Below are 49,295 nucleotides of genomic sequence, written 5' to 3' on the forward strand. Positions count from 1 at the left end.
GATCGATCGCTTTACGCAACGCATCCGCGACCGTGACGACCGATTCTGACATCTGTGTCGCCGCGTTCGTCAAGTGACCACCGCCTCCGAGCGTCTCCATGATCAACTGGACGTTGACTTCTCCGAGTGAACGGGCACTGATCGCTGTCCGTCCGTCTTGAAGTTCCGCAATGACGAAGGCAGCACGAATGCCTTGGAGCGACAACAATTGATCGGCTGCTTGTGCGATCAAGACTTGATCGTGAATGACGCCAGGTTCCGCTGTCGCAATCGCCATCCCTTTCGTATAGACCTCGGACCGCTCGAGGATATGTGACTGCTCAACGTACGTCTCAAGATCCTGACTGAGGAACTCTTGCACGAGCACCGTGTCAGCACCTTGTGAACGCAAGTAAGATGCAGCATCGAACGTCCGCGAGCCGGTCCGAAGCGCAAAGCCTTTCGTATCGACGATGATGCCGGCGAGTAACGCCGTCGCCTCAAGCATCGATAGCTTCTGATTCGTCGGCTGGTACTCGATCAGCTCGGTGACGAGTTCTGACGTCGACGATGCGTAAGGCTCGAGATAAACGAGGACCGCATCTTCGATGAAGTCCTCCCCACGCCGGTGATGATCAATCACGACCATATGCTCGAATCGATCGAGTAACGTCGGCACGACGACGAGCGACGGTTTGTGTGTATCGACGACGACGAGTAACGTCTGATCGTCAATTAACTGATCGGCTTGAAATGCATTGACGAACCGTGTCTCGAGTTGTGGTACTTCAGCGATCTCGTCCATCATCCGACGAATCCCGCGACCGATTTCTTCTGGCGGTAAAACGATATGCGCTTCCTTATCGTTCATTTCCGCAAGCTTCAAAATGCCGATCGCTGATCCGAGTGCATCCATATCCGGATTCTTATGCCCCATGATCAGGACACGGCTTGATTCCTGCATTAAGTCACGAAGCGAGTTGGCAATGACACGTGCTCGGACACGTGTCCGTTTTTCTGTCGGATTCGTCTTGCCGCCATAAAAGCGGACTTTCCCGTCGCGTTTGATGACGACTTGGTCGCCTCCCCGTCCTAGCGCGAGATCGAGACTCGATTGAGCCATCAGACCAAGCGCCGGAATCGGATCACTACCGCAACCAATTCCGATCGACAGCGTCAACTGGACACCACGCTGACTCGTCTCTTCGCGCACGATATCAAGAATCGTGAACTTCGATCGTTCAAGAATCCGAAGATTCTCTTCTGTCGTGACGATGAAGTATCGATCAGATGCGGTTCGTTTGATATACGTTCCGTGTTCGGCTGCCCAGTGATTCAACAGTTGCGTAACTCGGCTGTTCAACTCACTGCGCAACTGATCTTCGATACCTTGTGTCATCTCATCGTAGTTATCGAGATAGATAACGCCGATGACTGTCTGATTATCGACGAGTTGTTGTTCGACTTGTGCTTCTTCTGTCATATCGAACAGATAGAACGTCCGATTCTCATGATTTGAAAAGACGCGATATACAGCATCACCGATTTCAAGCGTCGCTTGGTCCTCGTTCGTCGCGACCATCTCGATGAATAAGGGATCGAGCTCATTGAGCGTCTGTCCCATCGCTACATCATCAAAGATCTCCCGCATCGGATCATTGAACCAGGTGACGAGGGTTTCCTCATCGTATAACAAAATCCCGATTGGCATGTTCGTCAACGCATCTTGTCCCGTCTCCTCGACTTGCATCGAGATTCCGGCGACGTACGCCTCCCATGCCCTGCGTGCACGGCGTTCTTCGAATAGGTGCAATCCGAAGAGGAGGGCAGTCACGACGGCTCCGATAGCGGAGATGATCGGTTCACGTACAGCGACGACGAGAAGCAGACCGACGATTAATAGATACGGAATGAAGCGAACGATGCGTCGTTCTCGTTCCGGTGATACTTGTTGACCTGACTCCATCGTGTCCTCCTTATATGCTCTATAGGGTTCATTTAAATTTTTAGTAACTTGTTTATTATAACCGAAAAGCAGGAGGGGATGAAAGGGAAGCGAAAAAAAGCACCATCCTCACGCATGAGGATGGTGCTACGAAATCAGTCAGCCACGTATGGGATTAAAGCCATTTGACGTGCGCGTTTGATTGCGATTGTAAGTGGACGTTGGTATTTCGCTGAAGTACCAGTCACACGACGTGGAAGAATCTTACCGCGTTCCGAAATGAAACGTTTGAGAAGTTCTACGTCTTTATAATCGATATGAGTGATGTGGTTCGACGTGAAGTAACATACTTTACGACGACGTTTTCCACCTGGACGACGTGCCATGTGATTAACCTCCTTTTTAACTTGGATTTTTCAGGACGATTTCCTTAGAACGGGAGATCGTCGTCTGAAAGGTCGATCGAACTACCGCCGCTGAACGGATCAGCGCCGAAGCCCGAATTCGATGAAGCGGGTGCTGGCGAGGAAGAGTTGTTCTGCTGTTGCTGTGAACCCCATCCTGCAGCATTCCCGTTTCCACCAGTAGATGAAGCGTAGCCTTCGCTACCATCCGAAGAACGGCTCGCGTTACGTGACTCAAGGAAGCGGACGCTATCAGCGACGACTTCCGCACGATAACGGCGTTGCCCTTCTTTATCGTCGTAGCTGCTAATCTGGAGGCGACCCTCTACACCAGCAAGACTACCCTTCTTCAAATACTGAGCAACGTTCTCTGCTTGCTTGCGCCAAACGACGCAATCGATGAAATCAGCTTCTCGCTTCCCATCTTGCCCTGTGAAAGGACGGTCACATGCGAGTGTGAATCGCGTTACCGCAATCCCGCTCTGCGTATAACGCATTTCCGGGTCACGAGTTAACCGACCGACTAAAACGACGCGGTTAATCATCAGAATCACTCTCCTGTTTCAGCTTATTTCTCGTCTTTTGTGATCATTAAGCGAACGATATCGTCACTGATCTTCATGAGACGGTCAAGTTCTTTTGTAGCTGCTGGTTCAGCAGAAACGTTAAGAAGAACGTAGAACCCTTCACGCATATCATTGATTTCGTAAGCGAAACGACGTTTACCCATTTCAGTTGTTTTATCAACTGTACCACCGTTATCAGTGAGGACTTTGTTGAAACGCTCCACTGTTGCTTTGCGTGCTTCCTCATCAAGTTCCGGACGGATGATGTAAAGTACTTCGTATTTACGCATATCTGTCACCTCCTCTTGGACTGGCGGCTCGAATGTTCGAGCAAGGAGCAATAATTCATTACTCACATTCGTTAATACTACCAAAGTATTTTGCTTTATGCAATAACGATTCGATTTCGATTAGACGTTGAAGCGGAATGTGACGACATCGCCGTCTTGGAAGACATATTCCTTACCTTCTGAACGGTAACGTCCTTGTTCCTTGACTGTAGCCATGTTGCCTGCTGCTGCTAAATCTTCGTACGAAACGACTTCTGCACGGATGAATCCACGTTCGAAGTCCGAGTGGATGACACCCGCACATTGCGGAGCTTTCATCCCTTTTTTGAACGTCCAAGCGCGTACTTCTTTTTCACCTGCTGTGAAGTATGTCGCAAGACCAAGCGTGCTGTATGCTGCATGGATCAATTGATCAAGACCTGATTCTTCGATTCCGAGATCGACGAGGAACTCTTGACGTTCTTCTGGCTCAAGCTCTGCAATCTCTTCTTCAATCCGAGCACAGATGACGATGACTTCAGAACCTTCTTTTTCTGCGAATTCGCGTACGAGACGGACGTTTTCGTTATTGTCCGCGTCTGCGACTTCATCTTCGCCAACGTTTGCAACGTAAAGCATCGGTTTCATCGTCAACAATTGGAAGTGTTTGACGAGAGCTGCTTGATCTTCGTTCAATTCAGCGAGACGTGCTGGTTTCTCGTCTTCGAGTAATGCTTGCACGATTTCAAGTGCTTCGAGTTCAGCCGCTGCGTTTTTATCGCGTGACTTGACTTGTTTTTGGACACGCTGAATCCGTTTTTCGACTTGCTCGAGGTCTGCGAGGATCAATTCGAGGTTGATCGTCTCGATGTCATCGATCGGTGAGACTTTTCCGGCCACGTGTGTGATGTTTTCATCGACGAAACAACGCACGACCTGACAGATCGCATCTACCTCACGAATGTTCGCGAGGAATTTATTTCCGAGACCTTCCCCTTTAGACGCGCCTTTTACGATACCTGCAATATCCGTGAATTCGAATGCTGTCGGGATCGTCTTTTTCGGGTTGACGAGTTCCGTCAATTTCCGAAGACGTGCATCTGGTACTTCAACGACACCGACGTTCGGGTCGATCGTTGCGAACGGGTAGTTCGCTGCCTCTACACCTGCTTGTGTGATGGCGTTAAAAAGTGTTGATTTTCCTACGTTTGGTAAGCCAACGATTCCTGCTGTTAATCCCACTTGGAATTCCTCCTTTTCGGTATTTCCTAGGAAATCCGTGCTAGCGGCCGCAGTGGGTAGAATGATTACACCACGTCAGCACATCTTTCACAATTATAGATAGTTCAATTTTTTTAAGCAAGGAGCTCGACCGTCTTTTTTACTCACGTCCTAACCGAACGCAACTGCTCCACTTAAGCAAGACAACAAAAAAGCGAATCTAATCACGAGGATCAGATCCGCTTTTCATTACTCTGGTAAGACTTTTTTCAATCGTTTATCAAAATCACGACGTGGCATCAAAATGCTTGCCCCGCAACCTTGACATTTGATTCGGATATCCATGCCGACCCGAATGATTTGCCATCGGTTCGTACCACATGGATGCTGCTTCTTCATCTCAACATAATCATGGAGTTGATACGTTTTTGGAATCATCCGTTTGTCCACCATTCTTTTGTTCTGGATTCATCATGACCATCCGTGGATACGGGATCTTGATGTTTTCTTCTTCTAGTCCTTGCTTCAATTCCTTCCGGATTAGACGACCGGCTTGGAAATGTTGCATCGGTGGTACTTCTGCCATCAAACGATAGACGACTTCAGAAGGACCAAGCGTCTGGACGCCAAGCATCTGAATCGGTTCGACGAACATATCGACATACTTCTTCGTTGTCCGGTCCGCGATCTCATGCAAGACTTGTTCGACCCGTTCGAGATCTTCGTCATAGGAGACTTGAACATCAACGAGCGCGAAACTGTTGTCGACCGAATAGTTCGTGACTTGCAAAATCTGACCGTTCGGGATGATGTGGATCTCCCCGTTGAGTCCTTTTAGTTTCGTCGTCCGGATTCCAAGTTCCGTTACGACTCCTTCGATCACACCGACGCGTACATAATCTCCGACTTTGAACTGGCGTTCGAAGATGATGAACGCTCCGGTAATGATATCTTGCACCAAGTTCTTCGCACCGAACGAAATCGCAAGACCGGCAATCCCCGCACTGGCGACAAGACCGGTGATGTTGATTCCGAACTGACTGAGTACCGTCAACAACATGACGATTCCGAGCACGTAACGAATCGCATTTTGGAGCAACTTCAGTAATGTCTCGTTCTGACGTTGCGCCAAGTAGTCCTGTTCATTGATTTTCCTAATCGTAAAGAGACGCGAGACTGCCCCAGTCAAAACGCGCGTTAACACATAGAACGCCGCGATGATGATGAGCGCAATCAGTAGTTTCATCCCAAAACGAATCCACATATCCGCATCCATTACTTGATTGATTAGTTTATCGACTTGGGCGACGGATTCTTGTACATCTTGATTGGTAGCCATTCTCTCATCCTTTCTTGTTCTCTCTATTACGACAGTATACGTGATTTTAATTGAGTTTCAACCAAAGAGCCGATTTTGACGTTAGATTTTTGGAAAAACCGGGAAAGGAAAATCATCTAAGAACCCTTCACTCTTGCCAATCCACCACGACACCGACACCAAGAGAAGAAAGGATGATTTCGATGAATTTCCGCTTTCATTCGCACGAGCCCAAGCCCTATTCTTTCTTTTTAGAATATACGGAACCGTTCGCGAAAGAACGCTTAGCCGAACAATTATTCGAACAAATCTCCGCAGTCCAGGAAAAACGACCAATCGTACTCGTTTGCATTGGTTCTGATCGTTCGACGGGCGACTCACTCGGTCCACTTGTCGGAACATTCCTTGAAAAACAAGCACCTGCTCATCTCCACGTTTACGGTACACTCGCTAAACCCGTCCATGCACTGAATCTCGCTGAAACGATTCACTCAATCCAAACGACCCATTACCGTCCGCTCGTCATCGCAATTGATGCGTGTCTTGGTCGACTTTCAAGCGTTGGGCACGTCTTCTTCTCGGAAGGTCCACTCGCACCCGGTGCCGGCGTTCAAAAAGAATTGCCTGCGGTCGGTGACTTCAACATTAAGGCTGTCGTTAACGTCAGTGGATTCATGGAGATGATGATTCTCCAAAATACACGGTTACATCTCGTTTATGAACTAGCAGAACTCGTCGCGAACAGTTTCCACATGCTCGATGCGAAACTATCCGCTGAATCGACACGGACGACGATTTCCTTCACGCCACGTTCGATGTAATGAAAAAGAAGCGAACCGTCACCGGAACGCTTCTTTTTCATTGATCCGATTCAGGTAATAACAAGTCGAGCAACCGATTGAGGTCGTCTTCATCTGCAAAATCAATCTCGAGTTTCCCTGCTTGTTTGCCTTGTTTGATTCGTACCGTCGCCCCGTATTTTTCGCGAAGCGACTCTTCGACGAATTGGACAGCGGTCGCTTGTTGCGGACGGACGGCTTCCTTTCGCTCCCGAAGTGCCTGCTCCAACCGACGGACGTTCCAGTTTTCCGCCATGACGCGTTCTGCCATCTGCTCGATCTTCTTTGGATGCTTCAGCGACAATAGGGCACGGGCATGTCCCATCGATAGCCGCTCATCCATGACGGCTTGTTGAACGAGTAGTGGCAATTGTAGTAACCGAAGACTGTTCGTGATGTGCGAACGACTTTTGCCAACACGCTGCGCAAGCTCTGCTTGCGTGATGCCGAATTCCTCGATCATCTCCGCATACGCCATCGCCTCTTCAATCGCGGATAAATCCGCCCGTTGGATGTTTTCGATCAAAGCGAGCTCCATCACGCGTGTCTCGTCTGCTTCGATCACGAGGACCGGTACACGTTCGAATCCTGCGCGACTCGCTGCTTGATACCGTCGTTCGCCGGCGATGATTTCATAATAGCCATCACGTGGTCGGACGACGATCGGTTGGATCATCCCGTGTCGAACGAGCGATTGGGCTAACTCTTCTAATGCTTTTTCATTGAATCGTTTCCGGGGTTGAGTCGGATTCGGGCGAATCGCCCGAACAGGTAATTCGTTCACTTGCCTTCTCTCCTAAACGTAGCGGAAGGCACGACCGCTTATTCCGGACGTGCCTTCACGATGCGAATCCGCACCTCTACATATTCTTCACAATCGACTTCTTCTTTTTCAATCGTCAATCCGGTTTGCTCGATCATATCGACGGAATCGCGAAGGGTATTTAACGCAATCCGTGTATCGCGAGCAAAGCTCTTATGACGTTTTTTCTTCGGTGGCTGTGGTGTCATCAATCGTTCCACCCGGCGCTCCGTCTCCTTGACGTTCCATTCCCGTTCCAGAATTTCAGCGAGTACCGTTACTTGTAGCGCTTCATCCTTGAGCGGTAATAACGCACGGGCATGACGCTCCGTGATCGTCCGTTGCTTCAACGCTTCCCGGACATCCGTTGGCAATCGAAGCAAACGCAATTTGTTAGCAATCGTCGATTGACTACGTCCGAGCTTACGAGCTAACACTTCTTGCGTGATGTCTTGTAACGCAAGCAAGCGCTCATAGGCTTCTGCTTCTTCGATTGGTGTCAAATCTTCGCGTTGCAGATTTTCAATCAATGCCAGTGAAGCAGTCGTCTCGTCCGTCATCTCTTTGACGATGGCAGGAATCGTTTCCCAGCCAAGCGAGCGCACTGCCCGGTATCGTCGTTCTCCCGCAATGATTTCGTATCCTGTTCCTTGTTTTCGAACGACGATCGGCTGGAGTAATCCATGCTCTTCGATCGTAACGGCTAGCTCTTCAATTCGGTCCCCATCAAACACTGTCCGTGGTTGGAACTGGTTCGCGACAAGTTCTGTCAATGGTAATTCCTGAACCGTCTCTTGTGGGTCAAGCTCGATCGTAGCAGGTTGCCCTCCCTTACCGAGCAGCTTGGCAATTGCATTTCTCACGTTGGCGCACCTCACCTTTATCAGTCATCGTTTCACGTGAAACGGTGTTTAGCTTAATGGATCTTTTGCAGGCGTACCCGCTTTACGCGGATATTTCCCGGGTGTTGTTCGTTTTTTATCTACAATAACGATATTACGCTCACTTTCCTCGCCTGGCAATTGGAACTGGAAACTTTCCCGTAAATTCCCACCGAGTACTTTTAAGGCAATCGCACCATCCTCGAGCTCTTCACTGACTTTCGCTGCCTTCAAGGCAACGAATTGACCCCCGACTTTCGCAAGCGGTAGGCAATATTCCGCGAGAACGGACATCCGGGCGACCGCACGTGCTGTCACGACATCAAACCGTTCGCGGAATTGTTTATTTTTACCGAACTCTTCGGCGCGTCCATGATGGAACGCGACACCTTCGAGTCCAAGTTCCGTCGCCAAATGATTGAGGAAGCCGATTCGTTTGTTCAGTGAATCGACGATCGTCACTTGGAGATGTGGGAACATGATCTTGATCGGCAGGCTTGGGAAACCAGCGCCCGCACCAACATCACAAACCGTCGTGACTGTCGTGAAATCAAAATAGAAGGCTGCTGTGATTGAATCATAGAAGTGCTTGAGGTAGACATCTTCTTCGTCCGTGATTGCCGTCAGATTCATCTTTTCATTCCACTCGACGAGCAGTTCATAATACCGTTTAAATTGATGCAATTGATGTTCTGAGACCTCAAGTCCCTGTGCTGCCAATGCTGTTACGAATTGCTGTTGGTTCATCTCGTTCACTCCGCAGTCAATGCGTATTGGCCTTGCTCGATATAGACAAGCAGAATCGAGATATCAGACGGGTTAACCCCTGAGATCCGAGATGCTTGTCCGATCGAGAGCGGACGCACTTGGTTTAGTTTTTGTTTCGCTTCGATCGCTAATCCACTGATCGCATCATAATCAAGGCGATCTGGAATCCGTTTTTGCTCCATCCGCATCATTTTTTCGACTTGATCGAGTTGTTTATCGATGTAGCCGGCATATTTGACTTGGATTTCGACTTGTTCTGCTGCTTCTGCAGATAATGGTGTTTCCGGTGGCGTCATTTGAGCAATCAACGCGTACGTGATTTCCGGACGTTTCAACAACGTGATCGCATGCAAAGCTTCTTTGAGTGGTGATGCACCAATCGCTTCTAGCTGTGCATTTACGTCTGGTGTCGCTTTAATGACGACTTTCTCAAGACGTTTCATCTCAAGACGAATTTGCTCTTGTTTGTCGAGTAACTTCGCTTGGCGTTCTTCTGAGATCAGACCAAGTTCGTGTCCGATTTCCGATAGACGAAGATCCGCATTATCATGACGGAGCAACAACCGATACTCGGCACGTGACGTCAAGAGGCGGTACGGTTCGTTCGTACCTTTCGTAACGAGATCATCGATCATGACACCGATATAGCCTTGTGAACGTGACAAGATAAGTGGTTCTTTGCCTTGGACTTGTAGTCCGGCATTGATCCCTGCCATGATCCCTTGTCCTGCCGCTTCCTCATAACCACTTGTTCCGTTGATTTGACCCGCTGTGAATAAACCAGGAACACGTTTTGTCTCGAGCGTTGGCCATAGTTGTGTTGGAACAACGGCATCGTACTCAATCGCATAACCAGGACGCATCATTTCTGAATTCTCAAGCCCAGGAATCGAGCGGAGAATATCGTGTTGAACGTCTTCCGGTAAACTTGTCGATAATCCTTGCACGTAGACTTCTTCCGTATCGCGACCTTCTGGCTCAAGGAAGATTTGGTGACGCGGTTTATCGTTGAACCGGACGACCTTATCTTCGATCGATGGGCAATAACGTGGACCTGTTCCTTTGATCATCCCAGAGAACATTGGTGAGCGGTGCAGGTTCGCATCGATCAACTGATGCGTATACTCCGTCGTATACGTCAACCAGCATGGGATCTGTTCCGTGATCATCTGAGTCGTTTCATGACTAAATGGAAGTGCTACTTCGTCGCCTGGTTGAATCTCCGTCTTCGAGTAATCGATCGTTTTCCCGTCGATTCGCGGTGGTGTACCTGTCTTGAAACGTGCGAGCTCAAATCCGAGTTCTTCAAGATGTTTCGATAGATTGATCGATGGCATCTGATTGTTCGGACCACTCTCGTACGACAATTCACCGATGATGATTTTTCCGCGCATGAACGTTCCTGTCGTGATGATGACCGCTTTCGCCCGGTACTCCGCCCCTGTATTCGTGACGACACCGACGCAACGTCCTTCGTCGTCAATCAATAACCGTTCGACGAGCGCTTGACGTAAAAGCAAATTCGGTTCATCCTCGAGCGCTTTTTTCATTCGGTTTTGGTATTCGAATTTATCCGCCTGTGCCCGTAGTGCTCGCACGGCAGGACCTTTTGATGTGTTTAACATTTTCATTTGAATATACGTTGCATCGATCGCGCGTGCCATTTCGCCACCGAGCGCATCGATTTCCCGGACGACGATTCCTTTTGCAGGACCACCGATCGACGGGTTGCAATACATGAATCCGACCATATCGGGATTCATTGTCAACATGACCGTTTTCGAGCCCATTCGTGCCGCAGCAAGAGAGGCTTCGATGCCGGCATGTCCGGCTCCGACGACGATGACGTCGAATTCACCTGCTTGATAAGCCATAGTACTGGTTCCTCCTTCTTATTCCACACGCAGTCGTCTCGAATTATTTCCCGAGACAGAACTGCGAAAACAACTGATCCAATAAACTATCCTGTGCTGTATCACCATTGATTTCGCCAAGCGTATCCCACGCTCGTCGTAAATCGATCTGTACCATGTCGATCGGCATCGCTGCTTCTGCTGCACCGAGAGCATCTTCAATCATTTGACTCGCTCGTTTGATGAGCTGGATGTGACGCGCATTTGAGACGTACGTCATATCCTGACTTTCGACACCCTGTTCAAAGAACAGACTCGCAATCGCTGCTTCGAGATCGTTGACGCCTGCTTCTTCGAGCAAGGATGTCGTGACGATTGGTCGACCATCAGCAAGCTCCGTGACACGCGCTAAGTCAATCTGTTGCGCCAAGTCACTCTTGTTGACGATGATGATCGCGTTCATCCCTTTGATTGCTTCAAACAGCAAGACGTCCTCATCCGTCAGAACATCATTCCCGTTCAGGACGAGTAAGATTAAATCGGCCGTCTTCAAAGCCTGACGCGACTTTTCAACACCCATCCGTTCGACGATATCTTCCGTCTCGCGAATCCCTGCCGTATCAATCAACTTCAACGGTACACCGCGAACATTGACGTACTCCTCGATCGTATCGCGTGTCGTTCCCGCGATATCCGTGACGATGGCCTTTGCTTCTTGCACCAATGTGTTGAGCAAAGACGACTTTCCGACGTTCGGACGACCGATGATCGCTGTGGATAACCCTTCGCGCAAGATTTTTCCTTGGCGTGCCGTTGTTAATAACTCTGCCAAAATCGCGCGGACAGCACCAGCATCACGTTCGACGATCTGTTGCGTCATCTCTTCTGCATCGTATTCCGGGTAATCGATGTTGACTTCGATCGCAGCAATCGTCTGTAACAATTGTTGACGTAAGTCTTGGACGAGTTTTGAGAGACGTCCTTCAATCTGACTGACGGCGACATGCATCGCTCGGTCCGTCTTCGCCCGGATCAGATCCATGACGGCTTCCGCTTGTGATAAATCGATTCGTCCGTTCAAGAACGCACGTTTCGTAAATTCACCAGGTTCCGCCAGCCGGACTTCCGGTTGGGCGAGGATGAGTTCGAGGACACGATTGACCGCGACGACTCCTCCATGACAATTCAATTCGATGACATCTTCACGTGTAAACGTCTTTGGTGCGCGCATGACACTCACCATTACTTCATCGACGACACGGTCCGCCTCATGGTCGACCAATTTCCCGTAATGAATCGTATGGGTTGGTACTTCCGTCAAGCGGTTGCTCCCTTTGTAAACACGGTCGGCTACAGCGACTGCATCAGGACCTGATAAGCGCACGATCGCAATCGCCCCTTCTCCCATCGGCGTCGAAATCGCGGCAATCGTATCAAATTCCATCATCCGTTCTTCCACCTCGTTTTTCTTCTGTCTTTTTATGAGTATTTAATCCTTAATCGTTGCAATGGGTATAACGAAACAACTATACACGAAATGACGCAAAAGAAAAAGAGCGACACTCTGTCAAAACAAAGCGTCGCTCTTCACGTATTAGCGTTTCTTTTTCGATTTTTTAGGAGCCGGAGCTGCTTGTGCCGCTTCTTTTTCACGTTTAGCAGCCATTGTCGCTTCCGTCTGCAACTTAATCTTTTCACGCATCGGCTTCATGATGACGATCGTGACGATGATCGAGAAGATGTAACCGACGACCCAGTAAAGCGAAAGGGCAGATGGGAGTGTAACACCCATGATGAAGATCATGATCGGGAAGACGTAGAGCATGATTTTCATTTGTGGGTTGTCTTCTTGACCTGCCATCGAGATCTTTTGTTGCAGATACGTCAGTACTGCAGACATGATCGGCAAGATGAAGAATGGATCCGGTTTCCCAAGGTCGAACCAGAGGAACGTATGTTGGAAAATAGCCGGTGTATAAATGATGGCATTGTAGAACGCGATCAAGATCGGCATTTGGATCAAGATCGGTAAACAGCCTGCAAGTGGATTGACGTTATGCTCTTGGTAAAGCTTCATCATTTCCTGTTGCAATTTCTGTTGCGTCTCTTGGTCTTTTGAGCTGTATTTCTCACGAAGCTTCATCATTTCCGGTTGAATGACTTGCATTCCACCCATACTCTTCGTTTGTTTAATCATCAATGGAAGGATGACAAGACGAACGAGAAGTGTCGTAATGATGATTCCAATACCGTAATCACCGCTAAAGAACTGTGAAATCTCACGAATCAACCACGCCATCGGCCAAACGAAGTAATGTTTCCAAAAACCTTCTGTGTCTGCTGTGATCGGTTCACCAGTACCATACGAACTAGGTGTACAGCCGGATAATACGATCGCGAGCACGGACATGAGTCCGAGAGTTAACCAAATCTTAGTTCTCTTGTTCATAATTCCTCCTAGAAATTGTTTACGCTTTGTCGAACGCCATCTTCTTCTATAGTAAGGCAAGGAAAGGGAGCGCCGTACAAATCAACAGGATGCATTGCTACGATTCATTTTTTTGATCGCATCCAGACACCGGAACGTTTGAGCACGTGACGGAGACTGTCAGCCACTTCTTGCGCGGTCATCTTCGCGGCCGGATTGCGCGCGATGATCACCAAATCATAATTCGGGGCAATCGAGGCTTCATGCTGCTGGCATGCTTCCCGAAGATACCGTTTTACCTGATTCCGGACGACGGCATTCCCGATTTTCTTACTGACGGATAAACCAACCCGAAAGTGAGTCTGTTGCTCCTTTTTCAAGGCATACACGACAAATTGCCGATTTGCGACAGAGGCTCCTTTAGTAAACACCGCTTGGAACTCCTTGTCTTTCTTGACGCGGTATTCCTTCTTCACCTTATTCACACTCCATCCTGACACTACGAAAATTCGTCGTCTCTCATCATATCATAGAATAAACATGCGACGCGATAGGGCGCATGTGACAAAAGCACGAACACATGAAAAAACATAAAAAAAAATCACCTCGGATCATGCCCGAAGTGATGGATGCATCAATGCATTAGACAGTCAAGGCTTTGCGGCCCTTAAGACGGCGAGCAGCCAAGATACGGCGGCCACTCTTCGTAGCCATACGCGCACGGAATCCGTGAACTTTTTTACGCTTACGGTTGTTTGGGTTGAAAGTTGGTTTCATTCGTCTGCACCTCCTTTAAAAGATCTTTATAACCAATTGTTATTTTCTACTTTAAGGCAGTCTTGTACATTATATAAACTGATTGTGGCATTGTCAATGAAAGTTCAGAAGATTTCTTGTCCTGCTTAAGGGATTTCTGGTTTGAAAACAGGCGATAGGATTCGACTGCGCAAACTCTATTACGCGATAGAATACATATCGATCATGGAGGGGATGTGTGTAGACTTATCCACCTATCCACAGACTTATCCACATTATCCACACTTTCCGTGGATAACTCTTCACTTTGTCTACAATAGTATTTTTTAAAATCGACGTCAATCCTCGATTTTCGATTTCTTTTTTCGTCCTCTTTCGTATTTTGTGAATAACTCTTTTTCAACGCTTCCTCTTTCGAAAAGTTATCCACCTCTTATCCACAATTTATCCACACTATCCACAGCTTGTGGGTAACTACCTGTGGACGGTTTAATTTACTTGTGGATAAATCATTCCAACCATTGCCAGGGCTCATTTCTTTTGATACACTAATTGTGCATAACATGATCCTGATTGTTCAGGACAAAACAAGTTATACACACCCTGTGGATAACTTTATACACAGATTCAACTGCCTGTGGATAACGTTATCCACAGTTTTTACGTTATGGGGATAAGTCGAGTTTCTTCATTAACTTTGTCTGTGTATAAGCCTGTGTACAAAAATTTTCTATCTTGATAAAAAAAGGGGGGTATTTATGAAAAACGCTGCCGAACTTTGGCATAATGTCTTATCTGTGATCGAGGAAGAGGAACGAACACCGAAAGCTAGTTATGATATGTGGTTGAAATCCACAGAAGGCGTCACGCTAAATGGAACGACACTACTCGTTTCAGCACCAGCTGCATTTACGGTGACATGGCTCGAGCGCCAGTACTTATCTTTACTCGAAGACACAGTTGAGGAAGTAACAGGAAGCCGACTCGATATTCAGTTCATTGAAGAGGGACAAGCGAAGAAAATGCTCGATCGACAAGAAGAGGAACGTGTTGAGGCAACACCGACTCCGAAATCGCGTCCATCGAACATGCGGAGACCAACAGAGGAATTGACGATGAGTGAACTCGGACAATTGAATGAGAAGTATACGTTCGATACATTCGTCATCGGATCGGGGAACCGTTTTGCGCATGCCGCTTCACTCGCTGTTGCGGAAGCGCCTGCTAAAGCATACAATCCGCTTTTCATCTATGGTGGCGTTGGTCTTGGCAAAACCCATCTGATGCATGCCATCGGACAGTACGTTCAAGATCAAAATCTCGGGACACGGATTGCCTATGTCTCTTCTGAACGCTTTACGAATGACTTCATTAACTCCATCCGCGATAATAAGACGGTTGAGTTTCGAAATAAATACCGTAACATCGATGTCCTCTTAATTGATGACATTCAGTTCCTTGCGGGCAAAGAACAGACGCAAGAAGAGTTTTTCCATACGTTCAATGCCCTGCACAACGACCAAAAACAAATCATCATCTCAAGTGACCGACCACCAAAAGAGATTCCAACGCTTGAAGATCGGCTTCGTTCTCGTTTTGAATGGGGATTGATCACAGACATCACGCCACCGGATCTCGAGACACGGATTGCGATCTTACGGAAAAAGGCGAATGCGGAGCAGCTTGACGTCTCAAACGAAGTCATGCTCTACATCGCGAGTCAGATTGATACGAACATTCGGGAGCTCGAAGGGGCGTTGACGCGTGTCATTGCCTATGCGAATCTCGTCGGGCGACCAATCGATCCAAATGTCGCTGCAGAAGCCTTGCATAACATCATGCCGGTCGCTGAACCGCGTAAAGTTACGATTCGTGACATCCAGGAGTCGGTCAGTAAACATTTCAACTTACCGTTTGATGATCTTAAGGCGAAGAAACGAACGAAATCGATTGCCTTCCCACGTCAAATCGCGATGTATCTTTCGCGTGAGATGACAGAAAGCTCTTTACCGAAAATCGGAGAAGAATTCGGGGGACGCGACCATACGACCGTCATCCATGCCCATGAAAAGATCAGTATGTTGATCAAATCGGACGGGGAAACTGGGAAAGTCATTGAACAAATCAAACATGAATTGAAGCATTCGTAAAACTGTGGATAAACATGTGGATAAAGTAGGGTAGTTATCCACAACTTATCCACACCGTTTTTGGCTTTATATCAAGTTATCCACCGACTTATCCACACTATCCACAGCCCCTAAGACTATTATTAAAAAAATATATTATTATGTTATGATGGGCGCATGCCCATTATTTTCGAGAGGAGTCTAACGACGATATGCATATCACCATTCAACGCGAAGCTTTAATTCAAGCAGTACAAGATGTAGCCAAAGCGGTCTCATCCCGCACGACGATTCCGATTCTGACAGGAATCAAACTCGAAGCTCATGGAGATGGTATGACGCTGACAGGAAGCGATACAGAAATCTCGATTGAACGGACGATCTATGCAGAAGAGAATGGAACATCTTATGTCACGGTTCACCGTGCTGGTAGTGTCGTCTTGAATGCCCGCTTCTTCGGCGATATCGTCAAAAAGATGCCAAAAGACGAAGTCACACTCGAAGTCTCACCGAACTTCATGACACGGATTCAATCAGGAACAGCGGAATTCCATTTGAACGGTCTTGATCCAGATGAGTTCCCACGCCTTCCGCAAGTCGATGGGGGACAACGTTTCCGTTTACCGGCTGATCTCTTACGTTCGATGATTCGTCAAACAAGCTTTGCTGTCGCTGTTCAAGAAACACGTCCTGTTCTGACAGGTGTGAACTTCTCAGCTGACAAAGGCATCTTGACGTGTGTCTCAACGGATAGTCACCGTTTAGCCCTTCGTCGTGCTCAGTTTGAGACAGATACAGATATCTCGTTCCAGAACGTCATCGTTCCAGGGAAGAGCTTAAATGAATTATCGAAGTTGCTTGGGGACGGTCATGTGGATATCACGATCACGAACCAACAAATCTTGTTCAAGATGAAGCACGTCCTCTTCTTCTCGCGTCTACTCGACGGAAACTATCCGGATACATCACGTTTGATTCCAGAAGAGTACCGGACAGCTGTCCGCATGAATGCGAAAGAATTGCTTCAAGCGATCGATCGCGCGTCGCTGCTTGCACGTGAGGACCGTAACAATGTCATCAAGTTCGCAGCTGAAGGAACGACAGCGGTCGAGATCTCTTCGCATTCACCAGAAGTCGGGAAAGTCTCGGAGCAAGTCAGCATCCTGTCGCTTGAAGGAGAAGAGCTGAAAATCTCGTTCAACTCGAAGTACATGATGGATGCCTTGAAGGCGCTTGACGCGACAGATATCGAAATCCAGTTCACGGGTTCGATTCGTCCATTCATCTTGCATCCAGTCGATCAAGATAATGTCCTGCAACTGATTCTTCCAGTCCGGACAGCATAAGCATCAACAGAAAACACGTGACAAGACGGGTTCGATCGTTTCGACATCGGACCCGTCTTTTCGTATACCGTATATACGTTCGGGGATTTTGCTAAATCGTCTAATGTTTAGTACAATAAAGAGTACGTCATTTATAATATGTAGGTAGGAGGAGTCAATCCATGCAAGAAATCAGAATTACAACGGAATACGTCACATTAGGGCAGTTCCTGAAGCTATCGGATATCATCTCAAGCGGAGGACAAGCCAAACCGTTTTTAGCAGAGGTACCGATTCTAGTCAACGGCGAGGTCGATCAGCGACGTGGTCGTAAATTACGGGATGGAGACATCATTGATGTAGAAGACTACGGTCAGTTCATCATCAAGAACGAGGGCAACTAACGTGCGGCTGGATTCAGTCCGACTCAGTCATTATCGCAACTATGACGCACTCGAACTGTCATTCTCCGAAAAAACGAATGTCCTGATTGGTGAAAATGCACAAGGGAAGACGAACTTACTGGAAGCGATCTATGTCCTTGCTCTCGCGAAGTCGCACCGGACGACGCATGACAAGGAACTGATCGGTTGGGACCAGGAAACAGCGCGCGTCGAAGGACGTGTCGTCAAGCGGACCGGCTCCCATGTTCAAGAAATCGTCATCTCGGGTCGCGGGAAAAAAGCAAAGCTGAATCATCTAGAGCAACGACGCTTAAGTGATTATGTTGGGGCACTGAACATCGTTTTATTCGCCCCAGAAGATTTGCATATCGTCAAAGGTAGTCCACAAGTCCGCCGACGATTTCTCGATATGGAGATCGGTCAAGTCAGCCCGGTTTATCTGCATGAATTGAGCCAGTATCTGAAAGTGTTGAAGCAGCGGAACGCATTGCTGAAACAACTGTCCATGAAGGGAGGAGACGAGACCTTCCTTGATATCTTGACGGAGCAAATGATTACGCTAGCCGTTAAAATCGTTCAGCGCCGGCATCATTTCATGGCCCAGCTCGAAAAATGGGCACGACCGATTCATGACGGAATCAGTCGTGGACAGGAAGAACTCGCGCTCATCTATCGTTCGGACACATTCGGCGACGAATTACTCGATGTCGAAGGAATGACTGCGTCCTACACGCGGAAGTTTGGTAAAATAAAAGAAAATGAAATCCGAAGAGGAGTTACGTTGTTTGGACCACATCGCGATGACTTCGAGATGGAAGTCAATGGACGAAATGTCCAAACGTATGGTTCACAAGGACAACAACGGACAGCAGCCCTCTCGTTAAAGCTTGCGGAGATCGAATTGATTCATGAGGAAGTAGGGGAATATCCGCTTCTTCTGCTCGACGATGTCTTATCCGAACTTGATGATCATCGTCAGACACATTTGCTCGATACGATGCAACAAAAGGTCCAGACGATCCTGACGACGACAAGCGTCGACGGGATTGCGCATGAAACGATCAACCAAGCGAAGTTGTTCCACGTGAAACAAGGGACGGTCGATTTGGAAGAGACATCATATAAAGAAACAGTAGGTGAGAAAACCGATGAGTAATCATGAAGATATGGAATTGGAACAAGGGTACGGTGCCGATCAGATTCAAGTACTTGAAGGATTAGAAGCAGTACGTAAACGTCCAGGGATGTATATCGGCTCGACGGCATCAAAGGGTCTCCATCACCTCGTATGGGAGATCGTCGATAACTCGATCGATGAGGCGCTCGCAGGGTACTGTGACACGATCAAGGTGACGATCGAACCAGGGAACTCGATCTTAGTCGAGGATAATGGACGCGGTATTCCAGTCGACATTCAAGAGAAGATGGGTCGTCCTGCCGTTGAGGTCATCCTGACAGTCCTCCACGCCGGTGGTAAGTTCGGCGGCGGCGGATATAAAGTATCGGGTGGACTACACGGTGTTGGGGCTTCGGTCGTTAACGCCCTGTCGACGAAACTTGAAGTATTCGTCAAACGGAACGAGAAGCTGTATTACCAAGCGTATCATCGCGGTGTACCAGCGCAAGATCTCGAAGTCATCGGAACATCAGAAGAGACAGGAACGACGATTCGTTTCTTCCCAGACGGTGAGATTTTCCAAGAGACGCTCGAGTATGACTATGATTTGCTAGCGACACGCCTGCGGGAACTTGCTTTCTTGAACAAAGGCTTGAAGATCATCATCACGGACGATCGTGCGGATGAGCCGATGACGCGTAGCTTCCACTACGAAGGTGGGATCAAGTCCTACGTCGAACACTTGAACCGTTCAAAAGAAGTCGTTCATGCGGAACCCGTTTATGTACACGGTACAAAAGACGGCATCGAAGTCGAAGTCGCACTTCAGTATAACGACGGATTTGCGTCAAACATCTACTCGTTCACGAACAATATCCCGACGCATGAGGGTGGTACGCATGAGACGGGCTTCAAGACGGCTTTGACACGGGTCATCAATGACTACGCAAAGAAGTTCGGTTTGATGAAGGATGCAGACGGCACGTTATCCGGTGAGGACGTGCGTGAAGGAATGACCGCGATCGTTTCCGTCAAACACCCGAACCCACAGTTCGAAGGTCAGACGAAAACGAAACTCGGGAACTCCGACGCGCGTACGGTTACGGATTCACTTTTCTCTGGTGCATTTGAGCAGTTCATGCTCGAAAACCCAACGAATGCACGCGCAATCGTCGAAAAAGGGATGATGGCGTCACGCGCCCGGATGGCAGCGAAACGCGCCCGTGAACTGACACGCCGTAAAGGTGTTCTCGAAGTGAGCTCGCTTCCAGGTAAACTGGCCGACTGTTCGTCACGTGATGCCTCGATTTCCGAATTGTACATCGTTGAGGGTGACTCGGCGGGTGGTTCGGCGAAATCTGGACGTGATCGTCATTTCCAAGCCATCTTACCGATTCGCGGTAAAATCTTGAACGTGGAGAAAGCACGTCTCGATAAGATTCTCGGAAGCAATGAGATTCGGACGATCATCACAGCACTCGGAACAAGTATCGGTTCTGAGTTCAATATTGAAAAAGCACGCTATCACAAAGTCATCATCATGACCGATGCCGATGTCGATGGTGCCCACATCCGGACACTCTTGTTGACGTTCTTCTACCGTTACATGCGTCCGCTTGTCGAGCATGGGTATGTCTATATTGCTCAGCCACCGCTATACGGGATCAAACAAGGGAAGAACATCACGTACGTGCATAACGAACGTGAATTGACAGAGGCGCTTGCAGCGCTTCCTGAAAACGCACGGTACGACATTCAGCGCTACAAAGGTCTTGGGGAGATGGATCCAGAGCAACTTTGGGAAACGACGATGGATCCAAGTGGTCGTCAAATGTTACGTGTCGAGCTTCAAGATGCGATCGAAGCAGATGAAGTCTTTGATATCTTGATGGGAGATCAAGTCGAACCACGACGCGACTTCATTCAATCACACGCACATTACGTCAAGAACCTGGATATTTAACGCTGAACAGAGAGGGTGGCCAGAAGCATGTCCGAACAAAATCACGGAATCATCAAGGATATTAATATCAGTCAAGAGATGCGTACGTCCTTCATGGACTACGCGATGAGCGTCATCGTCGCACGTGCTCTTCCGGACGTACGGGACGGCTTAAAACCCGGACACCGCCGGATTCTCTATGCGATGAACGACCTCGGTATTCGTGCCGATAAACCACATAAAAAGTCTGCCCGTATCGTCGGGGAAGTCATCGGTAAGTATCACCCGCACGGGGATTCTGCCGTCTATGACACGATGGTCCGCATGGCGCAAGACTTCAGCTACCGTTACGAACTCGTCGATGGACACGGAAACTTCGGGTCTGTCGATGGGGACTCAGCGGCAGCGATGCGATATACGGAAGCCCGTATGTCAAAAATCGCGATGGAGATCGTTCGCGATATCAACAAAAACACAGTCGATTTCAAAGATAACTACGATGGTTCGGAACGCGAACCGGAAGTCTTACCGTCGCGCTTCCCGAACTTACTCGTCAACGGTTCGAGCGGGATCGCGGTCGGGATGGCAACAAACATTCCACCACATCAGCTTGGCGAAGTCATCGATGGTGTCTTAGCCTTGTCGCACGATCCAGAAATCACGATCCAAGAACTGATGCAGCACATTCCGGGACCTGATTTCCCGACAGCTGGTGAAATTCTTGGTCGGAGTGGGATTCGTCGCGCTTATGAGACAGGACGTGGCTCAATCATCGTCCGTGCGAAAGCAGAAATCGAACAGACGAAGAAAGACCGGGAACGGATCATCGTGACGGAGCTTCCTTATCAGGTCAACAAAGCCCGCCTCGTTGAAAAGATTGCCGATCTCGTTCGCGAGAAAAAGATCGAAGGTATCACCGATTTACGAGATGAGTCAGATCGCCGCGGTATGCGCATCGTCATGGAAATCCGTCGTGACGCAAATGCGAGCGTCATCTTAAACAACTTGTATAAACAGACGTCGATGCAAACGACGTTTGGTGTCAATATGCTTGCGATCGTCGGCGGACGTCCGAAAACATTGACGCTCAAGGAAATGCTTTATCATTACCTCGAGCATCAAAAAGAAATCGTGCGTCGTCGGACACAGTTCGATCTCGAAAAAGCAGAAGCACGTGAACACTTACTCGCTGGTCTACGGATTGCACTCGATCATTTGGATGAAGTCATTCAAATCATCCGCGGGAACCGGACAGCAGACGCAGCACGTGAACAGTTGATGGAGCGTTTTGCGTTATCCGAGAAACAATCACAAGCGATTCTTGATATGCGCTTGCAACGCCTGACAGGTCTTGAACGGGAGAAGATCGAAGCAGAGTATGACGAAATCATGCAATTGATCGCGGAACTGAACCGCATCCTTGCGAGTGAGGAAGTCTTGCTTGATTTAATCCGGACAGAGCTCGAGGAGTTGAAAGAACGTTTCAACGACGAACGTCGGACGGAAATCCGCATGGACCACATCGAATTCGAAGACGAAGATTTGATTCCGGAACAGGATATCATCATCACGTTGACAAGCAGTGGCTATATCAAACGGATGACGACGGATTCGTACCGGACACAACGCCGCGGCGGACGTGGGGTTCAAGGAATCGGAACGAATGACGAGGATTACGTCACGCGTCTCTTATCTTGTTCGACTCATGATACGATCCTATTCTTTACGAACCGCGGAAAAGTCTACCGGATTCGTGGATATGAAGTACCGGAGATGAGCCGGACATCAAAAGGTGTACCGATCATCAACCTCATCCAAATCGAACGCGACGAAAAGGTCGAGACGATGATTCCAGTCAACTTCAAACGTTATCTCGAGGAGCAACAAGCAACTGAAGCACCTGTCGAGGTGATTGAGGGAGAGATTGAAGAGACGGAAGAAACGCTCGAAACGGAAGAAGTCGTTCAAGATGAGCAAAAATCATTGATCTTCATGACACGTAAAGGACGCGTCAAACGTTCACCGTTGTCTGCGTACGCACGGATCAACAAAAACGGTTTGATCGCGATTCGATTGTTTGAAGACGACGAGTTGACATCGGTTCGTCTCGCATCGACGGACGATGAAGTCTTTGCTGTTTCAACAAGTGGGAAAGCGATTCGTTTCCCAATCACGAATGTCCGCTCGATGGGACGTGGCGCTCGTGGTGTCAAAGCGATGACGTTACGTCCAGACGATTTCGTCGTCGGGATGGAACTTGCACGTGATGCCCAAGATGTTCTTGTCATTACGGAAAAAGGATTCGGTAAACGGACACCGATGACCGAGTTCCGTAGCCAGTCTCGTGGTGGTAAAGGATTGATCGCGAGTAAGGTGACAGAACGCGTCGGTCAAATCGTTGCCATGCGAATCGTTGATGTCGATGATGACATCATGATCATGACAGAGAGCGGGATCGTCATTCGGACAGACTCGCAATACATCTCACGTGTCGGCCGGAATACCCAAGGGGTGAAGGTCATTCGAATTGAAGAAGGTGACCGTGTTGCAACGGTTGCCAAACTGAAACGCGAAGAGACTGATGAAATGGAAGAAGACACTGATATCGTGTCTGAAGAGAATGTAGTCGAATCGGATGCTTCAGAAGAAGCGGAAGAGTAAGTAAGACATCAGCAAGGAAGCAGCAGAGTGATACTACTCTGCTGCTTTTATCTACATATATAGATAGAAAGAAAATAAAATAAAAAAGGAGACGAAACGATATGCGAGTGGCAAGTAATCAATTACGCATCGGGGATCGTTTAACGGAACCCATCTATTTACATACAGATCATCCAATCGTAGAAGCAGGTAAAAAGATAGGAACGGATGAGTTACGGCGGATTCAACGATTTTTGATTAAAGAAGTCGTCATCGAAGATCGACCGGATTTAATCGAGAGCGAGGAGGCGCAAACTGAAACCGTAGCGGCTCATACAGAAAATCCGTTTGAAGCATTCATTCGTTCTTACAATAAAGTCTTCATGTCATGGGAACAGGGAATAAAGCCGAATGTGTATGAAGCATTGAGCTGGGTCAAACAGTCCGTTCCAGAACGGATTACGAGACAAGATGTCTTACCATTCTTCCTCGAGCGAGGAACGGAAGCTTATACCGTTCGACATGCCATCTATCGAGGGGCAATTGCGCAAATGCTTGCTGAAGCAGTCGGAAAAGATCGGAAATTAATCCATGAGTTATGGACAGCTTCTTATTTTGCTGACTACGGTCTCGCGCGAATCATGGAATGGCGTCATACGAAACGCTATGAAGCAATGCAACAAGAAATCTTCCACCGGCACCCCGCAATGGCATATCAAGCATTGCAAAAGGAGACGATCATTTCAGATACGGTCAATCGCTTGATTGTTCAACATCATGAACGACTAGATGGAACGGGTTATCCTTTAAAGGTAAAGGGAGATAAGATTACGGATCATAGTCGACTTTTTATTGTGGCAGATGTCTTTGCTGCGATGACAAGTTGGCGTCCATATCGAGAAGCATATACACCGTTTGATGCATACCGTCATTTAAAAGCACGACCGATGCAATATTGCTCGAAGTATGTCCTATTGCTCGGACAGTTACTTTTACCAATCGAAGTCGGTGATCGTGTCCTGATGAGTAATGGAAAGATTGCAACGATCGTTCGAAAGAATACAATTTTTGATCGACCTGTTATTTCATATGAAGAACAAGGACGGATGATAGTCATTGATTTAATGGAAGAACGGCAACATAGCATCATTCAGTTGATGGATTAATAGGAAATACGTAGCCTCTTGAGCCGGAATCGTAAGGTTCAAGAGGCTTGTTCATGATTTTAAAAACAATTTTAAAATAAGTGTTGCACAATAATAAAACGCATGATATATTATTACATGTCCTTAACAACGACAAGCGCTTGAAACAAACAAAAAAACAATTTCAAAAAAGTTGTTGACTTCTTGTTTCAAACTTGGTATTCTAATTGAGTCGCCAAAACAGGCGCGGACGAACTTTGAAAACTGAACGATGAGGCAAAAATCGTATTCTACGGAATACAAACATGAATGAAGCGCAAGCTTCGTCAATCGTGACTTCGGTCACACAACGAGCAAGTCAAACACTTCATGGAGAGTTTGATCCTGGCTCAGGACGAACGCTGGCGGCGTGCCTAATACATGCAAGTCGAGCGCAGGAAACTGACGGAACTCTTCGGAGGGAAGGCAGTGGAATGAGCGGCGGACGGGTGAGTAACACGTAAGGAACCTGCCTCAAGGATTGGGATAACTCCGAGAAATCGGAGCTAATACCGGATAGTTCATCGGACCGCATGGTCCGTTGATGAAAGGCGCTCCGGCGTCACCTTGAGATGGCCTTGCGGTGCATTAGCTAGTTGGTGGGGTAACGGCCCACCAAGGCGACGATGCATAGCCGACCTGAGAGGGTGATCGGCCACACTGGGACTGAGACACGGCCCAGACTCCTACGGGAGGCAGCAGTAGGGAATCTTCCACAATGGACGAAAGTCTGATGGAGCAACGCCGCGTGAGTGATGAAGGTTTTCGGATCGTAAAACTCTGTTGTAAGGGAAGAACACGTACGAGAGGAAATGCTCGTACCTTGACGGTACCTTACGAGAAAGCCACGGCTAACTACGTGCCAGCAGCCGCGGTAATACGTAGGTGGCAAGCGTTGTCCGGAATTATTGGGCGTAAAGCGCGCGCAGGCGGCCTTTTAAGTCTGATGTGAAAGCCCCCGGCTCAACCGGGGAGGGCCATTGGAAACTGGAAGGCTTGAGTACAGAAGAGAAGAGTGGAATTCCACGTGTAGCGGTGAAATGCGTAGAGATGTGGAGGAACACCAGTGGCGAAGGCGACTCTTTGGTCTGTAACTGACGCTGAGGCGCGAAAGCGTGGGGAGCAAACAGGATTAGATACCCTGGTAGTCCACGCCGTAAACGATGAGTGCTAGGTGTTGGGGGGTTTCCGCCCCTCAGTGCTGAAGCTAACGCATTAAGCACTCCGCCTGGGGAGTACGGCCGCAAGGCTGAAACTCAAAGGAATTGACGGGGACCCGCACAAGCGGTGGAGCATGTGGTTTAATTCGAAGCAACGCGAAGAACCTTACCAACTCTTGACATCCCATTGACCGCTTGAGAGATCAAGTTTTCCCTTCGGGGACAATGGTGACAGGTGGTGCATGGTTGTCGTCAGCTCGTGTCGTGAGATGTTGGGTTAAGTCCCGCAACGAGCGCAACCCCTATCCTTAGTTGCCAGCATTCAGTTGGGCACTCTAGGGAGACTGCCGGTGACAAACCGGAGGAAGGTGGGGATGACGTCAAATCATCATGCCCCTTATGAGTTGGGCTACACACGTGCTACAATGGACGGTACAAAGGGCAGCGAGACCGCGAGGTGGAGCCAATCCCATAAAGCCGTTCCCAGTTCGGATTGCAGGCTGCAACTCGCCTGCATGAAGTCGGAATCGCTAGTAATCGCAGGTCAGCATACTGCGGTGAATACGTTCCCGGGTCTTGTACACACCGCCCGTCACACCACGAGAGTTTGCAACACCCGAAGCCGGTGAGGTAACCGCAAGGAGCCAGCCGTCGAAGGTGGGGTAGATGATTGGGGTGAAGTCGTAACAAGGTAGCCGTATCGGAAGGTGCGGCTGGATCACCTCCTTTCTAAGGAAAACGTCCCTTACGGGACATGCCCATCGTTCAGTTTTGAGAGCTCGTCTCTCAGTCTCGAAAGAGACACTCGCACCTTGAAAACTGAAGACATCAACAAGACATCAAACTTTTAATTAACCATGTCATTAGACGTGTGTTCTTAGAATACCAACGCTAGATCAAGGTATGAAGGGCGTACGGTGGATGCCTTGGCACTAGGAGCCGATGAAGGACGCGACGAACAGCGATATGCTTCGGGGAGCAGTAAGTATGCTTTGATCCGAAGATTTCCGAATGGGGGAACCCACCATCCGTAATGGGATGGGACATGTTACATGAATACATAGTGTAGCGTGAGGCAGACCCGGGGAACTGAAACATCTAAGTACCCGGAGGAAGAGAAAGCAAATGCGATTCCCTGAGTAGCGGCGAGCGAAACGGGAACAGCCCAAACCGAAGAGCATGCTCTTCGGGGTTGTAGGACACTCTACACGGAGTCAAAAAGGAAGACAGTAGGTGAAGGACCTGGAAAGGTCGGCCGAAGAAGGTGACAGCCCTGTAGCTGAAACTGTTTTCCCTCCAGAGTGGATCCTGAGTACGGCGGGACACGTGAAACCCCGTCGGAATCCGGGAGGACCATCTCCCAAGGCTAAATACTCCCTAGTGACCGATAGTGAACCAGTACCGTGAGGGAAAGGTGAAAAGCACCCCGGAAGGGGAGTGAAATAGATCCTGAAACCGTATGCCTACAAGTAGTCAGAGCCCGTTAACGGGTGATGGCGTGCCTTTTGTAGAATGAACCGGCGAGTTACGATAACGCGCGAGGTTAAGCCGATGAGGCGGAGCCGTAGCGAAAGCGAGTCTGAACAGGGCGTTCAGTGCGTTGTCGTAGACCCGAAACCAGGTGATCTACCCATGTCCAGGATGAAGGTCAGGTAACACTGACTGGAGGTCCGAACCCACGCACGTTGAAAAGTGCGGGGATGAGGTGTGGGTAGCGGTGAAATGCCAATCGAACCTGGAGATAGCTGGTTCTCCCCGAAATAGCTTTAGGGCTAGCCTCGAGGTTGAGAGTTCTGGAGGTAGAGCACTGATTGGACTAGGGGCCCCCACAGGGTTACCGAATTCAGTTAAACTCCGAATGCCAGCAACTTATACTCGGGAGTCAGACTGCGAGTGATAAGATCCGTAGTCAAGAGGGAAACAGCCCAGACCGCCAGCTAAGGTCCCAAAGTGTATGTTAAGTGGAAAAGGATGTGGCGCTGCCTAGACAGCTAGGATGTTGGCTTAGAAGCAGCCACCATTCAAAGAGTGCGTAATAGCTCACTAGTCGAGTGGCGCCGCGCCGAAAATGTAACGGGGCTAAACATACCACCGAAGCTGCGGATTCCGTAAGGAATGGTAGGGGAGCGTTCCAAACCGCTGTGAAGCTGTACCGGAAGGAGCAGTGGAGCGTTTGGAAGTGAGAATGCCGGTGTGAGTAGCGAAAAGAGGGGTGAGAATCCCCTCCGTCGAAAGCCCAAGGTTTCCTGAGGAAGGCTCGTCCGCTCAGGGTTAGTCTGGACCTAAGCCGAGGCCGAAAGGCGTAGGCGATGGATAACAGGTTGATATTCCTGTACCGCCGATCCACCGTTTGAACAATGGGGGGACGCAGGAGGATAGTGACGCATGCGGATGGAAGTGCATGTGCAAGTTTCAAGACCGTCTGATTGGCAAATCCGTCAGGCATCAAAGTCAAGGAACGATGCGGAGTCCCGTAGGGACGTAGGTCACGATTTCACACTGCCAAGAAAAGCCTCTAGTGAGGGGGAAGGCGCCAGTACCGTAAACCGACACAGGTAGGCGAGATGAGAATTCTAAGACGCGCGGGATAACTCTCGTTAAGGAACTCGGCAAAATGGTCCCGTAACTTCGGGAGAAGGGACGCTCTACATGAGTAGAGCCGCAGTGAATAGGCCCAAACGACTGTTTAGCAAAAACACAGGTCTCTGCTAAATCGCAAGATGACGTATAGGGGCTGACGCCTGCCCGGTGCTGGAAGGTTAAGGGGATGGGTTAGCGCAAGCGAAGCTTTGAACCGAAGCCCCAGTAAACGGCGGCCGTAACTATAACGGTCCTAAGGTAGCGAAATTCCTTGTCGGGTAAGTTCCGACCCGCACGAAAGGCGTAACGATTTGGGCACTGTCTCAACGAGAGACCCGGTGAAATCATAGTACCTGTGAAGATGCAGGTTACCCGCGACAGGACGGAAAGACCCCATGGAGCTTTACTACAGCCTGATATTGAGGCTTTGTGCATGATGTACAGGATAGGCGGGAGACGTCGAGCCCGGAGCGCCAGCTTCGGAGGAGTCACCCTTGGGATACCGCCCTTCATGCATAGAGTCTCTAACTCGCAGCCGTGATCCGGCTGGAGGACCGTGTCAGGCGGGTAGTTTGACTGGGGCGGTCGCCTCCTAAACAGTAACGGAGGCGCCCAAAGGTTCCCTCAGAATGGTTGGAAATCATTCGTAGAGCGCAAAGGCAGAAGGGAGCTTGACTGCGAGACCTACAAGTCGAGCAGGGACGAAAGTCGGGCTTAGTGATCCGGTGGTTCCGCATGGAAGGGCCATCGCTCAACGGATAAAAGCTACCCTGGGGATAACAGGCTGATCTCCCCCAAGAGTCCACATCGACGGGGAGGTTTGGCACCTCGATGTCGGCTCATCGCATCCTGGGGCTGGAGTAGGTCCCAAGGGTTGGGCTGTTCGCCCATTAAAGCGGTACGCGAGCTGGGTTCAGAACGTCGTGAGACAGTTCGGTCCCTATCCGTCGTGGGCGCAGGAAATTTGAGGAGAGCTGTCCTTAGTACGAGAGGACCGGGATGGACGCACCGCTGGTGTACCAGTTGTTCCGCCAGGAGCATCGCTGGGTAGCTACGTGCGGACGGGATAAATGCTGAAAGCATCTAAGCATGAAGCCCCCTCCAAGATGAGATTTCCCTTTGAGTAATCAAGAAAGACCCCTCAGAGACGATGAGGTAGATAGGTCACGGGTGGAAGCATGGCGACATGTGGAGCTGAGTGATACTAATCGGTCGAGGCCTTGTTCTAGCAGATGCTTGTTGATGACTTCAGTTTTGAGGGCGCGAGCCCGTCGTCTGGTGACGATAGCCAAGTGGTCACACCCGTTCCCATGCCGAACACGGAAGTTAAGCACTTGAACGCCGAAAGTAGTTGGGGGCTTCCCCCTGTGAGGATAGGACGTTGCCAGGCACTTGACCGATCTGCAGATTGCAGGTCGGTCTTTTTGTGTTATCTGAAACTTCAGACTGTTCTGATTATTGGTCGAGTCATTGACATGACACCCTCTGCTTGTTACCATAACATCAATATTCTTTTATAAAAGAGAAAGCGAGTGGATAACATGTGGGAGAACAAATTTGCTAAAGAGGGTTTGACGTTTGATGACGTCTTACTCGTACCCCGTCGTTCGAGTGTCTTGCCGCGCGACGTTGATTTATCTGTCACGCTATGTGAAGGGATCACACTTAATATTCCGTTGATCAGTGCTGGGATGGATACCGTCACAGAAGCACCGATGGCAATCGCAATGGCACGTCAAGGTGGTCTTGGTGTCATTCATAAGAATATGTCAATGGAAGAACAAGCAGAACATGTCGATCGCGTCAAACGTTCTGAAAATGGTGTCATCACGAATCCGTTCTATTTGACGCCAGAGCGTCAAGTCTACGATGCTGAGTATTTGATGAGTAAGTACCGCATCTCTGGTGTTCCAATCGTTAATAACGAAACAGAGCGTAAATTAGTAGGGATTTTGACGAACCGTGATCTTCGTTTCGTCAAGGATTACTCGACTGTCATTGAAACGGTGATGACGACAGAAGAACTCGTGACAGCAAAAGTTGGTACGTCCCTTGCTGAAGCAGAACAGATTCTCCACAAACATCGCATCGAAAAGTTACCACTCGTTGATGAGAACGGTGTATTAAAAGGGTTAATCACGACAAAGGATATCGAAAAAGTCGAACAGTATCCACATGCTGCGAAAGATCAGTTCGGACGTTTACTCGTCGCAGCAGCTGTCGGCGTAACGAAAGACGCTTCGACACGTGCAAAGTTCCTTGTCGATGCAGGTGTCGATGCACTCGTCGTCGATACGGCACACGGTCACTCAGAAGGTGTTCTTCTCAAAGTACGTGAACTTCGTGAAGAATATCCAAACTTACCAATCATTGCGGGTAACGTTGCGACGGCAGAAGCAACACGCGATTTAATTGAAGCCGGTGCATCCGTCATCAAAGTTGGTATCGGACCTGGTTCAATCTGTACGACACGTGTTGTCGCAGGCGTCGGTGTACCACAAATCACAGCCGTCTTCGATTGTGCGACAGAAGCACGGAAACATGGTGTCTCGATCATCGCTGACGGTGGCATCAAGTATTCTGGAGATATCGTAAAAGCACTTGCTGCTGGCGGTCACGCTGTCATGCTCGGAAGCTTACTTGCAGGAGTAGAAGAGAGCCCAGGTGAGATGGAAATCTACCAAGGACGTCAATTCAAAACGTACCGTGGTATGGGTTCTGAAGCATCCATGAAACGCGGTAGCCAAGATCGTTACTTCCAAGAAGCAGACAAGAAGTTCGTTCCAGAAGGAATCGAAGGACGTGTCGCTTACCGTGGTAAACTCGGCGATTCGGTGTACCAACTCGTTGGTGGTATTCGTTCAGGTATGGGATACTGTGGCGCTGCAACGTTAGAAGAATTGCGTGAAGAGACACAGTTCATCCGTATGACGGGCGCTGGTTTGCAAGAGAGCCACCCGCACGATATTCAAATTACAAAAGAAGCATCGAACTATACACGTCAATAAACAAAAGCCTCGTCTTTCTCTAGTAGAAAGGCGAGGCTTTTTTCATGATGATTTATGCAAATCCCACGCGTCCATCAACAATCGTAATCCTTCCATCAACTCTTGCTCAGAGAGACTCGCAAATCCAAGGACGATTTGAGGTGTACCAGAGAGAAGCGGTAACTGGGCATATTGAGAAAGACCATATACTTGGATGCCTTGTTGTTGTGCCCGCGTTACGAGCTCCGGCTCCGTCATCCCGTTCGCTACGGAAACGACGACATGGAGTCCCGCACTTTCGCCGGTCAATCGTAAGGCAGGAATCCGGCGAAGTGATTGGATTAAGACGTCGAGCTTGCGACGATAGACTTTACGCATCCGGTTGAGATGTCGTTCAAAGTCGCCCTCTTTCATGAAGCGCGTCAAGATCGTTTGATCGAAGCGCGAGACACTACAGGTATAGTGTGATAGTTCTGTTTGATACCGAGCGCGTAAGACTTCGGGTAAGACCATATAACCGATCCGTAGTGAAGGCATGAGTGATTTTGAGAAAGTACTCATGTAAATGACACGATTGCTGTCCATGTTGTGCAAAGACGGAATCGATTTACCGCTGTAGCGGAATTCGCTATCATAGTCGTCTTCGATGATAAAACGGGTCGGATCCATCGCCGCCCAGTTCAACAACTGATGTCTTCGGTTGACGGATAAGATGCTACCGGACGGAAATTGATGTGCCGGTGTGACATACATGACATCGACGTTTGATTCCTGTAAGTGATCAATCCGTAATCCATTCGCATCAACACGAATCGGTTCAATCATGCGTTCATGATTTTCAAGTAAGAGGCGTGTCGTATGATAACCGGGATCCTCGATACCGTACGTGACGTCGCGTCCCAGTAAGAAGAGGACGAGCGGCAACAATTGCTCGACACCTGAACCGACGACGATTTGTTCAGGAGAACAGACGACACCACGGGAATGATAGAGATAGGTCGCAATCTCTTCGCGTAGCGCTAGATCGCCTTGCGGATGACCGAGTGAGACAAGTGGGTGGTGATCGGTATCGATGATATCTTTGGCATACTTTCGCCAACGAGCGAACGGGAAAGAGATCCCTTCAATCTTACTTGGATGAAAATCATATGTGATGATTGGTTTTTCTTTAGTGACACGTGGTTCGATGACGGGTGAGGTTTTAACGTAAGCGAGTTCCTCATAGGCAAGAACGAAGTAACCTTTACGTGAGATGGATTCGACATATCCTTCTGCGACGAGTTGTTGATAAGCAAGCTCAATCGTCGTTTGACTTAAGTTCAAAAATTGACCGAGTTTTCGTTTAGATGGTAATTTCGTGCCGTATGCTAAACGACCGGCAATGATTTCATTTCGGATCTGTTGATAAAGTTGTTCATAAAGTGGTTTTTCCTGATTACGCGTGAGTTGAAATGATAGCATGTCCATCTCGTCTGACTCCTTCTTCGTAAACTGACCTGTTGAAATCATCATAAACTGATACTTTTAAAAGTGTCAACGTTCCGTATACTAAAGGAGTGAAAGTCAACCAAGGGGGAATGGATATGGAACGTCAACAAGGAACGGATCGTGTCAAACGTGGAATGGCTGAAATGCAAAAGGGTGGCGTCATCATGGATGTCGTCAATGCGGAACAAGCGAAGATTGCGGAAGCAGCAGGTGCTGTTGCAGTCATGGCACTTGAACGTGTCCCGTCTGATATTCGTCGTGACGGAGGCGTCGCACGAATGGCAGATCCATTGATTACGGAAGAAGTACTCGGAGCGGTCTCAATTCCCGTCATGGCAAAATGCCGGATTGGTCATATCGTCGAAGCACGTGTTCTCGAATCGATGGGGGTCGATTTCATTGATGAGAGTGAGGTCCTGACTCCGGCAGATGAACAATATCATTTACTGAAGTCAGAGTTCACTGTGCCGTTCGTCTGTGGCGCACGTGATCTTGGGGAAGCCGCTCGTCGCATCGCCGAAGGAGCCGCGATGATTCGGACGAAAGGCGAGCCTGGGACTGGGAACGTCGTCGAAGCTGTTCGCCATATGCGACAAATTCAAGCACAATTGAATCAGATTTTACATGTCAGTCCAGATGAATTGATGACATTTGCGAAAGAATGGGGTGCTCCGTACGAAGTATTACGTGATATTCGGACACAGGGACGTCTACCGGTCGTCAACTTTGCAGCCGGGGGAGTCGCGACACCAGCTGATGCCGCACTCATGATGCACCTAGGGGCAGATGGTGTCTTCGTCGGATCAGGGATCTTTAAATCAGAACATCCAGAACGTGTCGCTCGGGCGATTGTCGAGGCCGTTACGTACAAAGATGATTTTGAACGGATCGCGTCTTTATCCAAAGGACTCGGAACAGCAATGAAAGGAATCGATGTCACATCGATGCCGTTTGAGGAACGGATGGCGACACGCGGATGGTAATCGGTATTCTTGATGTTCAAGGTGCGGTCCGTGAACATCGACAGCAACTTGAAGGTCTTGGTGTCGATGTCGTTCTCGTCAAACAAGCGAGCGATCTCGAGAAACTGGATGGACTTGTCTTACCAGGAGGCGAATCGACCGCGATGCGTCGATTGATCGAACGCTATGAATTACTGGAACCGCTTCGGGAAAAAGCGGCGACGTTACCGATGTTCGGAACATGTGCCGGAATGATTCTACTCGCAACCGCTATCGAAGCAGGACAAAGCCATCTCAACGCGATTTCGATGACGGTCCGTCGGAATGCTTTCGGTCGACAAATTGATTCATTTGAAGGATTGCTACCGGTTGAAGGAATTGAGGAACCAATTGAGGCAGTGTTCATTCGAGCACCATTGATTCTGTCTGTCGGGGAAGGAACACGAGTGATTGCGAAAGTCGAAGAGCAGATCGTTGCTGTCGAGACATCGCTACACCTCGCGTGCTCGTTTCATCCTGAATTAACGGAAGATAATCGTTTACATCAGTATTTTTTACAAAAAATCAAACAGCGGCAATCCGTCCGTTCATAAAGCGTGGAAGCATCTGACAGTCTCTACTGTCGGATGCTTCTTTTGTGCTACACTATTCGTACAATGAATGATTAAGTGAGGGAGAGACACGATGAAGCGAATCTTGCTACTCTGCTTGAGTATACTGATGCTCACAAGTTTTCCTATGACGGGACAAGCAGCACCTTTGATTCAAGCAGAGTCTTACATATTGGCCGATGCGGTCACAGGGAAAATCCTCCTTCAATCGGAAGCGGATGTTTCTCTACCACCAGCTTCGATGACGAAGTTGATGACGCTTTACCTCGTCCGGCGACAAATCGAACTCAAAAAACTGACGTGGGATCAAAAAATCATACCAAGCAAGAAAGTCTTAAAACTAGCAAAAACGTCTGGTATCACTCGTGTACCAGTAAAACCCAAAACATATACGGTTCGCGAAATGTATAATGCGGCGTTCATTCAATCAGCTAATGATGCAGCGGTCATGCTAGCCGAAATCGTCGCTGGTTCAGAAGCGACGTTCGTTGAAAAGATGAATGAGACAGCAAAACAGTTCGGAATGAACGACACGGAGTATGCGAACGCGTCTGGACTTGATGCTGTCGATGCGACCCTTCCAGGAACGAATTTGATGACAGCGACCGATATCGCGTTACTTGTCATCCGTTATATCAAGGATTACCCGGATGTCCTCGATGTGACGAGCAAAGCACAGATGAAACTCGATGGAGAAGTCTTGAACAACTCGAATAAGATGCTAGCGAAGGAAAAATTCGCATATGCTGGCATGCGAGGAATGAAGACGGGAGTGACCGATTTAGCTGGTTACTGTTTTGTTAGTGTGACGACACGAGATAACATGACGCTTGTTACAGTCGTGATGCGAACGGATTCGGATCAAGCCCGTTTTCGGGAAACGAAAAAACTACTCGATTATGGCTTTGCGACGTTCGAACCACTAACGTATTACGGAAAAGGAGAACGGATTAAAGACGTTCTTCCGATTAAAGGGGCAACCGTCCGTAAGCTAGATGTCGTCACGGAGGGCTCATTGTATGTGACGGTATCGAAGCGAGCATCGACACGGGAACCACGGTTTGATTTCTCTAAAACGACGGCACCCGTCACAAAACAAGAAGTCGTCGGAACGGTGCAAGTCGCGGATGACGGTATATATCTACCTGGTTTTGAAACACCACGTGTGAATTTGTATAGTGCAACTGCCGTTCAACTCGCAAGTGTACCGACGCGTCTCGTCCGCGCTTGGACGGCTTGGTCGAAGCGAATTGAGCAAGCGATTCAACAATCGGCTCTTGTCAACCTCCAAGGCGATGGTGTAAAGTAAAGCTAATCTCATAAAGATGCTATGAACGGACCAAGTAGATATATCGATACTGTTAAGAGAGCTAGTGGGTGGTGTGAACTAGTCAGATCGATGGATTGAATCGAGCCGGATCGCACACCTTGCGAACAAGGTGCGGGTACGCCCGTTATCGCGTCTTAAGTTGGCTAGATGTGTCTAGCAATGAGGGTGGCAACGCGGATCCAGGTGATTCGTCCCTTTTCGGTAGGAATACCGGAAAGAGACGAGTCGCCTTTTTTTATGACATAAAGGAGGAATTACAGATGATTGATATTAAACGATTACGCCAAGATTTTGACGCCATTCAAGAGAAGTTAGCGCACCGAGGAGAGGACTTGACGGACATGAACCGTTTCCTCGCACTTGATGAGAAACGTCGAGAATTAATTGCGCGGACAGAAGTATTGAAAGCAGAACGAAATGAAGCAACGAAAAAAATCGCTGAACTGAAACGTAATAAGGAAAATGCAGATGAAGCGATCGCTGCGATGCGAAGTGTCGGAGACGAAATCAAGACGCTTGACGACGAGTTACGTGAAGTCGAAGCGACATTGAACCAGCTGCTCCTTGGTATCCCGAACATTCCACATGACAGCGTACCAGTCGGTTCTTCTGAGGACGATAACGTCGTCGTGCGTGAAGTCGGGGACAAACCAGCGTTTGATTTCGAAGCAGTTCCACACTGGGATTTGATGGAGCAATTAAAAATCGTCGACGTCGAGCGTGCCGGAAAAGTCACAGGTAGCCGTTTCGTCTTTTACCGCGGAGCGGGTGCGCGTCTTGAGCGGGCATTGATTAACTTCATGATGGATCTTCACCAAGATCAGCACGGCTACACAGAAATCTTACCACCACTTATGGTCAACCGTGACTCTATGACAGGAACAGGACAATTGCCGAAGTTCGAAGAGGATGCATTTAAAGTCGAAGAAACGAACTACTTCCTCGTACCGACAGCAGAAGTTCCGGTGACGAACATGCACCGTGAAGAAATCCTAACAGCTGATCAGTTACCGATTGGTTATGCAGCGTACAGCCAATGTTTCCGTTCAGAAGCAGGTTCTGCCGGACGCGATACACGTGGATTGATTCGCCAGCACCAATTCAATAAAGTTGAGCTCGTTCGTTTCGTCAAGCCAGAAGAGTCTTACGAACAACTCGAATTGTTAACGGGACAAGCGGAAACAGTCTTGAAAAAGCTGAAGCTGCCGTATCAAGTATTGAGCATGTGTACAGCTGATCTCGGGTTCACGGCTGCGAAGAAATACGACATCGAAGTCTGGATGCCAAGCCAAGGCGTCTACCGTGAAATCTCTTCTTGTTCAAACTTTGAAGATTTCCAAGCACGCCGGGCGCAGATTCGTTTCCGCCGCGAAGCGAACGCAAAACCAGAATTCGTTCACACGTTAAACGGTTCTGCCCTTGCAGTTGGTCGGACAGTAGCTGCGATCTTAGAGAACTACCAGCAAGCGGATGGATCAGTTGTTATTCCAGAAGTACTTCGCCCATACATGGGTGGTCTTGAAGTGATTCAAGCTTAAGTCAGAAGGGGGAGTATTCCCCCTTTTTGTATTTTAAAAAGTTTTTTTAGAAAAGGTCTTTACACGTTAAAAGGCAGATGCTATCATAATTAATGTCAGGAAAACAACCGAATCATAACATTGTTACGAGAAGTACGGAGGCGTACTCAAGTGGTTTAAGAGAACGGTCTTGAAAACCGTCAGGCGGCGAAAGCCGTGCGTGGGTTCGAATCCCACCGCCTCCTCCATTTTTATTTTTTTGACAACGACATGCACGTTTTATAGCTTGGAGGCGTACTCAAGTGGTTTAAGAGAACGGTCTTGAAAACCGTCAGGCGGCGAAAGCCGTGCGTGGGTTCGAATCCCACCGCCTCCTCCACTTCTTTTTTTTTACCCAAAAATAACAATAATCATGGAGTCGTACCCAAGTCCGGCTGAAGGGGACGGACTCGAAATCCGTTAGGGGTCGCAAGGCTCGCGTGGGTTCGAATCCCACCGACTCCGCTTTTTATGAAGCATCTCAATTCTGAGGTGCTTTTTTGTTGCATCGATTTCTTCGTGCGTGCTATGGTTGCCTACGTGAAAAACGAAGAAGAGGTGGACGAAATGAACGAACAAACAAAAGAATCGTTGCTTTCGCATTATGCGATGACGATGACATATGTAAAAGACTTGGAACAGATTTCAGAAGAGGCATGGCGAACATCGTATGCAGAAGGTAAATGGACGATTGCTGAGATCATCGGTCACTTATCACCATGGGATCGCTTCATGGTCGCAGAGCGCATCCCGTACTTGCTCGCGGGGGAACCATTCCGTGTCGCACCAGATAGCCAAGCGGTCAATGAGGAAGCAGCGAAGATGAGCCGTGAGCAGCAACGGATCTTGACGATTGATGAGTTTTTAGTCAGCCGTGACTTGTTGCGCCGTGCAGTCGAATTGATTCCGGAAGAACGCCTGCAGGACAAGGTCGTCATTAAAGACAAAGAACTGACAATCGGTCAGTTCCTCGGAGCAATGGCTCAACATGATCTACACCATATGGAACAAATCAATCAAGTGATTGGTTAATGCGAGGGAGATGCGACACGCGTCTCCTTTTTTTGCGCAAAAAAAGATCCGCCTAAGAGGCAGATCTAATCAGTTAGCGTGTATTGGCAATACGAGCGACTTCAAGCTGTTTTTCGATCTTCGCGAGAATCCGGTCAATGGATTCTGGCTCGTTCAGTAAATCGTATTCGTCGATCGACAAACGAAGTACCGGGCAGATCGTGAAGTTATTGATCCAGTTCGTATAGCGCTCATACATCTCTTCCCAATATTCGATGGGTGTCTGCTGCTCCATCTCACGTCCGCGAAGACGAATTCGTTCAAGCACTTGTTCGAACGAACCTTCAAGATAGATCAAAAGATCCGGATGTGGGAAGAACGGTGTCATGACCATTGCGTCAAACAAACTTGAATATGTTTCATAGTCCGTTGGAGACATCGTTCCTTTTTCAAAATGCATCTTAGCAAAGATCCCTGTATCTTCATAGATTGAACGATCTTGGATGAAACCACCACCGTATTGGAAAATCCGCTTTTGCTCCTTGAAGCGTTCAGCGAGGAAATAGATTTGGAGGTGGAAACTCCAACGCTCGAAATCATGATAGAATTTATCCAAGTAAGGGTTCGTATCGACTTTTTCGAGTGACGTCCGGAAACCAAGGGCATCGGCTAATCCGTTTGTGATCGTTGATTTCCCGATCCCGACCATACCGCCGATCGTAATGACGGCATCTGCCGGGATGTTGTATTTTTCACGTAGCTTCAAGTTCATGCGTGGTTCGCTCCTTCATATAATTCGTTCCGGATCGTCGTCAAGACGTACTCGAGATCTTCTGGTCGCTTGACGAAGTCGAGAGCATCTCCGTCGAAACGGATGATTTTGACTTCCGGATGTTTGACTTGGTATTCCGTGACGAATGTCTCGTAATCCTCGGCTAATTGTTCGAGATAGGCACGTGACATATTTTCTTCGATTTCTCGTCCGCGCAGCGCAACACGTTTCATCAAGGTGTCGATACTTGCGTTCAAGTAGATGACAGCATCTGGTTTTGGCATGTCCGTCGTCAGGATCGAATAGATTTGTTCATACTTCTCAAGATGCTCTACCTTTAGAGAGCGGTGTGCAAAAATCAAGTTCTTAAAGATATGGTAATCAGCAACGACAGAGCGTTGTTTACTGAGGTAATGACGTTCGATATCATCGAGTTGTTTGAAGCGATTGCACAAGAAGAACATTTCCGTCTGGAAGCTCCATTCTTCGATATCTTCATAGAACTTTCCAAGAAAGGGATTTTCTTCGACGATTTCGCGTAACATAGAAAAAGAGAAATGGTGACTGATGGCGTTCGCAAGTGATGTTTTGCCTACACCAATCGGTCCTTCAACCGTTATGAACATATACAATGACCCTCCGTTCAGCAAAGTGCAATTTATATTTTAGCACAAAGAAGTACGACTTGCTGAAGTTTCAAAAGGAGAATTTTTTTAGAGTGAGGAGTATCGTCAATGGAACGACAGGAACACTATATGCGCCTTGCAATTGAAGAGGCGAAAAAGGCAGAAGCAATCGGTGAAGTTCCGATCGGATGTGTCATCGTCAAAGGCGATGAAGTCATCGCGACGGGGTACAATCACCGGGAAACGGATCAACAGGCGACGGCACATGCGGAGTTGATCGCAATCGAGGAGGCTTGCCGAAAGCTCGGGAACTGGCGACTTGAAGGGTGCGAGTTATACGTGACACTCGAACCGTGTCCGATGTGTGCGGGAGCCATCATGCTGTCGCGAATTGAACATGTCATCTTTGGTGCCGTTGATCCGAAGGGTGGGTGCTGCGGAACGCTGATGAACCTAGTGCAAGACGATCGGTTCAATCATGTCTCAGAGTTGACGAGCGGTATATTAGAAAAAGAGTGTGGTGAGATGCTAACGACGTTCTTTCGGGAACTGCGCGCGAAAAAGAAAGCGCGAAAGCGGGCAATGGGTTGCATCGCACCAGATGAAACAGTATAATGAAAAAGCACTGAAACAAGGTGCCACTAAAAATCGATAAACCATTTGCCGTGCTAGGTGGGGATGTAGCGGTTCCCTGTCACTCGCAATCCGCTATAGCGAGACTGAATTCCATGTCGAGGGATATGATTGGTGTGGTCTGCCTCACGTAAGTAGCGTTGACGTTTGAGTCCTACGCAACAGATACCCATGAACCAGGTCAGGTCCGGAAGGAAGCAGCCTTAAGTGGTGCTCTCTGTGTGTTGTAGGGGTGCTTGGACTGAGCAGGCTGCGTGAGTAACGCATGTTGAACATATTTCAGAATATGGTGCGCGGCAGTTTAATTTTTAAAGACAAGTCTACAGCCGGTTTCGGTTGTAGACTTTTTTAGGTAAAATAGAATGAGGAACTTAAAAAGAGGAGGCGCAAACTTGGCCTATCAAGCACTATACCGCGTGTATCGTCCGCAACGATTCGACGAAGTCGTTGGACAAGCGCATATCACCCGTACGATCCAAAATGCATTGATGGAGGGACGGATGTCCCACGCCTATCTATTTTCGGGTCCTCGTGGAACAGGAAAGACGAGTCTTGCCAAAATCATCGCTAAAGCGATCAACTGTGAGCATGCACCGGTCAAAGAACCGTGTAATACGTGCCCGACGTGTCTTGCGATCACAGAAGGATCAAGCCCGGACGTCTTCGAAATCGATGCCGCTTCCAATAACGGCGTAGATGAGATTCGGGAAATCCGGGATAAAGTCAAATATCCCCCTTCAGAAGCAGCCTATAAAGTCTATATCATTGATGAAGTGCATATGTTGTCGACAGGTGCCTTTAATGCCTTGCTCAAAACACTAGAAGAACCACCGGCACACGCCATCTTCATCTTAGCAACGACTGAACCACATAAAATTCCGGCGACGATCATCTCGCGTTGCCAACGTTTCGATGTGAAGCGGCATGAAGTCGATCAACTCGTAGAGCGGATGCAATATATCTTAAAAGACCAATCGATCGAGTATTCGGATACGGCATTACGATTGATCGCCCGAGCGGCGGATGGTGGTATGCGTGATGCGCTGAGTCTACTCGACCAAGCGGTTGCTTTTTCGAATGGTGATCTAAATGATGCGGCTGTTCTTGAAGTAACAGGAGCAGTAGAAGATGAAGCATTACTGAACATTGCCCGTGCCTTACATGAACATCAAGTCGATCAGTTGTTACAGACGCTTGAAACGATGCAACGAGCGGGGAAAGATCTAAAACGTTTCGTGGAGGATCTCGTTTTCTTTTACCGGGACACGTTGTTATTGAAAGCTTCGCCTACAGCTGTCGATTTGCTAGAGCGTGCGCGCCCGACGGATGAGTTCAAACAATTCGTTGAATCGATTGAAGCGGAGACGTGCTTTACGATCATTGATCAGTTACATGACTGCCAACAACAGATGCGGTTGACGAATCATCCGCGAGTCCTCGTTGAGATTGCCTTCATTCAAATTGCGGAACAAGGGAGAACAACGGGACAGATCGTCCAATCGTTGCAACAGGAAGTCCGCGAAATGAAGGAACAGATGCACCAGTGGAAGTCAAATGGTGTTCCAGCACAAGAAGCGGCTGCACCACAAGCGCAACCGAAGCGAAAACAAGGACGACCAACCGTTCGAATCGCCAAAGAGCGGATTCGCCAAATGCTAGAGCGAGCAGAGAAAGCGCAATTGCGCGAGATTCAAGAACGCTGGGATCACATCTTAAAATGGATTTTAAAAGAAGATGGTCCCATCTACTCGTTACTCCATGAAAGTAAACCGGTTCTTTGTTCAGCGGATACGTTGCTGATTGAATTCGATGACGGTAAAGGATGGCACTTTGAGCAGGTCATGACGAATGAACGAACACGTTTCGTGATTGAAGAAGCGCTGTATGAAGTATGCGGCGTCAAACGCGAAATTTTAGCGATTCTCTCAAAGGATTGGCATGAACTGAAGGCAGAGTTTGTTGCTAAGCGAAATAGTAGTAGTATAGAAGAGAAGGAAACAAAACAAGAATCGGAGAGCGATCAGTTATTGTCCGAGACGCTTGGTCGTTTTGGTGATATCGTAGAGTTCGAAGATTAAATTCGAGGAGGAATACAGATGCGCGGAATGGGAAACATGAACAATATGATGAAGCAGATGCAGAAGATGCAAAAGGATATGGCGAAAGCACAAGAAGAACTAAAAGACTTAACAGTGACAGGTACAGCAGGCGGAGAAATGGTCTCAGTCGTCGCTGATGGTCATAAAAATATCGTAGATGTCATCATTAAAGAAGAAGTCGTTGATCCAGATGATGTTGAAATGATTCAAGATCTCGTCTTAGCTGCAACAAACGATGCTTTGAAGAAGGTCGATGAACTCGTAGCAAGTAAAATGGGGAAATTCACACAAGGTATGAATCTGCCGGGAATGTTTTAATTCGTAGGAGGAAACCACTTGCAATATCCTGAAGCGATTAGTCGTTTGATCGAAAGTTTTACGAAACTGCCGGGGATTGGTCCGAAGACAGCAGTTCGTCTAGCGTTTCATGTCCTTGATATGGAAGAGGACGATGTCTTGATGTTCGGAAAGGCATTGGTCAGCGCGAAGCGCGACATTGCCTACTGTAGTGTCTGCGGGAATATCACGGATCAAGATCCTTGTTATGTATGTACAGATAAACACCGAAACCGTACGATTGTCTGTGTCGTCCAAGATTCAAGGGATGTCATTGCAATGGAAAAGATGCGAGATTACCAAGGGTTGTATCATGTCTTGCATGGAGCAATCAGTCCAATGGAAGGAATCGGTCCAGAGGATATCAATGTATCTAGCCTACTGACACGTCTTCAAGCGGACGAAGCGATTACGGAAGTCATCTTAGCAACTAATCCGAATATCGAAGGAGAAGCGACAGCGATGTATCTATCGCGTCTCTTAAAACCGACGGGTATTCGGATCACTCGAATTGCCCATGGTCTTCCGGTTGGCGGAGATCTTGAATACGCAGATGAAGTGACGTTATCTCGTGCAATGGAGGGACGTCGCGAACTATGAGTTGGTTTCGAAAGAAGATTCGCAGTGAGTACGACCAGCGTTTGTTAGAAGAATTAGCAAAAGCAAAAGAAGATTATTTGATGAAGCGTCATCTCTTAGAAATCAGCTATGATGACTATGGTGATTTAGAAGCACAAATGAAGTTAGCGGAATCACTGTATTTCTTCTATATAAGCGAAGCAAAAAGAAGACGCGTCTCATTGATGATGAAGTAAACCGCAGCCATTCTTGTCTGCGGTTTTTACATGCTCTAAAAAAACTATAAGTTATTTTAATAAAGTAGTTGCACATGTCTAATTATCGTGATATATTAATTCATGTCCTTAAGAGGACGAGCGCTTACGGCAAACAAGTAAAAAACAATTTTAAAAAAGTTGTTGACTTCTTGTTTCAAACTTGGTATTCTAATTGAGTCGCCAAAACAGGCGCGGACGAACTTTGAAAACTGAACGATGAGGCAAAAATCGTATTCTACGGAATACAAAAAACGAATGAAGCGCAAGCTTCGTCAATCGTGACTTCGGTCACACAACGAGCAAGTCAAACACTTCATGGAGAGTTTGATCCTGGCTCAGGACGAACGCTGGCGGCGTGCCTAATACATGCAAGTCGAGCGCAGGAAACTGACGGAACTCTTCGGAGGGAAGGCAGTGGAATGAGCGGCGGACGGGTGAGTAACACGTAAGGAACCTGCCTCAAGGATTGGGATAACTCCGAGAAATCGGAGCTAATACCGGATAGTTCATCGGACCGCATGGTCCGTTGATGAAAGGCGCTTCGGCGTCACCTTGAGATGGCCTTGCGGTGCATTAGCTAGTTGGTGGGGTAATGGCCCACCAAGGCGACGATGCATAGCCGACCTGAGAGGGTGATCGGCCACACTGGGACTGAGACACGGCCCAGACTCCTACGGGAGGCAGCAGTAGGGAATCTTCCACAATGGACGAAAGTCTGATGGAGCAACGCCGCGTGAGTGATGAAGGTTTTCGGATCGTAAAACTCTGTTGTAAGGGAAGAACACGTACGAGAGGGAATGCTCGTACCTTGACGGTACCTTACGAGAAAGCCACGGCTAACTACGTGCCAGCAGCCGCGGTAATACGTAGGTGGCAAGCGTTGTCCGGAATTATTGGGCGTAAAGCGCGCGCAGGCGGCCTTTTAAGTCTGATGTGAAAGCCCCCGGCTCAACCGGGGAGGGCCATTGGAAACTGGAAGGCTTGAGTACAGAAGAGAAGAGTGGAATTCCACGTGTAGCGGTGAAATGCGTAGAGATGTGGAGGAACACCAGTGGCGAAGGCGACTCTTTGGTCTGTAACTGACGCTGAGGCGCGAAAGCGTGGGGAGCAAACAGGATTAGATACCCTGGTAGTCCACGCCGTAAACGATGAGTGCTAGGTGTTGGGGGGTTTCCGCCCCTCAGTGCTGAAGCTAACGCATTAAGCACTCCGCCTGGGGAGTACGGCCGCAAGGCTGAAACTCAAAGGAATTGACGGGGACCCGCACAAGCGGTGGAGCATGTGGTTTAATTCGAAGCAACGCGAAGAACCTTACCAACTCTTGACATCCCATTGACCGCTTGAGAGATCAAGTTTTCCCTTCGGGGACAATGGTGACAGGTGGTGCATGGTTGTCGTCAGCTCGTGTCGTGAGATGTTGGGTTAAGTCCCGCAACGAGCGCAACCCCTATCCTTAGTTGCCAGCATTCAGTTGGGCACTCTAGGGAGACTGCCGGTGACAAACCGGAGGAAGGTGGGGATGACGTCAAATCATCATGCCCCTTATGAGTTGGGCTACACACGTGCTACAATGGACGGTACAAAGGGCAGCGAGACCGCGAGGTGGAGCCAATCCCATAAAGCCGTTCCCAGTTCGGATTGCAGGCTGCAACTCGCCTGCATGAAGTCGGAATCGCTAGTAATCGCAGGTCAGCATACTGCGGTGAATACGTTCCCGGGTCTTGTACACACCGCCCGTCACACCACGAGAGTTTGCAACACCCGAAGCCGGTGAGGTAACCGCAAGGAGCCAGCCGTCGAAGGTGGGGTAGATGATTGGGGTGAAGTCGTAACAAGGTAGCCGTATCGGAAGGTGCGGCTGGATCACCTCCTTTCTAAGGAAAACGTCCCTTACGGGACATGCCCATCGTTCAGTTTTGAGAGCTCGTCTCTCAGTCTCGAAAGAGACACTCGCACCTTGAAAACTGAAGACATCAACAAGACATCAAACTTTTAATTAACCATGTCATTAGACGTGTGTTCTTAGAATACCAACGCTAGATCAAGGTATGAAGGGCGTACGGTGGATGCCTTGGCACTAGGAGCCGATGAAGGACGCGACGAACAGCGATATGCTTCGGGGAGCAGTAAGTATGCTTTGATCCGAAGATTTCCGAATGGGGGAACCCACCATCCGTAATGGGATGGGACATGTTACATGAATACATAGTGTAGCGTGAGGCAGACCCGGGGAACTGAAACATCTAAGTACCCGGAGGAAGAGAAAGCAAATGCGATTCCCTGAGTAGCGGCGAGCGAAACGGGAACAGCCCAAACCGAAGAGCATGCTCTTCGGGGTTGTAGGACACTCTACACGGAGTCAAAAAGGAAGACAGTAGGTGAAGGACCTGGAAAGGTCGGCCGAAGAAGGTGACAGCCCTGTAGCTGAAACTGTTTTCCCTCCAGAGTGGATCCTGAGTACGGCGGGACACGTGAAACCCCGTCGGAATCCGGGAGGACCATCTCCCAAGGCTAAATACTCCCTAGTGACCGATAGTGAACCAGTACCGTGAGGGAAAGGTGAAAAGCACCCCGGAAGGGGAGTGAAATAGATCCTGAAACCGTATGCCTACAAGTAGTCAGAGCCCGTTAACGGGTGATGGCGTGCCTTTTGTAGAATGAACCGGCGAGTTACGATAACGCGCGAGGTTAAGCCGATGAGGCGGAGCCGTAGCGAAAGCGAGTCTGAACAGGGCGTTCAGTGCGTTGTCGTAGACCCGAAACCAGGTGATCTACCCATGTCCAGGATGAAGGTCAGGTAACACTGACTGGAGGTCCGAACCCACGCACGTTGAAAAGTGCGGGGATGAGGTGTGGGTAGCGGTGAAATGCCAATCGAACCTGGAGATAGCTGGTTCTCCCCGAAATAGCTTTAGGGCTAGCCTCGAGGTTGAGAGTTCTGGAGGTAGAGCACTGATTGGACTAGGGGCCCCCACAGGGTTACCGAATTCAGTTAAACTCCGAATGCCAGCAACTTATACTCGGGAGTCAGACTGCGAGTGATAAGATCCGTAGTCAAGAGGGAAACAGCCCAGACCGCCAGCTAAGGTCCCAAAGTGTATGTTAAGTGGAAAAGGATGTGGCGCTGCCTAGACAGCTAGGATGTTGGCTTAGAAGCAGCCACCATTCAAAGAGTGCGTAATAGCTCACTAGTCGAGTGGCGCCGCGCCGAAAATGTAACGGGGCTAAACATACCACCGAAGCTGCGGATTCCGTAAGGAATGGTAGGGGAGCGTTCCAAACCGCTGTGAAGCTGTACCGGAAGGAGCAGTGGAGCGTTTGGAAGTGAGAATGCCGGTGTGAGTAGCGAAAAGAGGGGTGAGAATCCCCTCCGTCGAAAGCCCAAGGTTTCCTGAGGAAGGCTCGTCCGCTCAGGGTTAGTCTGGACCTAAGCCGAGGCCGAAAGGCGTAGGCGATGGATAACAGGTTGATATTCCTGTACCGCCGATCCACCGTTTGAACAATGGGGGGACGCAGGAGGATAGTGACGCATGCGGATGGAAGTGCATGTGCAAGTTTCAAGACCGTCTGATTGGCAAATCCGTCAGGCATCAAAGTCAAGGAACGATGCGGAGTCCCGTAGGGACGTAGGTCACGATTTCACACTGCCAAGAAAAGCCTCTAGTGAGGGGGAAGGCGCCAGTACCGTAAACCGACACAGGTAGGCGAGATGAGAATTCTAAGACGCGCGGGATAACTCTCGTTAAGGAACTCGGCAAAATGGTCCCGTAACTTCGGGAGAAGGGACGCTCTACATGAGTAGAGCCGCAGTGAATAGGCCCAAACGACTGTTTAGCAAAAACACAGGTCTCTGCTAAATCGCAAGATGACGTATAGGGGCTGACGCCTGCCCGGTGCTGGAAGGTTAAGGGGATGGGTTAGCGCAAGCGAAGCTTTGAACCGAAGCCCCAGTAAACGGCGGCCGTAACTATAACGGTCCTAAGGTAGCGAAATTCCTTGTCGGGTAAGTTCCGACCCGCACGAAAGGCGTAACGATTTGGGCACTGTCTCAACGAGAGACCCGGTGAAATCATAGTACCTGTGAAGATGCAGGTTACCCGCGACAGGACGGAAAGACCCCATGGAGCTTTACTACAGCCTGATATTGAGGCTTTGTGCATGATGTACAGGATAGGCGGGAGACGTCGAGCCCGGAGCGCCAGCTTCGGAGGAGTCACCCTTGGGATACCGCCCTTCATGCATAGAGTCTCTAACTCGCAGCCGTGATCCGGCTGGAGGACCGTGTCAGGCGGGTAGTTTGACTGGGGCGGTCGCCTCCTAAACAGTAACGGAGGCGCCCAAAGGTTCCCTCAGAATGGTTGGAAATCATTCGTAGAGCGCAAAGGCAGAAGGGAGCTTGACTGCGAGACCTACAAGTCGAGCAGGGACGAAAGTCGGGCTTAGTGATCCGGTGGTTCCGCATGGAAGGGCCATCGCTCAACGGATAAAAGCTACCCTGGGGATAACAGGCTGATCTCCCCCAAGAGTCCACATCGACGGGGAGGTTTGGCACCTCGATGTCGGCTCATCGCATCCTGGGGCTGGAGTAGGTCCCAAGGGTTGGGCTGTTCGCCCATTAAAGCGGTACGCGAGCTGGGTTCAGAACGTCGTGAGACAGTTCGGTCCCTATCCGTCGTGGGCGCAGGAAATTTGAGGAGAGCTGTCCTTAGTACGAGAGGACCGGGATGGACGCACCGCTGGTGTACCAGTTGTTCCGCCAGGAGCATCGCTGGGTAGCTACGTGCGGACGGGATAAATGCTGAAAGCATCTAAGCATGAAGCCCCCTCCAAGATGAGATTTCCCTTTGAGTAATCAAGAAAGACCCCTCAGAGACGATGAGGTAGATAGGTCACGGGTGGAAGCATGGCGACATGTGGAGCTGAGTGATACTAATCGGTCGAGGCCTTGTTCTAGCAGATGCTTGTTGATGACTTCAGTTTTGAGGGCGCGAGCCCGATCGTCTGGTGACGATAGCCAAGTGGTCACACCCGTTCCCATGCCGAACACGGAAGTTAAGCACTTGAACGCCGAAAGTAGTTGGGGGCTTCCCCCTGTGAGGATAGGACGTTGCCAGGCTTTTGTTTTTTTAATAAAACAATTGACAGACTTACATAGATGTTTTATCATTATAGAAGTCGTCACCTTATACTTAAAACGGTCCTGTGGTGTAGCGGTTAACATGCCTGCCTGTCACGCAGGAGATCGCGGGTTCGAATCCCGTCAGGACCGCCATTTTAATATCGGCTTTGTAGCTCAGTTGGTAGAGCAAAGGACTGAAAATCCTTGTGTCGGCGGTTCGATTCCGTCCAAAGCCACCATTTCTTTTGCCGGTGTAGCTCAGCTGGTAGAGCAACTGACTTGTAATCAGTAGGTCGCGGGTTCGACTCCTGTTGCCGGCACCATTTTTATTTTGGCGATTGTGGCGAAGTGGTTAACGCACCGGATTGTGATTCCGGCATTCGTGGGTTCAATTCCCATCAGTCGCCCCATTTTTTAAC

Annotated in this window: 37 protein-coding genes, 7 tRNA genes, 6 rRNA genes, 1 other RNA gene and 1 other annotated feature (1 of these 52 running past the window's edge); of the genes, 33 read left to right on the forward strand and 18 right to left on the reverse strand. The window is 48.8% G+C overall.

The window, feature by feature from the left end; genetic code table 11:
• The 7 genes from U719_RS16110 to U719_RS16140 all read right to left on the reverse strand — a co-directional run.
• Positions 1-1,945, reverse strand: the 5' portion of a protein-coding gene (locus U719_RS16110) for a DHH family phosphoesterase (protein WP_023469848.1). It extends 41 nt beyond the left edge of the window; the window shows 1,945 of its 1,986 coding nt (coding positions 1-1,945); its start codon is at positions 1,943-1,945; its stop codon lies off the left edge, out of view.
• Between the two features lie 134 nt (positions 1,946-2,079).
• The gene (gene rpsR, locus U719_RS16115; RefSeq protein WP_023469849.1) at positions 2,080-2,310 is read right to left on the reverse strand and encodes a 30S ribosomal protein S18; all 231 of its coding nucleotides are present in this window, start codon (positions 2,308-2,310) and stop codon (positions 2,080-2,082) included.
• A gap of 44 nt (positions 2,311-2,354) precedes the next feature.
• The gene (gene ssb, locus U719_RS16120) at positions 2,355-2,873 is read right to left on the reverse strand and encodes a single-stranded DNA-binding protein (protein WP_023469850.1); all 519 of its coding nucleotides are present in this window, start codon (positions 2,871-2,873) and stop codon (positions 2,355-2,357) included.
• 23 nt (positions 2,874-2,896) lie between these two features.
• On the reverse strand, positions 2,897-3,184 hold the full coding sequence (gene rpsF, locus U719_RS16125; protein ID WP_023469851.1) for a 30S ribosomal protein S6: 288 nt from the start codon (positions 3,182-3,184) through the stop codon (positions 2,897-2,899).
• 120 nt (positions 3,185-3,304) lie between these two features.
• Positions 3,305-4,405 (reverse strand): redox-regulated ATPase YchF, encoded by a 1,101-nt coding sequence (gene ychF / locus U719_RS16130; RefSeq protein WP_023469852.1) that lies wholly within the window; start codon positions 4,403-4,405, stop codon positions 3,305-3,307.
• A gap of 228 nt (positions 4,406-4,633) precedes the next feature.
• Positions 4,634-4,822, reverse strand: coding sequence for a DUF951 domain-containing protein (locus U719_RS16135; protein WP_023469853.1), 189 nt, complete (start codon positions 4,820-4,822; stop codon positions 4,634-4,636).
• Positions 4,794-5,723 carry a mechanosensitive ion channel family protein gene (locus U719_RS16140; RefSeq protein WP_023469854.1) on the reverse strand — a complete coding sequence of 310 codons (930 nt, stop codon included), beginning with the start codon at positions 5,721-5,723 and terminating at the stop codon, positions 4,794-4,796. Before U719_RS16140 ends, U719_RS16135 begins: the two co-directional genes overlap by 29 nt.
• 182 nt (positions 5,724-5,905) lie before the next feature.
• Between U719_RS16140 and yyaC the strand changes: the two genes are divergently transcribed.
• On the forward strand, positions 5,906-6,523 hold the full coding sequence (gene yyaC, locus U719_RS16145) for a spore protease YyaC (protein ID WP_034786343.1): 618 nt from the start codon (positions 5,906-5,908) through the stop codon (positions 6,521-6,523).
• Positions 6,524-6,560: 37 nt separating this feature from the next.
• Here yyaC and U719_RS16150 read toward each other — a convergent pair whose 3' ends face one another.
• The 8 genes from U719_RS16150 to rpmH form a co-directional block, all read right to left on the reverse strand.
• Positions 6,561-7,325 carry a ParB/RepB/Spo0J family partition protein gene (locus U719_RS16150; protein WP_023469856.1) on the reverse strand — a complete coding sequence of 255 codons (765 nt, stop codon included), beginning with the start codon at positions 7,323-7,325 and terminating at the stop codon, positions 6,561-6,563.
• 38 nt (positions 7,326-7,363) lie between these two features.
• On the reverse strand, positions 7,364-8,206 hold the full coding sequence (gene noc / locus U719_RS16155; RefSeq protein WP_023469857.1) for a nucleoid occlusion protein: 843 nt from the start codon (positions 8,204-8,206) through the stop codon (positions 7,364-7,366).
• Between the two features lie 48 nt (positions 8,207-8,254).
• A complete protein-coding gene (rsmG, locus tag U719_RS16160; RefSeq protein WP_023469858.1) occupies positions 8,255-8,971 on the reverse strand; it encodes a 16S rRNA (guanine(527)-N(7))-methyltransferase RsmG in 717 nt (238 codons plus the stop codon).
• A 5-nt stretch (positions 8,972-8,976) separates the two neighbouring features.
• On the reverse strand, positions 8,977-10,866 hold the full coding sequence (gene mnmG, locus U719_RS16165) for a tRNA uridine-5-carboxymethylaminomethyl(34) synthesis enzyme MnmG (protein WP_023469859.1): 1,890 nt from the start codon (positions 10,864-10,866) through the stop codon (positions 8,977-8,979).
• 43 nt (positions 10,867-10,909) lie between these two features.
• Complete coding sequence (gene mnmE / locus U719_RS16170; RefSeq protein ID WP_023469860.1) at positions 10,910-12,292, reverse strand: tRNA uridine-5-carboxymethylaminomethyl(34) synthesis GTPase MnmE; 1,383 nt, start codon at positions 12,290-12,292, stop codon at positions 10,910-10,912.
• 147 nt (positions 12,293-12,439) lie between these two features.
• Positions 12,440-13,294, reverse strand: coding sequence for a membrane protein insertase YidC (gene yidC / locus U719_RS16175; RefSeq protein WP_023469861.1), 855 nt, complete (start codon positions 13,292-13,294; stop codon positions 12,440-12,442).
• A 104-nt stretch (positions 13,295-13,398) separates the two neighbouring features.
• Entirely contained in the window at positions 13,399-13,749 is a 351-nt protein-coding gene (rnpA, locus tag U719_RS16180; protein WP_023469862.1) for a ribonuclease P protein component, read from the reverse strand.
• A 166-nt stretch (positions 13,750-13,915) separates the two neighbouring features.
• The gene (gene rpmH, locus U719_RS16185; RefSeq protein ID WP_012371910.1) at positions 13,916-14,050 is read right to left on the reverse strand and encodes a 50S ribosomal protein L34; all 135 of its coding nucleotides are present in this window, start codon (positions 14,048-14,050) and stop codon (positions 13,916-13,918) included.
• Positions 14,051-14,787: 737 nt separating this feature from the next.
• On the opposite strand from rpmH, the gene dnaA reads away from it, so the two are divergent.
• From dnaA to guaB, 11 genes are all read left to right on the forward strand, one after another.
• Positions 14,788-16,179, forward strand: a complete 1,392-nt coding sequence (gene dnaA / locus U719_RS16190; protein ID WP_023469863.1) for a chromosomal replication initiator protein DnaA — start codon at positions 14,788-14,790, stop codon at positions 16,177-16,179.
• A gap of 191 nt (positions 16,180-16,370) precedes the next feature.
• Positions 16,371-17,504, forward strand: a complete 1,134-nt coding sequence (gene dnaN / locus U719_RS16195) for a DNA polymerase III subunit beta (RefSeq protein WP_023469864.1) — start codon at positions 16,371-16,373, stop codon at positions 17,502-17,504.
• A gap of 161 nt (positions 17,505-17,665) precedes the next feature.
• A complete protein-coding gene (yaaA, locus tag U719_RS16200; RefSeq protein ID WP_023469865.1) occupies positions 17,666-17,887 on the forward strand; it encodes a S4 domain-containing protein YaaA in 222 nt (73 codons plus the stop codon).
• A 1-nt stretch (position 17,888) separates the two neighbouring features.
• The gene (recF, locus tag U719_RS16205; protein ID WP_023469866.1) at positions 17,889-19,043 is read left to right on the forward strand and encodes a DNA replication/repair protein RecF; all 1,155 of its coding nucleotides are present in this window, start codon (positions 17,889-17,891) and stop codon (positions 19,041-19,043) included.
• A 10-nt stretch (positions 19,044-19,053) separates the two neighbouring features.
• The gene (gene gyrB, locus U719_RS16210; RefSeq protein ID WP_200864062.1) at positions 19,054-20,967 is read left to right on the forward strand and encodes a DNA topoisomerase (ATP-hydrolyzing) subunit B; all 1,914 of its coding nucleotides are present in this window, start codon (positions 19,054-19,056) and stop codon (positions 20,965-20,967) included.
• 27 nt (positions 20,968-20,994) lie between these two features.
• Positions 20,995-23,607 carry a DNA gyrase subunit A gene (gene gyrA / locus U719_RS16215; protein ID WP_023469868.1) on the forward strand — a complete coding sequence of 871 codons (2,613 nt, stop codon included), beginning with the start codon at positions 20,995-20,997 and terminating at the stop codon, positions 23,605-23,607.
• Between the two features lie 101 nt (positions 23,608-23,708).
• A complete protein-coding gene (locus U719_RS16220; RefSeq protein ID WP_023469869.1) occupies positions 23,709-24,752 on the forward strand; it encodes an HD-GYP domain-containing protein in 1,044 nt (347 codons plus the stop codon).
• Between the two features lie 345 nt (positions 24,753-25,097).
• A 16S ribosomal RNA gene (locus U719_RS16225) occupies positions 25,098-26,659 on the forward strand.
• A 165-nt stretch (positions 26,660-26,824) separates the two neighbouring features.
• Positions 26,825-29,738: ribosomal RNA gene (locus U719_RS16230) — 23S ribosomal RNA — on the forward strand.
• Positions 29,739-29,784: 46 nt separating this feature from the next.
• Positions 29,785-29,900 (forward strand): 5S ribosomal RNA (gene rrf / locus U719_RS16235).
• The 16S, 23S and 5S rRNA genes sit together here, the layout of an rRNA operon.
• Positions 29,901-30,051: 151 nt before the next feature.
• A complete protein-coding gene (gene guaB / locus U719_RS16240; RefSeq protein WP_029343029.1) occupies positions 30,052-31,518 on the forward strand; it encodes an IMP dehydrogenase in 1,467 nt (488 codons plus the stop codon).
• Between the two features lie 42 nt (positions 31,519-31,560).
• Here the strand turns inward: guaB and U719_RS16245 are convergent, their stop codons facing one another.
• Entirely contained in the window at positions 31,561-33,009 is a 1,449-nt protein-coding gene (locus U719_RS16245) for a PLP-dependent aminotransferase family protein (RefSeq protein WP_369792081.1), read from the reverse strand.
• Positions 33,010-33,080: 71 nt separating this feature from the next.
• On the opposite strand from U719_RS16245, the gene pdxS reads away from it, so the two are divergent.
• From pdxS to U719_RS16285, 8 genes are all read left to right on the forward strand, one after another.
• Positions 33,081-33,968, forward strand: coding sequence for a pyridoxal 5'-phosphate synthase lyase subunit PdxS (pdxS, locus tag U719_RS16250; RefSeq protein WP_023469872.1), 888 nt, complete (start codon positions 33,081-33,083; stop codon positions 33,966-33,968).
• The gene (gene pdxT / locus U719_RS16255; RefSeq protein ID WP_023469873.1) at positions 33,962-34,540 is read left to right on the forward strand and encodes a pyridoxal 5'-phosphate synthase glutaminase subunit PdxT; all 579 of its coding nucleotides are present in this window, start codon (positions 33,962-33,964) and stop codon (positions 34,538-34,540) included. Before pdxS ends, pdxT begins: the two co-directional genes overlap by 7 nt.
• Before the next feature lie 127 nt (positions 34,541-34,667).
• Positions 34,668-35,867, forward strand: coding sequence for a D-alanyl-D-alanine carboxypeptidase family protein (locus tag U719_RS16260; RefSeq protein WP_235147610.1), 1,200 nt, complete (start codon positions 34,668-34,670; stop codon positions 35,865-35,867).
• A gap of 12 nt (positions 35,868-35,879) precedes the next feature.
• Positions 35,880-36,087 (forward strand) — a binding site (T-box leader).
• 61 nt (positions 36,088-36,148) lie between these two features.
• Positions 36,149-37,426, forward strand: coding sequence for a serine--tRNA ligase (gene serS, locus U719_RS16265; protein ID WP_023469875.1), 1,278 nt, complete (start codon positions 36,149-36,151; stop codon positions 37,424-37,426).
• A gap of 136 nt (positions 37,427-37,562) precedes the next feature.
• A tRNA-Ser gene (locus tag U719_RS16270) sits at positions 37,563-37,653 on the forward strand.
• 40 nt (positions 37,654-37,693) lie between these two features.
• Positions 37,694-37,784: transfer RNA gene (locus U719_RS16275), tRNA-Ser, on the forward strand.
• A gap of 35 nt (positions 37,785-37,819) precedes the next feature.
• Positions 37,820-37,909, forward strand: a tRNA-Ser gene (locus U719_RS16280).
• Positions 37,910-38,011: 102 nt separating this feature from the next.
• Positions 38,012-38,476, forward strand: a complete 465-nt coding sequence (locus tag U719_RS16285) for a DinB family protein (RefSeq protein WP_023469876.1) — start codon at positions 38,012-38,014, stop codon at positions 38,474-38,476.
• 73 nt (positions 38,477-38,549) lie between these two features.
• On the opposite strand, the gene U719_RS16290 is transcribed toward U719_RS16285, so the two are convergent.
• Positions 38,550-39,227 carry a deoxynucleoside kinase gene (locus U719_RS16290; protein WP_023469877.1) on the reverse strand — a complete coding sequence of 226 codons (678 nt, stop codon included), beginning with the start codon at positions 39,225-39,227 and terminating at the stop codon, positions 38,550-38,552.
• Positions 39,224-39,853 carry a deoxynucleoside kinase gene (locus tag U719_RS16295; protein WP_023469878.1) on the reverse strand — a complete coding sequence of 210 codons (630 nt, stop codon included), beginning with the start codon at positions 39,851-39,853 and terminating at the stop codon, positions 39,224-39,226. The genes U719_RS16290 and U719_RS16295 overlap by 4 nt, the downstream gene beginning before the upstream one ends.
• A 108-nt stretch (positions 39,854-39,961) precedes the next feature.
• Between U719_RS16295 and tadA the strand changes: the two genes are divergently transcribed.
• From tadA to U719_RS16355, 13 genes are all read left to right on the forward strand, one after another.
• On the forward strand, positions 39,962-40,468 hold the full coding sequence (tadA, locus tag U719_RS16300; protein WP_023469879.1) for a tRNA adenosine(34) deaminase TadA: 507 nt from the start codon (positions 39,962-39,964) through the stop codon (positions 40,466-40,468).
• 48 nt (positions 40,469-40,516) lie between these two features.
• An RNA gene (gene ffs, locus U719_RS16720) (signal recognition particle sRNA large type) lies at positions 40,517-40,783 on the forward strand.
• 95 nt (positions 40,784-40,878) lie between these two features.
• Positions 40,879-42,564, forward strand: coding sequence for a DNA polymerase III subunit gamma/tau (dnaX, locus tag U719_RS16305; protein ID WP_023469880.1), 1,686 nt, complete (start codon positions 40,879-40,881; stop codon positions 42,562-42,564).
• A gap of 18 nt (positions 42,565-42,582) precedes the next feature.
• The gene (locus U719_RS16310) at positions 42,583-42,903 is read left to right on the forward strand and encodes a YbaB/EbfC family nucleoid-associated protein (protein ID WP_023469881.1); all 321 of its coding nucleotides are present in this window, start codon (positions 42,583-42,585) and stop codon (positions 42,901-42,903) included.
• A gap of 18 nt (positions 42,904-42,921) precedes the next feature.
• Positions 42,922-43,521 carry a recombination mediator RecR gene (gene recR / locus U719_RS16315; protein WP_023469882.1) on the forward strand — a complete coding sequence of 200 codons (600 nt, stop codon included), beginning with the start codon at positions 42,922-42,924 and terminating at the stop codon, positions 43,519-43,521.
• Positions 43,518-43,736 (forward strand): YaaL family protein, encoded by a 219-nt coding sequence (locus U719_RS16320; RefSeq protein WP_023469883.1) that lies wholly within the window; start codon positions 43,518-43,520, stop codon positions 43,734-43,736. Before recR ends, U719_RS16320 begins: the two co-directional genes overlap by 4 nt.
• 333 nt (positions 43,737-44,069) lie before the next feature.
• Positions 44,070-45,631, forward strand: a 16S ribosomal RNA gene (locus U719_RS16325).
• 165 nt (positions 45,632-45,796) lie between these two features.
• Positions 45,797-48,710: ribosomal RNA gene (locus tag U719_RS16330) — 23S ribosomal RNA — on the forward strand.
• Between the two features lie 47 nt (positions 48,711-48,757).
• A 5S ribosomal RNA gene (gene rrf / locus U719_RS16335) occupies positions 48,758-48,873 on the forward strand.
• 80 nt (positions 48,874-48,953) lie between these two features.
• Positions 48,954-49,029, forward strand: a tRNA-Asp gene (locus tag U719_RS16340).
• Between the two features lie 10 nt (positions 49,030-49,039).
• A tRNA-Phe gene (locus U719_RS16345) sits at positions 49,040-49,115 on the forward strand.
• 8 nt (positions 49,116-49,123) lie between these two features.
• Positions 49,124-49,199, forward strand: a tRNA-Thr gene (locus U719_RS16350).
• An 11-nt stretch (positions 49,200-49,210) separates the two neighbouring features.
• A tRNA-His gene (locus U719_RS16355) sits at positions 49,211-49,286 on the forward strand.
• Positions 49,287-49,295: the final 9 nt, after the last annotated feature.

The organism is Exiguobacterium sp. MH3 (assembly GCF_000496635.1).
Lineage (GTDB): Bacteria > Bacillota > Bacilli > Exiguobacteriales > Exiguobacteriaceae > Exiguobacterium_A > Exiguobacterium_A indicum.

What these genes read in the sequence shown, in the direction of transcription:
- rpsR (WP_023469849.1), bottom strand. Translation starts at nt 2,310, where the DNA reads ATGGCACGTCGTCCAGGTGGAAAACGTCGTCGTAAAGTATGTTACTTC.
- ssb (WP_023469850.1), bottom strand. Translation starts at nt 2,873, where the DNA reads ATGATTAACCGCGTCGTTTTAGTCGGTCGGTTAACTCGTGACCCGGAA.
- rpsF (WP_023469851.1), bottom strand. Translation starts at nt 3,184, where the DNA reads ATGCGTAAATACGAAGTACTTTACATCATCCGTCCGGAACTTGATGAG.
- U719_RS16135 (WP_023469853.1), bottom strand. Translation starts at nt 4,822, where the DNA reads ATGATTCCAAAAACGTATCAACTCCATGATTATGTTGAGATGAAGAAG.
- U719_RS16140 (WP_023469854.1), bottom strand. Translation starts at nt 5,723, where the DNA reads ATGGCTACCAATCAAGATGTACAAGAATCCGTCGCCCAAGTCGATAAA.
- yyaC (WP_034786343.1), top strand. Translation starts at nt 5,906, where the DNA reads ATGAATTTCCGCTTTCATTCGCACGAGCCCAAGCCCTATTCTTTCTTT.
- rsmG (WP_023469858.1), bottom strand. Translation starts at nt 8,971, where the DNA reads ATGAACCAACAGCAATTCGTAACAGCATTGGCAGCACAGGGACTTGAG.
- mnmG (WP_023469859.1), bottom strand. Translation starts at nt 10,866, where the DNA reads ATGGCTTATCAAGCAGGTGAATTCGACGTCATCGTCGTCGGAGCCGGA.
- mnmE (WP_023469860.1), bottom strand. Translation starts at nt 12,292, where the DNA reads ATGATGGAATTTGATACGATTGCCGCGATTTCGACGCCGATGGGAGAA.
- yidC (WP_023469861.1), bottom strand. Translation starts at nt 13,294, where the DNA reads ATGAACAAGAGAACTAAGATTTGGTTAACTCTCGGACTCATGTCCGTG.
- rpmH (WP_012371910.1), bottom strand. Translation starts at nt 14,050, where the DNA reads ATGAAACCAACTTTCAACCCAAACAACCGTAAGCGTAAAAAAGTTCAC.
- dnaA (WP_023469863.1), top strand. Translation starts at nt 14,788, where the DNA reads ATGAAAAACGCTGCCGAACTTTGGCATAATGTCTTATCTGTGATCGAG.
- dnaN (WP_023469864.1), top strand. Translation starts at nt 16,371, where the DNA reads ATGCATATCACCATTCAACGCGAAGCTTTAATTCAAGCAGTACAAGAT.
- yaaA (WP_023469865.1), top strand. Translation starts at nt 17,666, where the DNA reads ATGCAAGAAATCAGAATTACAACGGAATACGTCACATTAGGGCAGTTC.
- gyrB (WP_200864062.1), top strand. Translation starts at nt 19,054, where the DNA reads ATGGAATTGGAACAAGGGTACGGTGCCGATCAGATTCAAGTACTTGAA.
- gyrA (WP_023469868.1), top strand. Translation starts at nt 20,995, where the DNA reads ATGTCCGAACAAAATCACGGAATCATCAAGGATATTAATATCAGTCAA.
- U719_RS16220 (WP_023469869.1), top strand. Translation starts at nt 23,709, where the DNA reads ATGCGAGTGGCAAGTAATCAATTACGCATCGGGGATCGTTTAACGGAA.
- guaB (WP_029343029.1), top strand. Translation starts at nt 30,052, where the DNA reads ATGTGGGAGAACAAATTTGCTAAAGAGGGTTTGACGTTTGATGACGTC.
- U719_RS16245 (WP_369792081.1), bottom strand. Translation starts at nt 33,009, where the DNA reads ATGATGATTTCAACAGGTCAGTTTACGAAGAAGGAGTCAGACGAGATG.
- pdxS (WP_023469872.1), top strand. Translation starts at nt 33,081, where the DNA reads ATGGAACGTCAACAAGGAACGGATCGTGTCAAACGTGGAATGGCTGAA.
- pdxT (WP_023469873.1), top strand. Translation starts at nt 33,962, where the DNA reads ATGGTAATCGGTATTCTTGATGTTCAAGGTGCGGTCCGTGAACATCGA.
- U719_RS16260 (WP_235147610.1), top strand. Translation starts at nt 34,668, where the DNA reads ATGCTCACAAGTTTTCCTATGACGGGACAAGCAGCACCTTTGATTCAA.
- serS (WP_023469875.1), top strand. Translation starts at nt 36,149, where the DNA reads ATGATTGATATTAAACGATTACGCCAAGATTTTGACGCCATTCAAGAG.
- U719_RS16285 (WP_023469876.1), top strand. Translation starts at nt 38,012, where the DNA reads ATGAACGAACAAACAAAAGAATCGTTGCTTTCGCATTATGCGATGACG.
- U719_RS16290 (WP_023469877.1), bottom strand. Translation starts at nt 39,227, where the DNA reads ATGAACTTGAAGCTACGTGAAAAATACAACATCCCGGCAGATGCCGTC.
- U719_RS16295 (WP_023469878.1), bottom strand. Translation starts at nt 39,853, where the DNA reads ATGTTCATAACGGTTGAAGGACCGATTGGTGTAGGCAAAACATCACTT.
- tadA (WP_023469879.1), top strand. Translation starts at nt 39,962, where the DNA reads ATGGAACGACAGGAACACTATATGCGCCTTGCAATTGAAGAGGCGAAA.
- U719_RS16310 (WP_023469881.1), top strand. Translation starts at nt 42,583, where the DNA reads ATGCGCGGAATGGGAAACATGAACAATATGATGAAGCAGATGCAGAAG.
- U719_RS16320 (WP_023469883.1), top strand. Translation starts at nt 43,518, where the DNA reads ATGAGTTGGTTTCGAAAGAAGATTCGCAGTGAGTACGACCAGCGTTTG.